Source organism: Mycobacterium sp. SMC-18, assembly GCF_045310895.1.
Taxonomy (GTDB): domain Bacteria; phylum Actinomycetota; class Actinomycetes; order Mycobacteriales; family Mycobacteriaceae; genus Mycobacterium.
In genome coordinates, this window is the sequence record NZ_JBJIAL010000021.1 from 1 (window position 1) to 57,671 (window position 57,671).

The 57,671-nt window shown below is 68.0% G+C and carries 49 protein-coding genes, 2 tRNA genes and 1 pseudogene (1 of these 52 running past the window's edge); 43 read left to right on the forward strand and 9 right to left on the reverse strand.

Going from position 1 to position 57,671, the window contains the following annotated elements:
• The first annotated feature begins 244 nt into the window (after nucleotides 1-244).
• Nucleotides 245-1,867: a GMC oxidoreductase gene (locus ACJH6J_RS18525; RefSeq protein ID WP_133427207.1), complete on the forward strand. Its 1,623-nt coding sequence runs from the start codon at nucleotides 245-247 to the stop codon at nucleotides 1,865-1,867.
• Nucleotides 1,868-1,901: 34 nt separating this feature from the next.
• On the opposite strand, the gene pepN is transcribed toward ACJH6J_RS18525, so the two are convergent.
• On the reverse strand, nucleotides 1,902-4,502 hold the full coding sequence (pepN, locus tag ACJH6J_RS18530; RefSeq protein ID WP_406804350.1) for an aminopeptidase N: 2,601 nt from the start codon (nucleotides 4,500-4,502) through the stop codon (nucleotides 1,902-1,904).
• Nucleotides 4,503-4,604: 102 nt separating this feature from the next.
• Between pepN and ACJH6J_RS18535 the strand changes: the two genes are divergently transcribed.
• The 4 genes from ACJH6J_RS18535 (at nucleotide 4,605) to ACJH6J_RS18550 (ending at nucleotide 9,011) form a co-directional block, all read left to right on the forward strand.
• Complete coding sequence (locus ACJH6J_RS18535) at nucleotides 4,605-5,243, forward strand: DsbA family protein (protein ID WP_064858057.1); 639 nt, start codon at nucleotides 4,605-4,607, stop codon at nucleotides 5,241-5,243.
• Between the two features lie 194 nt (nucleotides 5,244-5,437).
• Nucleotides 5,438-7,627: an LpqN/LpqT family lipoprotein gene (locus tag ACJH6J_RS18540; protein WP_406804351.1), complete on the forward strand. Its 2,190-nt coding sequence runs from the start codon at nucleotides 5,438-5,440 to the stop codon at nucleotides 7,625-7,627.
• Nucleotides 7,628-7,719: 92 nt separating this feature from the next.
• On the forward strand, nucleotides 7,720-8,199 hold the full coding sequence (locus tag ACJH6J_RS18545; RefSeq protein WP_036420840.1) for a ribose-5-phosphate isomerase: 480 nt from the start codon (nucleotides 7,720-7,722) through the stop codon (nucleotides 8,197-8,199).
• Nucleotides 8,200-8,216: 17 nt separating this feature from the next.
• A complete protein-coding gene (locus tag ACJH6J_RS18550) occupies nucleotides 8,217-9,011 on the forward strand; it encodes an Fpg/Nei family DNA glycosylase (protein WP_406784482.1) in 795 nt (264 codons plus the stop codon).
• Between the two features lie 3 nt (nucleotides 9,012-9,014).
• Here ACJH6J_RS18550 and ACJH6J_RS18555 read toward each other — a convergent pair whose 3' ends face one another.
• Nucleotides 9,015-9,869 carry a DUF1542 domain-containing protein gene (locus ACJH6J_RS18555; protein WP_318985553.1) on the reverse strand — a complete coding sequence of 285 codons (855 nt, stop codon included), beginning with the start codon at nucleotides 9,867-9,869 and terminating at the stop codon, nucleotides 9,015-9,017.
• Nucleotides 9,870-9,941: 72 nt separating this feature from the next.
• Here ACJH6J_RS18555 and ACJH6J_RS18560 point away from each other — a divergent pair, with 72 nt between their 5' ends.
• The 5 genes from ACJH6J_RS18560 to ACJH6J_RS18580 all read left to right on the forward strand — a co-directional run bounded on the left by ACJH6J_RS18560 (nucleotide 9,942) and on the right by ACJH6J_RS18580 (nucleotide 14,174).
• Nucleotides 9,942-10,790 (forward strand): phosphoribosyltransferase family protein, encoded by an 849-nt coding sequence (locus ACJH6J_RS18560; protein ID WP_406784481.1) that lies wholly within the window; start codon nucleotides 9,942-9,944, stop codon nucleotides 10,788-10,790.
• An 11-nt stretch (nucleotides 10,791-10,801) separates the two neighbouring features.
• Nucleotides 10,802-12,340 carry a nicotinate phosphoribosyltransferase gene (locus ACJH6J_RS18565; RefSeq protein ID WP_318985551.1) on the forward strand — a complete coding sequence of 513 codons (1,539 nt, stop codon included), beginning with the start codon at nucleotides 10,802-10,804 and terminating at the stop codon, nucleotides 12,338-12,340.
• Nucleotides 12,333-12,971 carry an NUDIX domain-containing protein gene (locus ACJH6J_RS18570; RefSeq protein ID WP_318985550.1) on the forward strand — a complete coding sequence of 213 codons (639 nt, stop codon included), beginning with the start codon at nucleotides 12,333-12,335 and terminating at the stop codon, nucleotides 12,969-12,971. Before ACJH6J_RS18565 ends, ACJH6J_RS18570 begins: the two co-directional genes overlap by 8 nt.
• 177 nt (nucleotides 12,972-13,148) lie before the next feature.
• Nucleotides 13,149-13,709: a hypothetical protein gene (locus tag ACJH6J_RS18575; protein ID WP_318985549.1), complete on the forward strand. Its 561-nt coding sequence runs from the start codon at nucleotides 13,149-13,151 to the stop codon at nucleotides 13,707-13,709.
• A 57-nt stretch (nucleotides 13,710-13,766) separates the two neighbouring features.
• Nucleotides 13,767-14,174, forward strand: a complete 408-nt coding sequence (locus ACJH6J_RS18580) for a DUF2628 domain-containing protein (protein WP_318985548.1) — start codon at nucleotides 13,767-13,769, stop codon at nucleotides 14,172-14,174.
• Here ACJH6J_RS18580 and ACJH6J_RS18585 read toward each other — a convergent pair.
• A complete protein-coding gene (locus ACJH6J_RS18585; RefSeq protein ID WP_318985547.1) occupies nucleotides 14,171-15,382 on the reverse strand; it encodes an alkane 1-monooxygenase in 1,212 nt (403 codons plus the stop codon). The two genes, ACJH6J_RS18580 and ACJH6J_RS18585, sit on opposite strands and share 4 nt — an antisense overlap.
• Before the next feature lie 369 nt (nucleotides 15,383-15,751).
• Nucleotides 15,752-15,825 (reverse strand) — tRNA-Gly (locus tag ACJH6J_RS18590).
• A gap of 122 nt (nucleotides 15,826-15,947) precedes the next feature.
• On the opposite strand from ACJH6J_RS18590, the gene ACJH6J_RS18595 reads away from it, so the two are divergent.
• The 4 genes from ACJH6J_RS18595 to ACJH6J_RS18610 all read left to right on the forward strand — a co-directional run bounded on the left by ACJH6J_RS18595 (nucleotide 15,948) and on the right by ACJH6J_RS18610 (nucleotide 18,986).
• Nucleotides 15,948-16,024: transfer RNA gene (locus tag ACJH6J_RS18595), tRNA-Pro, on the forward strand.
• A 39-nt stretch (nucleotides 16,025-16,063) separates the two neighbouring features.
• The gene (gene tig / locus ACJH6J_RS18600; RefSeq protein ID WP_318985546.1) at nucleotides 16,064-17,560 is read left to right on the forward strand and encodes a trigger factor; all 1,497 of its coding nucleotides are present in this window, start codon (nucleotides 16,064-16,066) and stop codon (nucleotides 17,558-17,560) included.
• Between the two features lie 185 nt (nucleotides 17,561-17,745).
• On the forward strand, nucleotides 17,746-18,339 hold the full coding sequence (locus ACJH6J_RS18605) for an ATP-dependent Clp protease proteolytic subunit (protein WP_020102210.1): 594 nt from the start codon (nucleotides 17,746-17,748) through the stop codon (nucleotides 18,337-18,339).
• Between the two features lie 11 nt (nucleotides 18,340-18,350).
• The gene (locus tag ACJH6J_RS18610; RefSeq protein WP_318985673.1) at nucleotides 18,351-18,986 is read left to right on the forward strand and encodes an ATP-dependent Clp protease proteolytic subunit; all 636 of its coding nucleotides are present in this window, start codon (nucleotides 18,351-18,353) and stop codon (nucleotides 18,984-18,986) included.
• A gap of 57 nt (nucleotides 18,987-19,043) precedes the next feature.
• On the opposite strand, the gene ACJH6J_RS18615 is transcribed toward ACJH6J_RS18610, so the two are convergent.
• Both ACJH6J_RS18615 and ACJH6J_RS18620 read right to left on the reverse strand, forming a co-directional pair.
• A complete protein-coding gene (locus ACJH6J_RS18615; protein WP_406784480.1) occupies nucleotides 19,044-20,078 on the reverse strand; it encodes a hypothetical protein in 1,035 nt (344 codons plus the stop codon).
• Nucleotides 20,075-20,395, reverse strand: a complete 321-nt coding sequence (locus ACJH6J_RS18620) for a hypothetical protein (protein WP_406784479.1) — start codon at nucleotides 20,393-20,395, stop codon at nucleotides 20,075-20,077. The genes ACJH6J_RS18615 and ACJH6J_RS18620 overlap by 4 nt, the downstream gene beginning before the upstream one ends.
• A gap of 201 nt (nucleotides 20,396-20,596) precedes the next feature.
• Here ACJH6J_RS18620 and ACJH6J_RS18625 point away from each other — a divergent pair, with 201 nt between their 5' ends.
• The 5 genes from ACJH6J_RS18625 (at nucleotide 20,597) to clpX (ending at nucleotide 25,763) form a co-directional block, all read left to right on the forward strand.
• Nucleotides 20,597-21,811 carry a hypothetical protein gene (locus ACJH6J_RS18625; RefSeq protein WP_346414367.1) on the forward strand — a complete coding sequence of 405 codons (1,215 nt, stop codon included), beginning with the start codon at nucleotides 20,597-20,599 and terminating at the stop codon, nucleotides 21,809-21,811.
• The gene (locus tag ACJH6J_RS18630) at nucleotides 21,808-22,302 is read left to right on the forward strand and encodes a hypothetical protein (RefSeq protein WP_406784478.1); all 495 of its coding nucleotides are present in this window, start codon (nucleotides 21,808-21,810) and stop codon (nucleotides 22,300-22,302) included. Before ACJH6J_RS18625 ends, ACJH6J_RS18630 begins: the two co-directional genes overlap by 4 nt.
• 19 nt (nucleotides 22,303-22,321) lie before the next feature.
• Nucleotides 22,322-23,443, forward strand: coding sequence for a BTAD domain-containing putative transcriptional regulator (locus ACJH6J_RS18635; protein ID WP_346414369.1), 1,122 nt, complete (start codon nucleotides 22,322-22,324; stop codon nucleotides 23,441-23,443).
• A 44-nt stretch (nucleotides 23,444-23,487) separates the two neighbouring features.
• Nucleotides 23,488-24,141, forward strand: a complete 654-nt coding sequence (locus tag ACJH6J_RS18640; protein ID WP_406804352.1) for an RsiV family protein — start codon at nucleotides 23,488-23,490, stop codon at nucleotides 24,139-24,141.
• Nucleotides 24,142-24,482: 341 nt separating this feature from the next.
• Entirely contained in the window at nucleotides 24,483-25,763 is a 1,281-nt protein-coding gene (clpX, locus tag ACJH6J_RS18645) for an ATP-dependent Clp protease ATP-binding subunit ClpX (protein WP_346414371.1), read from the forward strand.
• A gap of 52 nt (nucleotides 25,764-25,815) precedes the next feature.
• On the opposite strand, the gene fdhD is transcribed toward clpX, so the two are convergent.
• Together fdhD and ACJH6J_RS18655 are read right to left on the reverse strand one after the other, a co-directional pair.
• Nucleotides 25,816-26,640, reverse strand: coding sequence for a formate dehydrogenase accessory sulfurtransferase FdhD (gene fdhD, locus ACJH6J_RS18650; RefSeq protein WP_212812326.1), 825 nt, complete (start codon nucleotides 26,638-26,640; stop codon nucleotides 25,816-25,818).
• Nucleotides 26,628-28,931, reverse strand: coding sequence for an FdhF/YdeP family oxidoreductase (locus ACJH6J_RS18655; protein WP_406804353.1), 2,304 nt, complete (start codon nucleotides 28,929-28,931; stop codon nucleotides 26,628-26,630). Before ACJH6J_RS18655 ends, fdhD begins: the two co-directional genes overlap by 13 nt.
• Nucleotides 28,932-29,261: 330 nt before the next feature.
• Between ACJH6J_RS18655 and ACJH6J_RS18660 the strand changes: the two genes are divergently transcribed.
• From ACJH6J_RS18660 to ACJH6J_RS18775, 24 genes and pseudogenes are all read left to right on the forward strand, one after another.
• Entirely contained in the window at nucleotides 29,262-30,641 is a 1,380-nt protein-coding gene (locus tag ACJH6J_RS18660) for an MBL fold metallo-hydrolase (RefSeq protein ID WP_346414372.1), read from the forward strand.
• 20 nt (nucleotides 30,642-30,661) lie between these two features.
• A complete protein-coding gene (locus tag ACJH6J_RS18665; protein WP_346414373.1) occupies nucleotides 30,662-31,864 on the forward strand; it encodes an FAD/NAD(P)-binding oxidoreductase in 1,203 nt (400 codons plus the stop codon).
• A gap of 34 nt (nucleotides 31,865-31,898) precedes the next feature.
• Entirely contained in the window at nucleotides 31,899-32,261 is a 363-nt protein-coding gene (trxA, locus tag ACJH6J_RS18670) for a thioredoxin (RefSeq protein ID WP_212812322.1), read from the forward strand.
• 67 nt (nucleotides 32,262-32,328) lie between these two features.
• A complete protein-coding gene (locus ACJH6J_RS18675; protein ID WP_212812321.1) occupies nucleotides 32,329-33,108 on the forward strand; it encodes a sulfite exporter TauE/SafE family protein in 780 nt (259 codons plus the stop codon).
• A 95-nt stretch (nucleotides 33,109-33,203) separates the two neighbouring features.
• Nucleotides 33,204-33,356, forward strand: a complete 153-nt coding sequence (locus tag ACJH6J_RS18680) for a hypothetical protein (protein ID WP_020102196.1) — start codon at nucleotides 33,204-33,206, stop codon at nucleotides 33,354-33,356.
• A gap of 351 nt (nucleotides 33,357-33,707) precedes the next feature.
• Complete coding sequence (locus ACJH6J_RS18685) at nucleotides 33,708-35,663, forward strand: 2-oxoacid:acceptor oxidoreductase subunit alpha (protein ID WP_212812320.1); 1,956 nt, start codon at nucleotides 33,708-33,710, stop codon at nucleotides 35,661-35,663.
• Nucleotides 35,660-36,742 (forward strand): 2-oxoacid:ferredoxin oxidoreductase subunit beta, encoded by a 1,083-nt coding sequence (locus tag ACJH6J_RS18690; protein WP_212812319.1) that lies wholly within the window; start codon nucleotides 35,660-35,662, stop codon nucleotides 36,740-36,742. Before ACJH6J_RS18685 ends, ACJH6J_RS18690 begins: the two co-directional genes overlap by 4 nt.
• A gap of 7 nt (nucleotides 36,743-36,749) precedes the next feature.
• Nucleotides 36,750-37,328 carry a molybdenum cofactor guanylyltransferase gene (gene mobA / locus ACJH6J_RS18695; RefSeq protein ID WP_212812318.1) on the forward strand — a complete coding sequence of 193 codons (579 nt, stop codon included), beginning with the start codon at nucleotides 36,750-36,752 and terminating at the stop codon, nucleotides 37,326-37,328.
• Between the two features lie 965 nt (nucleotides 37,329-38,293).
• Nucleotides 38,294-38,515, forward strand: a pseudogene (locus ACJH6J_RS18700) (transglycosylase family protein); the annotation flags it as partial.
• 143 nt (nucleotides 38,516-38,658) lie between these two features.
• On the forward strand, nucleotides 38,659-39,471 hold the full coding sequence (locus ACJH6J_RS18705) for an alpha/beta fold hydrolase (protein WP_212812316.1): 813 nt from the start codon (nucleotides 38,659-38,661) through the stop codon (nucleotides 39,469-39,471).
• A gap of 40 nt (nucleotides 39,472-39,511) precedes the next feature.
• A complete protein-coding gene (locus ACJH6J_RS18710) occupies nucleotides 39,512-41,491 on the forward strand; it encodes an alpha/beta fold hydrolase (protein ID WP_212812315.1) in 1,980 nt (659 codons plus the stop codon).
• A gap of 9 nt (nucleotides 41,492-41,500) precedes the next feature.
• The gene (locus ACJH6J_RS18715) at nucleotides 41,501-42,760 is read left to right on the forward strand and encodes a trans-acting enoyl reductase family protein (RefSeq protein ID WP_346414375.1); all 1,260 of its coding nucleotides are present in this window, start codon (nucleotides 41,501-41,503) and stop codon (nucleotides 42,758-42,760) included.
• A 98-nt stretch (nucleotides 42,761-42,858) separates the two neighbouring features.
• Complete coding sequence (locus ACJH6J_RS18720; RefSeq protein WP_212812313.1) at nucleotides 42,859-43,491, forward strand: DUF937 domain-containing protein; 633 nt, start codon at nucleotides 42,859-42,861, stop codon at nucleotides 43,489-43,491.
• Nucleotides 43,492-43,543: 52 nt separating this feature from the next.
• The gene (locus tag ACJH6J_RS18725; protein ID WP_212812312.1) at nucleotides 43,544-46,213 is read left to right on the forward strand and encodes a valine--tRNA ligase; all 2,670 of its coding nucleotides are present in this window, start codon (nucleotides 43,544-43,546) and stop codon (nucleotides 46,211-46,213) included.
• On the forward strand, nucleotides 46,210-47,646 hold the full coding sequence (locus ACJH6J_RS18730) for a bifunctional folylpolyglutamate synthase/dihydrofolate synthase (RefSeq protein WP_406775709.1): 1,437 nt from the start codon (nucleotides 46,210-46,212) through the stop codon (nucleotides 47,644-47,646). Before ACJH6J_RS18725 ends, ACJH6J_RS18730 begins: the two co-directional genes overlap by 4 nt.
• Nucleotides 47,643-48,017, forward strand: coding sequence for a DUF4233 domain-containing protein (locus tag ACJH6J_RS18735; protein ID WP_212812310.1), 375 nt, complete (start codon nucleotides 47,643-47,645; stop codon nucleotides 48,015-48,017). The genes ACJH6J_RS18730 and ACJH6J_RS18735 overlap by 4 nt, the downstream gene beginning before the upstream one ends.
• 49 nt (nucleotides 48,018-48,066) lie before the next feature.
• Nucleotides 48,067-48,477 carry a nucleoside-diphosphate kinase gene (ndk, locus tag ACJH6J_RS18740; RefSeq protein WP_406775710.1) on the forward strand — a complete coding sequence of 137 codons (411 nt, stop codon included), beginning with the start codon at nucleotides 48,067-48,069 and terminating at the stop codon, nucleotides 48,475-48,477.
• A gap of 315 nt (nucleotides 48,478-48,792) precedes the next feature.
• Entirely contained in the window at nucleotides 48,793-51,783 is a 2,991-nt protein-coding gene (locus ACJH6J_RS18745) for an Rne/Rng family ribonuclease (protein ID WP_406804354.1), read from the forward strand.
• A gap of 192 nt (nucleotides 51,784-51,975) precedes the next feature.
• Nucleotides 51,976-52,299, forward strand: a complete 324-nt coding sequence (gene rplU, locus ACJH6J_RS18750) for a 50S ribosomal protein L21 (protein WP_020102181.1) — start codon at nucleotides 51,976-51,978, stop codon at nucleotides 52,297-52,299.
• 18 nt (nucleotides 52,300-52,317) lie between these two features.
• Nucleotides 52,318-52,575 (forward strand): 50S ribosomal protein L27, encoded by a 258-nt coding sequence (gene rpmA, locus ACJH6J_RS18755; RefSeq protein WP_020102180.1) that lies wholly within the window; start codon nucleotides 52,318-52,320, stop codon nucleotides 52,573-52,575.
• An 80-nt stretch (nucleotides 52,576-52,655) separates the two neighbouring features.
• Nucleotides 52,656-54,116 carry a GTPase ObgE gene (obgE, locus tag ACJH6J_RS18760; protein ID WP_212812307.1) on the forward strand — a complete coding sequence of 487 codons (1,461 nt, stop codon included), beginning with the start codon at nucleotides 52,656-52,658 and terminating at the stop codon, nucleotides 54,114-54,116.
• A complete protein-coding gene (proB, locus tag ACJH6J_RS18765; RefSeq protein ID WP_406784472.1) occupies nucleotides 54,113-55,234 on the forward strand; it encodes a glutamate 5-kinase in 1,122 nt (373 codons plus the stop codon). Before obgE ends, proB begins: the two co-directional genes overlap by 4 nt.
• A gap of 131 nt (nucleotides 55,235-55,365) precedes the next feature.
• Entirely contained in the window at nucleotides 55,366-55,989 is a 624-nt protein-coding gene (locus tag ACJH6J_RS18770) for a PIG-L deacetylase family protein (protein ID WP_020102177.1), read from the forward strand.
• Nucleotides 55,990-55,993: 4 nt separating this feature from the next.
• Complete coding sequence (locus ACJH6J_RS18775; protein ID WP_406784471.1) at nucleotides 55,994-57,301, forward strand: protoporphyrinogen/coproporphyrinogen oxidase; 1,308 nt, start codon at nucleotides 55,994-55,996, stop codon at nucleotides 57,299-57,301.
• Here ACJH6J_RS18775 and ACJH6J_RS18780 read toward each other — a convergent pair.
• On the reverse strand, nucleotides 57,277-57,671 hold the 3' end of the coding sequence (locus ACJH6J_RS18780) for an NAD-dependent protein deacetylase (protein ID WP_318985526.1). Its footprint extends 445 nt past the window's final position; only the last 395 of its 840 coding nucleotides appear in the window; its start codon lies off the right edge, out of view — the gene reads right to left on this strand; its stop codon occupies nucleotides 57,277-57,279. The two genes, ACJH6J_RS18775 and ACJH6J_RS18780, sit on opposite strands and share 25 nt — an antisense overlap.

Below are 57,671 nucleotides of genomic sequence, written 5' to 3' on the forward strand. Positions count from 1 at the left end.
CATTTTCGAGAGACCTCGACCTCTATCCCGGCAACGACGCGCCAACCACCTCTACACCCTCATCTGTGAAGAGCCCGGAAACTCCGCGGCATCGTGTAATTTTTGAGATGAATCCGTTATTCGGAGGCCGGCAGGCGACTGGCTTCGGGTTAGCTGGACGGTAAGGCGGAAGGACGATCTTGGCAGTGATGCACGGCCGGCATCGACACATCCGGTGCTGGGGCGCGGCCGCGGCAGGTCACCGATGAGCCCGATCAGCCGGCGCCAGTTCCTCGGCGGTGCGGCGGTGGTGGGCGTCGCGGGCGCGGCGGGTATCGGGGCGCTCGTCGAAAGATCCCGCGACCGTACCGAGGCTCGGAAGCATTTCTCGGCCATCGTGATCGGTAGCGGCTACGGCGGGGGAGTCTCCGCGCTGCGGCTGGGACAGGCCGGTGTCGAGACATTGGTCATCGAACAGGGCCGGCTCTGGGACAAACCCGACGACGACGGCAAGCGGTTCTCCAAGATGCTGCCTGCCGACACCCGCGCGGGCTGGTTCACCAAGATTCCGCCGAGTCTGGTCACCTCCTTCGGCGGCTTCACCGTCGAGCAGGTCGCAGAGCACGCGCCGTCGCCGCAGCCGGTCCAGGCCGGCATCTGCCAGAAGGTGACACACGGCGCGCACGACGTCTTCCGCGGCCTGGCCGTCGGTGGCGGCTCGATGATCAACGCGGGCATCGCGGCCATCCCGACGCAGCGTCAGGTCGCCAAGGCGTTCCCCGACATCGGCGCCGACGAGTTCCTGCGCACCTATGTCGAACGCGCCAAGTCGTCGCTGAAGATCAGTTATCGCGACATGGCCTGGTTCGAGCAGACCCCGTGCTTCCAGTACGCGCGCGCCGGCCGCAAGTACGCGGCGGCGGCCGGCTACAAGGTCGACTACAACGGCAGCTCCTACTCGTTCGACTACCTGGTGAAGGAGGCGGCGGGCCAGGTGCCGCAATCGTCGCTGGCGTTCGAGCAGCAGTTCGGCAACAACTATGGCCGGTTCGGCAGCGTCGACCAGACCTACATCGCCGACGCGCTCAAGACGGGCCACGTCACGCTGCGCCCGCTGACCGAGGTGATCTCGATCCGTCAGGAGCGGTCGGGTGAATTCGTGGTGTCCACCCGTGAGATCGACCGCTGGGGCAAAGAGCTGTCCAAGACCGAATTCGGTTGTGACCAGCTGTATCTGGCGGCGGGTGTGCTCGGTACCACCAAGCTTCTGCTGAAGGCGCGGGAGACCGGTGACCTGGCCCGGCTCAACGATCAGATCGGCAAGGGTTACGGCAACAACGGTGACCTCATGGTCGGGCACAACCTGGCCAAGAGCGATCCGGCCGGCACCACGCAATCCCTGATGGGCATGATCAACATCGACGGCCGTGACGACCCGGACAATCCGGTGTACGCCAGCATGTTCTCCATGCCGCTGCCGGTGGAGACGTATCTGCTCGGGTATTACGTCATGGTCGACACCGGTGACCGGGCCGACATCACCTACGACCGCCAGTCCGACACCGCGACGATCCAGTGGACCGACGCCTTCGCCGCCAACAACGAGGCCAGGGCGAGACTGGTGTTCGACAAGATCCTGAAGGCCAACAAGGTCGACTACCGCAACGATCTGTTCAGTGGAAAAGTGTTCGCGCCCAACACTGTTCATCCACTGGGCGGCTGCGTACGGGGCAAGGCCACCGACGCGTTCGGGCGGGTGAACGGCCACCGCAACCTGTTCGTCAACGATGCGTCGCTGATGCCGGGGCACCTCGGCTGCAACCCGTTCATGACCATCACCGCGCTCGCCGAGCGCAACATCGAAGGCATCCTGCAGGGCCGCACCTAGCCGACGGGGGTCAGGTGCGGCCGCTGCAGTCGCGTCAGCTCACGTCGAAGGCGCGGGCGCGCAGCGAACGCTCCACTCCCGCACGGCCTTCCAGCACCAGACGGCGCAGGGCCGGCGGGATCTCCGGATCGGAGAGGAACCGGTCGGCGGCGTCGAGCCCGGCCTGGCTGATGTCCCACGACGGGTACAGGCCGATGACGACGGTCTGGGCCACCTCACTCGACCGCCGCTCCCACACCCCGGAGATCGCCTCGAAGTAGCGGTCCCGGAACGGGTCCAGCAGATCGGTCTGCCCGGGCTGAACGAAGCCGCCGACGATGGCGCGGGTGGTGATGTTCGCCAGGGTGTCGTCCTCGATGACCCGTTGCCACGCAGCCTCTTTCACCGCTGCCTGCGGGCGGGCCGCGCCCGCGGCGGCGGCGCTGCGCTGGCCGGCCGCCGTCGGATCCTGCTGGGCCTCGGCGTCGATGAACGGCGTCGGCCCGCCGTCGGCGTCGATGACGCCGGCACGTGCCAGCGCCGTGACGATGCGCCAGCGCAGATCGGTGTCGATCACCAGACCGGTCATGTTCACCGCGGCGGGCTCGTTGTCCAACAGTGTCGACAGCACCGCGATGTGGTTCGGCGCCAGCACCGACGTGCACAGCGCGTTGATGAACGCCAGCTGGTGGTCCGATCCCGGCGACGAGTCCCGGGCCAGGTCGAGCAGTGCGTCACCGAAAGCGGGCCAACCGATCTCGGCTGCCCACGCCGGATCGGCGTACGAGGTCAGCGCGGTCTGCGCCTGCAGCACCAGCCGCTGCGCTACGCCCACCTCGGACTCGGCGTGCAGCCCGCTCATCACGAGGGCGACGAAGTCGCGGGCCTTCATCTCGGCCTCGCGCGTCATCTCCCACGCCGCCGACCACGCCAGCGTGCGGGGCAGCGGGTCGTCGATGTCGGCGATGCGGCTGAGCACCGTCTGCAGCGACGCGGGATCGAGCCGCATCGAGCAGTAGGTCAGGTCGTCGTCGTTGACCAGGACCAGCTTGCCGCGCGAAATCCCGACCAGCGCAGGAACATCCGTCACCGGGCCCTCGACGTCGAGTTCCTCGCGGTGTACCCGGACCAGCTTGCCGGAGCCGTCGTCGTCGTAGATGCCGACGGCCAGCCGGTGCACGCGCGTCTCGCCGGCGCCCGGTGCCGCACCGCTCTGGTCGATGGCGAATCGAGTGAAAGCACCGGCACCGTCGACGTCGAAATCGGCGCGCAGCGTGTTCAGGCCGGTGGTCTTCAGCCACTGCTGGCCCCAGTCCGAGAGATCCCGGCCCGACGACTTCTCCAGCGCGCCAAGCAGATCCGCGAACGTGGCGTTGTCATAGGCGTGATCGCGGAAGTAGTCGCGCAGGCCCGACAGGAACGGCTCCAGCCCGACGTAGGCGACCAACTGCTTGAGCACGCTGGCGCCCTTGGCGTAGGTGATGCCGTCGAAGTTCACCTCGACGGCCGCCAGGTCGGGGATGTCGGCGGCCACCGGGTGGGTGGACGGCAGCTGGTCCTGCCGGTAGGCCCAGGACTTCTCCACATTCGCGAAGGTGGTCCAGGCCTGCTTGTACTCGGTGGCCTCGGCCTGGCACAGCACCGAGGCGAAGGTCGCGAAGGACTCGTTGAGCCACAGGTCATCCCACCACTGCATGGTGACGAGGTCGCCGAACCACATGTGGGCCATCTCGTGCAGCACGGTCTCGGCGCGCCGCTCGTACGAGTAGCGCGTGACCTTGGACCGGAAGACGTAGTCCTCCAGGAACGTCACGGCGCCGGCGTTCTCCATCGCACCCGCGTTGAACTCCGGCACGAACAGCTGGTCGTACTTGCCGAACGCGTACGGCGTGCCGAAGTTCTTGTGGTAGAAGGAGAATCCCTGCTTGGTCTCGGTGAACAGCCGCTCGGCGTCCATGAACTCGGCCAGCGACGCGCGGCAGAAGATGCCCAGCGCAATGTCCCCGTGCTCGTCGGTGTAGACGTCGTCCCACCGCGCGTACGGCCCGGCGATCAACGCGGCCAGGTACGTGCTCATCTTCGGGGTGGTGGCGAAACGATGAACCGTCCCCGTGTCCGATGTCGCCGCCGGGGCGGCTCCGGTGGCCGTGCCGGCGCCGTTCGAGATCACCTGCCAGCGCGCGGGCGCGGTGACTGTCACATCGAAGGTCGCCTTGAGGTCCGGTTGGTCGAAGCAGGCGAACATCCGCTTGGCGTCGGCGGTTTCGAACTGTGAGTAGAGGTAGACCTCGCCGTCGACCGGGTCGACGAAGCGGTGCAACCCCTCACCGGTGTTGGAGTAGCGGCAGTCCGCGTCGACCACGACCACGTTCTGCTCGGCGAGCCCGGCCACCGGTACGCCCGTCGATTCGTCGTACGCGGAGACGTCGATGGGCAACCCGTTGAGGGTCGCGCCGCGGATGGTGTCGGCGGCGATGTCGATGACGGTGTTGGCGCCGGGCAGGGCGCTGAACGTCACCGTGGTCACCGACCGGAAGGTGCGCTCGCTCGGTGCACCGGCACCGTCGGTGAGGTCGAGATCGATGCGGTAGTTGTCAACGGTCACCAGCGCGGCGCGCTCGGCGGCCTGGTCGCGGGTCAGGTTCGGAAGTGCCACGTCACCAACTTAGGGGACAACTGGTTGCCGTGACCGGGAACATAGGGACGCCGGGCATAGTTGTTGGCAACGAGATCTGTACCGACTCAGTAAGGACGAGCAATGGCCGACGCCGCCGCCACCGAAGACTCAGCCGTCAAGAAGGATGTCGCGGGCTTCTGGTTCGACCCGCTGTGCCCGTGGGCCTGGATCACCTCCCGGTGGATCCTCGAGGTGGCGCAGGTGCGCGACGTCGACATCGAGTTCCACGTCATGAGCCTGGCGGTGCTGAACGAGGGCCGCGACCTGCCCGAGCAGTACCAGGAGATGATGAAGAAGGCCTGGGGCCCGGTCCGCGTCGCCATCGCGGCCGAGGAAGCCGTCGGCTCCGCGGTACTCGCGCCTCTGTACACGGCGATGGGCACCCGGATTCACAACCAGGGCAACAAGGATTTCGCCGTCGTCATCGCCGAGTCGCTCGAAGAACTCGGCCTGCCCGCCGAGCTTGCGGAAGCAGCCACCAGCGACAAGTACGACGAGGCGCTGCGCAAGAGCCATCACGCCGGCATGGACGCCGTCGGCCCCGACGTCGGCACCCCGACCATCCACGTCAACGGCGTTGCGTTCTTCGGCCCGGTGCTGTCGCGCATCCCGCGTGGCGAAGAGGCCGGCAAGCTGTGGGACGCGTCGGTGATTTTCGCGTCCTACCCCCACTTCTGGGAGCTCAAGCGCTCGCGCGACGAGGCGCCCGAATTCGACTGAGCGCAATCACCCGCTAGTCACGCTCACCGGGGTCGGCCCAGGTAATCTCGTCGGCGTTCCGCAAGGAACGTCTGGACGGCGTTACGGTGGCCAGACACATCCGAAACATGAGCCACAACGATGCAACTGGTGGGGAGCGACGTGCCGACGGACAGTTTCGTCCTTCGACGTGCGGGTTTGAGTAGGATGCGCTGATGTCGCTGGAGACGGGCGCAACCTTCGCCGGGTACACCGTGCGCCGGTTGCTGGGCTCAGGGGGAATGGGCGATGTGTACCTCGTCCAGCACCCCAGGCTGCCCCGCCTCGACGCCATGAAGGTGCTGCGGGAGACCGCCACCACCAACGATGAATTCCGTATCCGGTTCGAGCGCGAAGCCAACATCGCCGCGGGCCTGTGGCACCCGCACATCGTGGGCCTGCACGACCGCGGCGAGTTCGAGGGTCGGCTGTGGATCACCATGGACTACGTCGATGGCACCGACGCCGCACAGCTGGTCAAGTACGAGTACCCGAACGGGCTGCCGCTGGAGCTGGTCGTCGACATCGTCAAGGCCATGAGCTCGGCCCTGGACTACGCGCACCAGCGTGGGCTGCTGCACCGCGACATCAAGCCGGCCAACATCCTGCTCAGCAACATCGACACCGACGAGCGGCGAATCCTGCTGAGCGACTTCGGCATCGCCCGCCAGATCGGTGAGGTGACGGGCCTGACGTCGGCCAACCTGGCGATCGGCACCGTCAGCTACTCGGCCCCCGAGCAGCTGATGGGCGGCGAGATCGACGGCCGCGCCGACCAGTACGCGCTGGCCGCGACGGCCTACCGGTTGCTCACCGGGCAGACGCCGTACCAGGACACCAACCAGATCGCGGTGATCAGCCAGCACCTCAGCGCGCCGCCGCCGAAGGCCAGCGACCTCAAGCCGTGGCTGGAGCCGCTGAACGATGTGCTGATCAAGGCCATGGGCAAGTCGCCCGAGGACCGTTTCGACTCCTGCACCAAGTTCGCGCGGGCCTTCGAGCGGCAGGCCGAGCTGGTCACCGAGTCACCCACGCTCAACCTGCGCACCGCCGAACTGAAGCTGCCGACCGTCACCCCGGTGGTGCCCGAGGCGCCGGTCGCCGAGCCGCCGTCCGCCCCGGAGGTGACGCCGCCGCCGGTCGCTCCGCCGCCGGTGGTGTCGGCCGAACCCGTGCCCGAGCCGGAACCGGCGCCTGGCCCCGAGCCGGAACCCGAACCGGTCGCGCCAGAGCCCGTCGCGCCGCCGCCGGCTCCGGAACCGCCCGTGCCGCCCGTGCCACCGGTGTCGCCACCGTCGGTCGACCCGGTCTCGGAGCCGACGCCGCCGCCGGTGCCGCAGCGCGGCCCTGTCGGGCCGCCACCTGAGCCGAAACCGTTTCGGCCGGAACCGGATTCGTCACCGTCGGCGCCGCCGTACCGGCAGCCGATGCCGCCGTCGCCCCCGCCCCTGCCGCCGCAGCGACCTACCCGGCCGACCCACGAGACGGTGTCGCCGACAGTGGTGCTGCCGGTCATCCCCGCCGACCCGGCAGCACACGGCGCTCCGGGAGTGGGCCGTCCCAGCGCGCCGCCGCCGCCGTCGTACTCGCAACTAGCAGCCGACATCGGCAAGACGCCGCCGGGCCGTGGCCAGTCGTCGGGCGGCAAGACCAAGATCTGGGTGATCGGGGGCGCCATCGCCGCCGTCATCGTGGTGCTGCTCGGTGTGGTCCTCGTGAATTCCGGTGACGACTCGAGCGGGTCCTCGGACGCCTCGGGCACCAGCACCCAGAGTTCCGGCGCGGACACGCCGTCGTCGTCGCACAAGCCGGCGCCGCCGGTGCTGGTCGGGACGCCCGGTAATTACCAGACCATCGCGACCTACCTGAAGAGCAACAACATTCCGGAAGTGCTGGTGCACCGCAACGAGCCCGGCGCACCGGTGGTCACGATGCCGATGCCGCCCGGCTGGGCCGACGCCGGACCGCAGACGCCGGCTTTCGCGTACCAGTCCATCGTTTACAACGGCCCGAGTGCCGGCAACTACCGGCCCAGCGCCACGGCGTTGATCTCCCGGCTCGGCCCGAACGCCGATGCGCAGAAGATTCTCGACTTCGCACCGGGTGAGCTGAACAACCTGCCGGGGTTCACTGCCACCGATACCGGCACGCCCGGGACTGTGGACGGTCACAAGTCGTTCCAGATCGCCGGTTCCTGGAACTCGAACGGGGTGACCAAGCTCATCACCCAGAACACCGTCGTCATCCAGGACGGGACCGGGCTGTACGTCATGCAGATCAACATCGACGGCGTCGCTGATCAGGCCGAGATCATCAAGCAGATCACCGAGGCCATCGACCGCGACACCAAGATCGCCGCGGGCTGAGCCGGCGAGTGTGTGGGGCCGGCTGAGCCGGCGAGTGGGCCGGCCGAGCCACTGATTCTGTCCCGGGCCGCTGTTCTGCCAGAATGTGCGCCATGCGCGTATATCTCGGAGCCGACCACGCCGGATACGAACTCAAGCAGGCCCTGCTCGACCATCTGACCGCGGCCGGCCACCAGGCCGTCGACTGCGGTGCCTTCGCCTACGACGCGGAGGACGACTACCCGGCATTCTGCATCGACGCCGCCAAGCGCACCGTCGAGGACCCGGGCAGCCTGGGCATCGTCATCGGCGGCTCGGGCAACGGCGAGCAGATCGCGGCCAACAAGGTGCCGGGCGTGCGCTGTGCGCTGGCGTGGAGTGTCGAGACCGCGCAGCTGGCTCGCGAGCACAACAACGCGCAGGTGATGGGCATCGGTGGCCGCATGCACAGCACCGAAGAGGCCTTCGCCATCGTCGATGCCTTCCTGGCCGCCGAGTGGTCGCAGGCCGAGCGGCACCAGCGCCGCATCGACATCCTGGCCGAGTACGAGAAGACGCACGTGGCCCCCGAGGTTCCGGGCGCTCCCGCCTGATTCCCGAGGCCTGACTCGTGCCGGAGGGGCATACCCTCCACCGGCTGGCCCGCCTGCACCAGCAGCGTTTCGGGCGGGCGCCGGTGGTCGTCAGCAGTCCGCAGGGCCGGTTCGCCGATGCCGCGGCCGCCGTCAGCGGCCGGGTGCTGCGTAAGGCGGACGCCTGGGGCAAGCATCTGTTCCACCACTACGACGGTGGTGCGGTGGTGCACGTCCACCTCGGGCTGTACGGCACGTTCACCGAGCAGCCACTGCCGATGACGGCGCCCGTCGGGCAGGTGCGCATGCGTATGGTCGGGGCCGAATTCGGGACCGACCTGCGCGGCCCGACGGTGTGTGAGCTGATCGACGAGGGCGGCGTCGACGATGTCGTGGCCCGGCTCGGTGCCGATCCGCTGCGTCGCGACGCCGACCCGGGATTGGCCTGGGCGCGAATCAGCAAGTCCCGCAGGTCAATCGGATCGATGCTGATGGACCAGACGGTGATCGCCGGTGTCGGCAACGTCTACCGCAGCGAGGTGCTGTACCGGCACCGGATCGACCCGCACCGTCCGGGCACCCAGTTGACCGAGGCCGAATTCGCCGAGCTGTGGACCGATCTGGTCGCGCTCATGAAGGTCGGGGTGCGGCGCGGCAAGATCGTCGTCGTGCGCCCGGAAGACGACCACGGCGCGCCGTCCTATGCCGCCGACCGGCCGCGCACGTACGTCTACCGACGGGCGGGGGAGGCGTGCCGCGTGTGCGGCGCCACCGTCCGCACCGAGGTCATGGAGGGGCGAAACCTGTTCTGGTGCCCCAACTGTCAGGTGTGACGGCTAGTCGCCGCCACCGCCGCAGCCGCCACCGCAACCACCGCCACAGCTGCTGCCGCCGCCACCGCAGCTGCTACCCGAGTCGCTGCTCCCGGAGTCCCAGCTACCGCTGCCGGCATCCCAGCCGCCGTTGTTGTCGTTCCAGCTGACGTCCTGGCCCTGGCCGGAGTCCGCGAACTGGCTCTGATCGAGGCCCTGCTGGTAGCCCTGGTCGAATCCCGAGCCGTATCCGGACTCGAAACCCGATGCGCCGTAACTGACTCCGTGCATGCCGTCGAACAGTGCGTCGAACAACAGCACCGAACCCACACCCCACGCCCCGGCGACCAGCGCCGGCTTCCACCACGGCTCGGAGTACCAGCCCTCGGGAACCGGGCGCCCGGCGACCCGGCCGCCGGGGTAGTAATTCGGTGTGGCGGCCGTCGGGCCCGGTGAGGCCTGAATCTGCCTGCCGTCGAACTGGATTCGGCGGTCCTCGGTGACCGAACCCGCGCCGCGCTGGCCGGCCAGCTCCTGCAGCGGGGGACCGGGGTCGATGCCCATGGCGGTCCGGGCGGCCCGTACGTAGTACAGCCCTTCCATCGCGCTCTGTTTCGCAAAGGCCGCCTGCTGGGCGGTGGTGGCCTGTTCGATCTGCGACGCGGCGGCGTTGTAGCGCTCGGACGCGTCGGCCAGGGCCTGGCGTGAGGCGTCATCGGTGCCGGTCAGGTTGAACACCTGGCCGCCGAGCATCTCGATGACGCGCCGGGCGTCGGCTTTCGCGTTGGCCAGCGCGGCAGCCTTGTTGGCCTTGTTCTGCCTGCTGAACAGGAAGAACCCAATGGCCGCGATGACGATCAGGATGAGCACGAACTCCATGGAGGCAGCTTACCGATGACCACCGTCACATAGATATGGACATCTATGTCCATATCTATTACGGTCGTCGTCATGAACCTGACATTCCACGTCTTCGACACCGAACGCGGTGTGCTGGCGACCGCACCCGGAATCGTCACCAGCTATCCCGGTGGCGACACCGCGGTCCGTGAACTGGAACCGCTCGGCCCGGGCCTGCGCCCCGTCGCCTGGAACCATTGCGGTGCAATCGATTACGCCGCGGTCGGGCAGTGGTCGGCCTTCCACCGCAACCGGTCGGCCGATGCTCCGGTGCTCGTGGCGCCGTACCTGCCGTCGGCCCGCGGTGATCACGACCCGACCGACGACGCCCGCGTCGCCGCCCGGCTCACCGCCGCGACAGGCGTGGCGCACATCGTGACGGTGGACCCGCACTCACCGGTCTGGGCCGACGAGGCCCGGCGCGGGGGAGCGGCCGTCACCGTCATCGAGGCCGTGGACCTGGTGGGCTGCGCCGCGCACCACCCGGGTTGGGCGGGCGTCGTCGCACCCGACAAGGGGGCCCGCGACCGCGCCGGCCGGGTGGCGTCCCGATTGGGCGTGCCGCTGTATGTCGCTGGGAAGCAACGCAATCCGGCCGACGGCAAGTTGTCGGGGTTCGTCGCTCCCGAAGGTCTGCCGGACCGCGGCCGACTGCTGGTGATCGACGACATCTGCGACGGCGGCGGCACCTTCGCCGGGCTGGCCGATGCCATCCGGACAAGCCGGCCCGAGCTGGCCCTGCATCTGTGGGTCAGTCACGGCTGCTTCACCGGCCGCTGGCGCGAGAACCTCGCCGGCTACGCCTCCGTCACCAGCACCGACTCCCGCGCCACGCCCGACGGTGTGCAAGTCCAGCCGCTGGAACCGTTCATCGTCCGCGCACTGACCACCTTGACCTGAGGACTTTCCCAATGACCATCGAAGCAACCACCACGTACCGGCCGGAAACCATTGCGGCCCTGGACGTCCTGATGGACACCGACGCCTACAAGCTGGACCACCGGCGCCAGTACCCGGCCGGCACCGAGTACGTCTACTCCAACCTGACGGCCCGCGGCAGCCGCATCCCCGGCGTGAGCTGGACGGCGTTCTTCGGCCTGCAGGCGTACCTGCGCGACCTGAATCAGCGGTGGAACGCATTCTTCGCCGCCGACATCGACGAGGTGTGCCGAGCCTACGTGGAGCGGGTCACCCAGGTGTTGGGGCCCAACGACGTTGGCGCCGAACACATCCGGCAGCTGCACGCGTACGGCAGACTGCCGCTGCGGGTGCGCGCGCTGCCGGAGGGCACCATCGTCCCGGTCGGTGTCCCGTACCTGACCGTCGAGAACACCGCGCCCGAATTCTTCTGGCTGACCAACTACATCGAGACCGAGATGTCGGCCGCGCTGTGGCAGCCCATCACGTCGGCGACCACCGCGTGGCGCAACCGGACACTGCTGGACGCCCGCGCGCGCGACACCGGCGCCGACCCGGCCGCCGTCGACTGGCAGGGGCACGACTTCTCCTTCCGGGGCATGGCCGGCAGCGCGGCCGCCGCCGCCTCGGGTGCCGCGCACCTGTTGGCGTTCACCGGCACCGACTGCCTGCCCGCACTGGGCTGGATCGACCGGAACTACCCGGGCTCGCCCGAGGGCACCGTGATCGGCGGCAGCGTGCCGGCCACCGAGCACAGCGTCATGTGCGCGGGCGCCCGGGACGACGAAGTCGCCACGTTCGCGCGGCTGCTGGACCTGTATCCGACCGGCATCGTGTCGATCGTCAGCGACACCTGGGACCTGTGGCACGTCTGCACCGGAATCCTGCCCACGCTGAAAGACACGATCATCGCGCGCGACGGCAAGGTGGTGATCCGCCCGGACAGCGGTGACCCCGAACGCATCCTGTGCGGCGACCCGCAGGCCCCGGCCGGCAGCCCTGCCAACAAGGGCGTGGTGAACCTGCTGTGGGAGGTGTTCGGCGGCACCGTCAACGCGGCCGGCTACCGGGAACTGGATCCGCACATCGGCGTCATCTACGGCGACTCGATCACCCACGACCGGGCCGACGCCATCACCGCCAACCTGGCGGCCCAGGGCTACGTGTCCACCACGCCGGTACTCGGATTCGGTTCGTACACATACCAATACGTCACGCGGGACACGTTCTCCATCGCGATGAAGGCCACCTGGGTGCAGATCGACGGTCGCGGCCGGGACATCGCCAAGGCGCCGGTCACCGACCCGGGCAAGCGCAGCGCACGGGGCCGGTTGGCCGTGATCCGCGACGAGCGGGGGCGCCTGACGTTGGTGCAGGGCGCGGCCGGTCTCGTCGAGACGACGGACGCCATGCGGACGGTGTTCGAGGACGGCGTCGTCGTCAACCCGGTGACCTTCGCGGAGGTGCGCGCTACCGTGCGACGTGAGTGGGCGGCATACGCCGCCGGCGAGGAGGACGCCCGTCATGGCTGAGTCGCCGGCCACCTGGCTGAGCGTCGACGTTTTCGCGGTGAGCCCCGGCGACGAGCCGGGGCTCATCCTCGCGCGTCGGCAGCGTCAACCTCATCAGGGTGACTGGGCGCTGCCCGGTGTGGTGCTCGATGCGGCCAACGGCGAGACGGTCGCGGCGGCGGCGCACCGCGCGCTGCGGGACCGGGCCGGCGCCGAGCCGATCGAGGGACCGCCGACGGTGGCCCTCGTCGTGTCCGACCCGCAGCGCGACGAGCGTGGCCACACCGTGTCACTGGTGAACGTGATGCGCGCGCAACCCGGCGGCGACGACGTTCTCGTGGTGCGCACCGGCGAACCCGTGCCGCCGCTGCCCTTCGGGCACAACGCGATGATCAGGGACACCGCGGCGACGGTGTCGCAGCGACTGTTGTCGGACCCCGCGACCGTCGCGGCGATGTTCGGCGCCGGCTGCACGGCCGGTGAGGTCTGCGAGCTGACCGAGCTGCTGTTCCACCTGTCCGGCGGCACGGGAGCCGAGCCGATTCCGTTGGCGGCGATGCGGCGCCGGCTGGAACGGGCGCCGCTGTTCACCCCGGACGGCAGCCGGCCCGCGCACACCCGGCCGGTGACGGTGTACCGGGTCGCCGGATAAACGTCTACTGCGTAAACGCTGGCAAATTGCTGGGGCATATGGGTCGGCGCGGTGCGAGGCGCGCACGTTACGTTCCTGTGAACACGCCACCGACCTGGGAAAATGGCTTCACTATGAGTCGCGACCTGCTGATTTACGGGATACGCTCCCGGCACCCTGCTGGGAGGAGATCGACTTATGGCAGACGCAGAGACCGAACCGGTGGCAAACGCTCACACCGCATCGGCACCGACGGGCTGGTTCACCACCGACACCGGCAAGGTGCTGATAATCGGGGGCGGTGCTGTCCTCATCTTGTTGATCCTGTTGGGGATCGGATCGCTCGCCGGATTCAAGATCCCCCCGCCAGCGCCTGAGCCCCCGGCCACCCCCACCAGCTCGACCACGTCGGCTCCCGCCGCCACATCGTCGGCCTCGACGACCACCACACCGGCCCCGGCACCTGCGCCTGCACCGGCCCCCACGCCGACGACGACCGCGCCCACGACCCCCGCGCCCGCGCCACCGACCCGTCCCTCGACGGCGACGACCCAGGCCCCGACGACCTACACGCCGCCCGCCCGCCAGTACACGCCGCCGGCCAGCGCACCGGCCCCGGCGCCTCCGCCCGCCCCGTCACCGTCGGCGACCGCGACCGCGACGGCGAGCTCGGAAGCCCCCGCCCCGGCCAATCCGCCGCAGTTCAACGTCATTCGCACGACCAACGGCGTGGCGCGGCCGATTCCGGGTAGCAGCTAGGCGCGCGGGGAGACCCGAGCGCACAAACAAAACTGCACGGCCGTTAATGTTGGTGAAGTGTCACAGCAACTTCCCAGCGTCACGGTGTCCCCGTCGTGGCAGAAGCGGTTCGACTTCTTCAACGCCTACGGTCTGCCGAACTCGACGCCGGAGTCCAAGGCCGCCTACAAGGCCCTGACGTTCCTGGAGCGGGTGAAGCTAACCTCGAACATCCTGGCTTTCCTGTTCGGCCCCATCTACTTCTTCGTCAAGGGCATGTGGCGCAAGGGGCTGACGCTGCTCGGGATCTTCGTCGCGGTGGAGGTGGTGCTCGTCGTCCTCAACGTGTCGGATTCCCTCGCCCGTGCCATCGGATTCGGTCTTGCCGCCATCGGTATGTCGACCGCGAACTACGCGTACTACCTGCACGTGGTGCGGGGGAGCCAGTCGTGGAACCTGTTCGAGGGGCACGGCCGGCAGCGCTAGCTGCCGTCGAGCGCCAACCGCTGCAGCTGCCGCGGGCTCAGTGCGGTGCGCCGGACATCGCCGTCGTAGAGGGCAAGGACGCGCGGATCCATCACGCGGCGCCACAACGCCGGAACGAGGCTGAGGACCAGCATCGCGGTGTAGTTGCTCGGCAGCTGCGGCGCATCCTCGGCGTGCCGGATCACCTGGTAGCGATGTGACGGGTCGATGTGGTGGTCGGAGTGCCGCTGCAGATGCAGCAGGAACACGTTCATGATCACGGTGTTGCTGTTCCAGCTGTGCGACGGGCGCAGCCGCTCGTAGCGACCCGACGGCAGTTTCTGTCGGCGCAGTCCGTAGTGCGACAGGTAGTTCATGGCCTCGAGCAGGAAGATGCCGATGAGCGCCTGGCCGAACAGCCACGGCAGCACCACGGGCCGGAACCACAGGGCCAGCCCGGCGAACAGGATGAGGCTCAACAACCATGCGTTGAGCACGTCGTTGCGTAGGCTCCAGCGTGAATGGCCTTGGCGGCCAAGACGTTTGGCCTCGATTCGCCACGCCGAGCGGGTGCTGCCGACGACCGAGCGCACGACGAAGAAGTACACGTTCTCGCCGAAGCGGGCACTGGCCGGGTCCTCCGGCGTCGCGACGCGGACGTGGTGTCCGCGGTTGTGTTCGACGTAGAACTGGCCGTACCAACTCTGGGCGAGCGCCAGCTTGCTCAGCCACCGTTCGGCGCGGTCGCGCCGGTGGCCCAGTTCGTGGGCCGCGTTGTTGGCGATGCCGCCGGACAGGCCGACCGCCACCATCAGCCCCAGCTTGTCGCTGAACGTCAACGTGACCCACCCGCCGCCGGCCCACACCCAGCAGCCGAAAGCCAGAGCGAGGTACTGCGTGGGCAGGAACATGTGGGTGGCGAACCGGTAGAACTTGTCCTGCTGCAGCTCGGCCAGGATGCGGTCGGGCGCACGATCGCCCTTCTCCCGCCCCAGCAGATGATCGGCGGTGGGCCCCGCCACCAGGATCACGAAGAGCGCGGTCCACCAGAAGAAGTGCAGCCGCGTGGTCCACACCAGGAGCCAGGACAGCGTCACCGCGCCGGGGGCGGACGGAACCAGTAGCCACAGGTATCTCTTCGGGTCCCGCCACGTGCCCTCAGCAACCTCTGAACCCACGTCGACGGGCCGCCGGTTCCGGCGGTACGAAGAGATGATCGACGCGGTCATCGGGCATTTATACCGCCGCCGCTGTCGAGTCTCGACTCGGATGGCAAAACTATTTGCCAGTGTGTCCTGAATTTCCTCCATAAAAAGTCTTTGAGCTGCAGCTTTTAGGGGAAAATCAGGTGCCGGTCGATATTGCGGCAATTTGCATCGAATTGGCAGGAAACTCCCAGAATTCGGCGGAATCGCCGCACGTGTGGACGCAATATATTGGTCGCTCGGTCAATAAATATCAGGCGCTACCGGGCAAAGTCATTTTTCGGCAGGCGCACCGCTGTCGCGCCGCCGCCCGGCGGCGCGGTCCGGGCACGGGGCGCGGCGTCAGAAAACGGGCCCCAAATCAAAAGGACCGGCCTGGTCAGGCCGGTCCTCTGGAGCGGGCGACGGGAATCGAACCCGCGTAGCTAGTTTGGAAGACTAGGGCTCTACCATTGAGCTACGCCCGCGTGCACTGCTGCGATCACAGTACCGGCAGACAGTACCGGGACAGCGGCCGCCAATCCAATTGATGGTGTCGCGTGTCTAGGACGTAGTATCTCGACCGCGGTAATGCGACCGCGACGAGGCACGGGGTGTAGCGCAGCTTGGTAGCGCATCCGCTTTGGGAGCGGAAGGCCGCAGGTTCAAATCCTGTCACCCCGACCACCGACTGATGGCAAGTATCAAAAAACAAGGAGTAACGCTGTGAAGAGCACCGTGGAGCAGTTGAGCCCCACCCGGGTTCGCATCAACGTGGAGGTGCCCTTCACCGAGCTTCAACCCGAGTTCGACCAGGCCTACAAGGAGCTGGCCAAGCAGGTCCGCCTGCCCGGCTTCCGTCCCGGCAAGGCCCCGGCCAAGCTGCTCGAGGCCCGCATCGGCCGCGGCGCGGTCCTGGAGCAGGTCGTCAACAGCGCCATCCCGGCCCGCTACGGCGAGGCCGTCACCGCCCAGGACGTCAAGCCGCTGGGCCAGCCCGAGATCGACATCACCAAGCTCGAGGACAACGACGAGCTCGTCTTCACCGCCGAGGTCGATGTCCGCCCGGAGATCACCCTCCCGGACCTGAAGGCCCTCACGATCACCGTCGACCCGATCGTCGTCAACGACGACGAGGTCGACGCCGAACTGCAGAACCTGCGCGCCCGCTTCGGCACCCTGACCGGTGTCGACCGCGCGGCCGCCGACGGCGACTTCGTCTCGCTCGACCTGTCGGCCACCGTCGACGGTGAGGACGTGCCGGAGGCCAAGACCGAGGGCCTGTCGCACCAGATCGGCTCCGGTCAGCTGATCGAGGGTCTCGACGAGGCCATCATCGGCCTGAAGGCCGGCGAGTCCAAGGAATTCCCGACCACGCTGGCCGCCGGCGAGCACGCCGGTAAGGAAGCCCAGGTCACCGTCACCGTCAAGTCGGTCAAGGAGCGCGAGCTGCCGGAGCCCGACGACGACTTCGCCCAGCTGGCCAGCGAGTTCGACACCATCGAAGAGCTCAAGGAGAGCCTGGTCGCCCAGGTGCGCCGGGTGAAGCAGATCGGCCAGGCCGAGCAGATCCGCGACAAGGCCGTCGAGACCCTGCTGGAGCAGATCGAGGTGCCGCTGCCCGAGGCCATCGTCCAGGCGACCGTCGACGAGACCGTCCACAACGCGATCCACGGACTCGACCACGACGAGGCCAAGTTCGAGGAGCAGCTCAAGGAGCAGGGCAGCAGCCGCGAAGAGTTCGACGCGGACACCCGCACCAACGCCGAGAAGGCCGTCAAGACCCAGCTGCTGATGGACGCCATCGCCGACGAGCTGGACGTCAAGGTCGGCCAGGGTGACCTGATGGAGCGCATCGCCCTGATGGCCCGCCAGTACGGCATCGAGCCGCAGCAGCTGATCCAGATCCTGCAGCAGAACAACCAGCTGCCGTCCATGTTCGCCGACATCCGTCGCGGCATGACGATCGCCGCTGTGGTCTCCGGTGCGACCGTCACCGACACCGACGGCAACACCGTCGACACCGCGGAGTTCTTCGGCCCGGCCGGCGACGCCGAGGCCGAGGTCGCCGAGGCTGCCGACGAGGCCGAGGCTCCCGCCGCCGACGAGCCCGAGGCCGTCGAGGACGAGAAGCCCGCCAAGGCCAAGAAGGCGAAGGCCGAGGCCAAGGACGAGAAGCCGGCCAAAGAGAAGAAGGCCAAGAAGGCGAAGGACGAGGATTAATTCCTCGAACCCCGATCGTGGTACAGGTGCCGCAGGTGTCTTCAGTGATGCCTGCGGCACCGTCCGCTCTCCGGCGACTGTGACGCTGTGAGCGAACTAGACCGCGTCGGGGACTCGCGGCCGTCGGCCGTTGGTTAATGTCGTGTGGACGAACTCGAGAAAGCAGGTATCCAGTCGTGACTGACATGCGTTCAAGCGCACCGGGGCTCAACCTCACGGACTCGGTCTATGAGCGTTTGCTTGCCGAGCGCATCATCTTCCTGGGGTCGCAGGTCGACGACGACATCGCCAACCGGCTGTGCGCGCAGATTCTGCTGCTGACGGCCGAAGACCCGTCCAAAGACATCCACATGTACATCAACTCGCCGGGTGGCTCGATCAGCGCCGGCATGGCGATCTTCGACACCATGGAGTTGTCGGAGTGCGACATCGCCACCTACGCGATGGGTATGGCGGCGTCGATGGGCGAGTTCCTGCTGGCCGCCGGTACCAAGGGCAAGCGACATGCGCTGCCGCACGCGCGCGTCCTGATGCACCAGCCGCTCGGTGGCGTCACCGGTAGCGCAGCGGACATCGCCATCCAGGCCGAGCAGTTCCACGTCATCAAGAAGGAAATGTTCCGGCTCAACGCCCAATTCACGGGCAAGAGCATCGAGCAGATCGAGGCCGACTCCGACCGCGACCGCTGGTTCACCGCGCAGGAAGCGCTGGAATACGGCTTCGTCGACCACATCATCACCCGTGCAAACCTCAACGGCGGCAAGGGAGCCTCGAAGTGATCTCCAAGCATCTGAACCCGGAGCTGGCTCCGCAGGCCCGCTACATCCTGCCGCAGTTCAGCGAGCGCACCCACCTCGGTGAGCGCATCGTCGACCCCTACGCCAAGCTGTTCGACGAGCGCATCATCTTCCTGGGTGCCCAGGTCGACGACGTGTCCGCCAACGACGTGATGGCCCAGCTGCTGGTGCTCGAGTCGCAGGACCCCGATCGCGACATCACGATGTACATCAACTCGCCGGGTGGCTCGTTCACCTCGCTGATGGCGATCTACGACACCATGCAGTACGTCCGCGCCGACATCCAGACGGTCTGCCTCGGTCAGGCCGCCTCGGCCGCTGCGGTGCTGCTGGCCGCCGGTACGCCGGGCAAGCGCATGGCCCTGCCGAACGCCCGTGTGCTGATCCACCAGCCGTCGCTCGGTGGCGTCATCCAGGGGCAGTTCTCCGACCTGGAAATCCAGGCCGCCGAGATCGAGCGCATGCGCACCCTCATGGAGGAGACGCTGGCGCGGCACACCGGCAAGGATGCCGCGACCATCCGCAAGGACACCGACCGCGACAAGATCCTCACCGCGACCGGCGCCAAGGACTACGGGATCATCGACACGGTCCTGGAGTACCGCAAGCTCTCGGCCCAGAAGGCCTGAGTCCCACAACGTACAGCGGCCGCCAGCCTGTTCAGGCTGGCGGCCGCTGACGTTTGTTCAGCCCTTGGCTGCGGCAGTCTTCGCGCCGCCGGACGACGCGCCGCCCTTGGCGGCCTTCTTGTCCTTGGCCTTCTTGTCGGTCGCCTTCTTGCCCTTCGTCGAATCGTGTTGCGCTGACGACGAATTGTCGGTGCCGGACTCGGACTTCTCCGGCTTGGTGTCCGGCTTGGTGTCGGGCTTTTCCGGCTTGGTGGCCGGCGCCGGATCGCCACCGGGCTTGGTGGACGAATCGTCGGTCCCGTCCGTCGTCTTGGCCGGCGTCGACGGGGTGCTTGCGGTCGGCGTCGGAGAAGTCCGCTTGGTACGCGACTTGCTGACGGACTTGGTGGGCTTCTTCTCGGTCTGGGTGGACGGCTTCTCGGCGGCGGCGGCGTCGTTCGTGCCGGCGTTACCGGTCGCGGGGGAGTCCGGCTCCGACGACTTGTCCGTCGCGGCGGTCGCGCGCGGCGTGGTCGACGCCACCGACACGGTGGACGGCAGCTCCGGCTTCACCACTTTGAACGGCAGCGCCTTGCCCGTCACCAGGACCGAGATGAAGTTCGCGACGGCGATGGCCGGTGACAGCGCCGCGAACGCCGCGCCGGCGATGGGCGCGAGCGGAGCGAGTGCCGACGGCAGCTGCAGTCCGGATGTCAGCGCAGACGGCACTGCCGCCAACGTCGAGCCGGCGGCACCGGCCGCATCGGTCACCCGCGTCTTGACGGTTTCGATGGCCTGCTGGACCGGGTTGGCCGCGGTCGGGGACGGGGTCGCGGCGGCGGACTCCGGGCTCGCGGTTGCCGCTGCCGGGGCGGCGGCAGCCGGGACCAGCGCCGTCACCACCTGAGTCAGGTTCGCGACCAAGTCGTATGCGAACGTTCCCACCACCTGGAACGGGAGGGTGAACGCATACGACACCAACGCGATCGGTAACCACGGGAGGTAGAAGGGATCGGTGGCCGCGCGATTCAGCATCACCAGCGGTATGGAGATCACGGATACCGCGGTGCTCTTGGCCGCCTCGACCACGGCCACCCCGAGGGCTTTGATCACGTCGACGACGAGACCGCCGGCAGTGGCCAGAGGGTCGGTGGCGGCCAGGGCACCGGCCCCGCGAACGTGTCCGTCGCCGCGGCGGCCGTGATCTGCTCGCGCAACTCCTCCTCGCGGGTTGTCATCTCCTGGACGAACGCCGCGAACTGGACCGCGCGACTATCCAGGCGCGGGGCGCTGATGGGCGCGGCGTGCGACTGGATGGCGAGCTGCCCGTTCGGTGTCAGGACGCAGGCGGCCGCGACGACGCCCGCCAGCGGCAGGCATTGGAGCCGTCGGCGCGCGGTGGCGGTCGTGGCGGGGCTGGGGTGATTCATCGCGCGGTGGCCTTCCCGTATTCGATTGCGTGCGTTGATCGCCGGGGAGTGGTCCTCCCCGGCAAGAAGACTAATTGACGCAGCTGGAACATTATGTCGAATGTCGAAGGCCGCCGCTCGGCGCGCGCCAAGAATTCACCAAGACGACCACCGCACCCTGTGACACGACCACGAATTCCGGCCATTCGAACAGGACCTGCCATGAGTCGACACCCACACCGCACCGCCGCCGCTCTGGCCTCGGCCGCCCTGGCCGTGTCCCTGACGGTCGGATTGCCAGTGGCCCAGGCGAATCCGACTCCCGATGCCGCGATGCAGGTGCCGTGGAACCAGGTCGGTGACGGCTGGACCCTGGCCACCTGGAATCCGGTCGCCGCACGCCGTCCGGGTGAGCGGCCCGCGCCCGACGAGGCGCCGCCCGAGAAGGCCGCCGACACCCTGTACCTGATCGATCCGGCGGGGCACCGGTACGCCATCACGACGTTCGCGCCCAACGACAAGGGGTGGAAGCCGCATCTGCTGGACTGGTCGGGTGACGGCGGTCGGGCGCTGTTCTCGATGGGTGACGACACCGTCATCGTGGTCGATCTGCACACCGGCCACCAGACGTCCTTCCCGACGCGCGCCTCCGCCCGTTTCAGCCGCCCGAACGGCCAGGCGATCGTGCTGTCGAGCAGCAGCCAGGACCAGCCGAGCACCTTGCAGCGCGTCGACCTCGCCGGCAACGTGCAACTGACCTACCCGACCGAGAACCTCGCCGGCGCCGGCCGATTCGGCGGCGACTACCTGGAAACCCCCGACGGCACGACGCTCGTGCTGTCGACGGCCAACCGGCGCAACGACGCGGCCCCGCGAACGGACAACAGCTTCGTGCTCATGGGCAATGACGGCACCGTCGGGCGGGTGCTGCCGGTACCGATGCCCGGCGCCGTCTGCCGGACGACGCGGTGGCTGGCACCAACGGATTTCGTCGCCAGTTGCACGGCGCAGAAGTCCGCCGGAAGCCAGCTGTGGAAGGTGCCGATCGACGGCTCGGCGCCGACCGCGCTCACCGCCGTCAACAACGCGAAGAACGAACCGGGATTCGACGGCGACTACGGCGATATCGACGCCTGGCAGTTGCCCAGCGGCACCTTCGTGCAGTCGCTCGGTGCTTGTGGCGTCATCTTCCTCTCCCGCGTGACCGCCGACGGGCATACCGAACGGGTCCGGGTGCCGGGCGCGGGCAACAACATCGACGTCGTCGGGGCGTCCGGCGACTCGTTGATCCTGAAGTCGACGAGCGGCTGCAGCCCGTCGACGGCGCTGATGGCCTACGACCCAGCCGTCAACGCCACCAAGGTGCTGCTCGGCCCCACCGTGAACGACGGCCGCGTCGTCGACGCCATGACATTCGCGGAGGGCTACCGGTCATGAGGCGGTTCGCGTCCGCGCTGGTGGCCGTCGCTGCCGCGGCCACCCTGTCGCCGGCCGCGCACGCCGACGACCAGCTGACCGCCGAGGCCTGCGGCTGGGTGCACCCCGACGAAGCCGCGGTCTTTCTCGAAGGTCCGGCGACGGCCGAACCGATCCGGACCCAACTGCCCGAATTGTCTTGTGTCTACCGGGCTTTCGACGAGCCACTGGGGCGGCGGAGCCTGGAATCCGACGTCCGGTTCGCCGATGCGTTCCCGTGGGACGCCGCGACGACATTCCGCCAGGTGGCCGAGTGGCCCAGGGCCACCGCGGTCGACGGCGTGGGCCTCAAGGCGGTCTGCACGTACGAACCGAATGTCACGCCGCCGTCGACGACGCTCACGGTGCTGTTGACGGGCGAACGGATCTATCGCGTCACGGGCAGTTACGTGTGGCGGTGCGAAACGCTGAAGACGTTCGCGGAACTGGCAATAGCCCGCATCGGCCGATAGCACCCGATACCCTCGGCCCATGCGGCCGACCGGAATCGATTTCGGTGTTCTGGGCACGCTGCGGATGGCCGTCGACGACCGCGTCGTCTCGCTGGGCGCACCCAAGCAGCGCGCGGTGTTCGCGATGCTGCTGCTGAGCCGCGGCCGCCCGGTGTCGGTGGACGCGTTGATCGACGCGGTATGGGAGCAGTCACCGGCCGCGGCCGCCCGCACCGCGCTGCACTCCTACATCTCCAATCTCCGAAAGATCCTGGCGGAGTCCGGAATGCCGCGGGAGACCCTGGCCGCCGCCCCGCCCGGATATCGACTCGACGTGCCGGAGGACGCGACCGACCTGGGGCGCTTCGAGAAGGAGAAGGTCGCCGGGGTACGGGCGGCGGCCGCCGGTCAGTTCCCGTCCGCGGCGGTACACCTGTCGGCGGCTCTGGCGCAGTGGCGGGGTCCGGTCCTCGGCGACCTGTCCGACTTCGCCTTCGTCGATGCCGTCGCGGCCGCGCTGGTCGACGAGCGCATTTCCGTGGAGACCGCACGTGCGGAAGCCGAAATCGCCTGTGGCCAGGCTGCTCTGGTGATCGGCCCACTGGAGACCCTCGTCGCCGAACACCCGTACCGCGAACCCCTGTGGGCGCAGTTGATCACCGCGTACTACAGCTGCGGACGACAGGCGGACGCGCTCGACGCGTTCCGCCGCGTGAAGTCCATCCTGGCCGAGGACCTCGGTATCGATCCCGGCTCGGCGATAAGTGCCCTGCAGCAACGCATTCTGCGTCAGGAACCACTCGACGTACAGGGCGCCGCGCAGGCGACGGCGGTGCACACCATCGGCCGGCTGCGGTCCGGCTCGACCCGGTCGACCGCATCCCGGGCGGGGCTGCGCGACGCGTCCGGGCAATGGTTTGCCTTGCGCGCGATGGCGACCCGCATCGGTCGCCTGGCCGACAACGACATCGTGCTCGACGCGGCAGACGTCAGCCGCCACCACGCCGTCATCGTCGACGCGGGCACCGGACCGGTGATGGTGGACCTGCGCTCGGCCAACGGCGTGTACGTGCAGGGCACGCGCATCGAGGCCAACACAAACCTGTTCGACGGCGACCGTATCCGCATCGGCGCGCATGAATTCACCCTCGAACTCCGGTAGGGCACGCCAAGAATCTGCCAAGGGCTGCGGCGAACCATGTGGGCATGAGGATTTCGGTTCTTGCCCTGGCCGCGGTGGTGACGTTCCTGAGCGTCGCGCCGGCGGCGTCGGCGCAGCAGGCGTGTGGTGCCCTGGGCGGGACACCCGACGCCACCGGCATGTGCCGGATCCATGAGGTCGGTACCGGATACGAACGGACCGTCGCTTTCCCGGTCGACTATCCGGACCAGCGGGCGGTCGCGGATTTTCTGGCCCAGGACCGCGACGGTTTCGTCGGCTGGGTGGACAAGTTCGGCCGCGGCCGGGGGTATGAGGAGACCGTGACGCCGACGATGTACCGCTCGGCGCGGAGCCAGAGCCTGGTGCTCAAGGTCGTCGACCCGACGGGCCTGGCCCACGAAGGACATCCCGACATCCGGTACCGGACCTTCACGTACGGCGCCGGCGGACCGGTCACCATCGACTCGCTGTTCGGCCCGGGCTCCGATCCGGTGGCGATCCTGACGCCGGTGGTGCAGAGCGCGTTGAAGGCGCGCAACGCGGCGCTGATCGAACCGGACCGCGCCTCGTACCGGAACTTCGCGCTCACCGACGACGCCGTCACCTTCTTTTTCGGCGAGAGCCAGCTTGCGGGCAACGGTGGCCCGCTCACGGTGGCGGTGCCGGTCGACGAGCTGGGCGGTCGGCTCCAGGGATAGCCCGCACGGGTCGGGTGCTTGCGCTGGCCGCGAAATGCGTCGGCAGCTTCGATGTGCACACGGTAGGGTTGCGGATAGGTGAACAGCCCTGATCAGAGGCCTGCCGAGCCAACGCCACCCGGCGCCGGAAAGACACGCCAGAATCACGGTCAGCGCGCCGAGGGGTGGCAAGCCACCGATCGGGCTATGTTCTCCTGCACACGGATAAATACCACCGGAGCGATTCGACCCTTTCGGTCGCACCGCGACGGAGCGAACGGGTAGCGTCGGGATCACACCCGCAGTAACCCACTATCTGGTGTAACGACTGACGGCGACCGGAGAAAGTAGGGCCTCACCCCATGGCGCGCATCGGAGACGGCGGTGACCTGCTGAAGTGCTCGTTCTGTGGAAAGAGCCAGAAGCAGGTCAAGAAGCTGATTGCTGGACCTGGCGTCTACATCTGCGACGAGTGCATCGATCTCTGCAACGAGATCATCGAGGAGGAGCTGGCCGACGCCGACGACGTCAAGCTCGACGAGCTGCCCAAGCCCCAGGAGATCCGGGACTTCCTCGAGGGCTACGTCATCGGTCAGGACAACGCCAAGAAGACGCTGGCCGTGGCCGTCTACAACCACTACAAGCGCATCCAGGCGCAGGAGAAGTCGCGCGACTCCCGGGGTGAGCCGGTCGAGCTCGCGAAGTCGAACATCCTGATGCTCGGGCCGACCGGTTGCGGCAAGACCTACCTGGCGCAGACCCTCGCCAAGATGCTCAACGTGCCGTTCGCGATCGCCGACGCGACCGCGCTGACCGAGGCCGGCTACGTCGGCGAGGACGTCGAGAACATCCTGCTGAAGCTGATCCAGGCCGCCGACTACGACGTCAAGCGCGCCGAGACCGGCATCATCTACATCGACGAGGTCGACAAGATCGCCCGCAAGAGCGAGAACCCGTCGATCACCCGCGACGTGTCCGGCGAGGGCGTGCAGCAGGCCCTGCTGAAAATCCTCGAGGGGACGCAGGCGTCGGTACCGCCGCAGGGCGGTCGCAAGCACCCGCACCAGGAATTCATCCAGATCGACACCACCAACGTGCTGTTCATCGTGGCCGGTGCGTTCGCGGGCCTCGAGAAGATCGTGTCCGACCGGGTCGGCAAGCGCGGTCTGGGCTTCGGCGCCGAGGTGCACTCCAAGGCCGAGATCGACACCCAGGACCACTTCGCCGAGGTGCTGCCCGAAGACCTGATCAAGTTCGGCCTGATCCCCGAGTTCATCGGCCGTCTCCCGGTCGTGGCGTCGGTGACCAACCTGGACAAGGAATCGCTGGTGTCGATCCTGTCCAAGCCGAAGAACGCCCTGGTCAAGCAGTACGTCCGGCTCTTCGAGATGGACGGGGTGGAGCTGGAGTTCACCGGCGACGCCCTCGATGCCATCGCCGACCAGGCCATTCACCGCGGCACCGGTGCCCGTGGCCTGCGCGCCATCATGGAAGAGGTCCTGCAGCCCGTGATGTTCGACATCCCGAGCCGCGACGACGTCGCCAAGGTGGTCGTCACCAAGGAAACCGTGCAGGACAACGTGCTGCCGACCATCGTGCCGCGCAAGGCCCCGCGCTCGGAGCGTCGCGACAAGAGCGCATAGTTCTCTCCAATGGAAAAGCCCCCGCCGCGGCGGGGGCTTTTTCGTTTCACCGCTATCGGGCGATGCGGTCCGGCCGGGTGTAGACGTTCATCGACTCGCCGCGGAGGAACGCCACCAGGGTGAGCCCGGCCTGGCTGGCCAGGTCGACTGCCAACGAGGACGGTGCGGACACCGCGGCGAGCACCGGGATGCCGGCCATGACGGCCTTCTGCGTCAGTTCGAACGAGGCCCGGCCGCTGACCAGCAGGACGGTGCCGGTCAGCGGAACGCGGCCCTGCTCGAGCGCCCAGCCGATCACCTTGTCGACCGCGTTGTGGCGGCCGATGTCCTCGCGGGCGACGAACATCTCGCCGTCGGCGCTGAACAGCGCGGCGGCGTGCAGTCCGCCGGTGCTGTTGAACACCTTCTGGGCCTGCCGCAGCTGCTGGGGCAGGGCCGACAGCGTGGCGTTGGTGACCGTCGTCGGGTCGTCGCCGGGGGAGTAGTGGCTGACGGTCCGGACGGCGTCGATCGACGCCTTGCCGCACACGCCGCACGACGAGGTGGTGTAGAAATTGCGCGTCACGTCGACCGAGGGCGGCGGGACGTGCGGTGCCAACATCACGTCGAGCACGTTGTAGGTGTTGGTGCCGTCTTCGGTGGCGCCGCGGCAGTAGGCGACGCGGGCGATGTCGTCGCGGTGCGCGATGACGCCCTCGGTGAGCAGAAACCCTTGGGCCAGTTCGACATCCGAGCCCGGCGTCCGCATGGTGACGGTGAGGGGAGTGCCGTTGACCCGGATTTCCAGGGGTTCTTCGACAGCCAGGGTCTCCGGGCGGGAGACCGCGCCGCCGGCGGTGACGTGTTCGGCTCGGCGCCGTGCGGTTACCCGACCCACGGTTCCAGCCTGATCACCACGGCTTTGGACACCGGCGTATTGGATTTCCGGGCAGTGTGGTCCAACGGGATCAACGGGTTGGTCTCCGGGTAGTAGGCCGCGGCGTTGCCCGCGGGCGTCGAATAGGGCACCACCAGAAAGTCTTTCGCACGGCGCTCCTGGCCGTCGAACTCGGAGACCAGGTCGACACGGCTGCCCTCGGCCAGGCCGAGCGCCGCGATGTCGGCCGGGTTGACGAACACCACGCGCCGGCCGCCCTTGACGCCGCGGTAGCGGTCGTCCAGGCCGTAGATGGTGGTGTTGTACTGGTCGTGGCTGCGCAGGGTCTGCAGCACCAGCCGGCCCTCGGGCACGGGCACCCATTCGAGGGGCTCGATCGAGAAATTGGCTTTGCCTGTGTGCGTGGGGAATTCGCGGGAATCCCGGGGCGGGTGAGGCAGCTGGAAGCCGTCCGGCCGGCGGACCCGGGTGTTGTAGTCGGCGCAGCCGGGGACCACGTCGGCGATGGCGTCGCGGATGCCGTCGTAGTCGGCGTTGAAGGATTCCCACGGCACCGGGTGCGCCGGCCCGAGCAGGGTCCGGGCCAGCTGGCAGACGATCGCGACCTCGCTGCGCACCTGGTCACTGGGTGGGGTCAGGCCACCGCGCGACAGATGCACCATCGACATCGAATCCTCCACCGACACCACCTGTTTACCTCCGGCCTGGAAGTCTTTGTCGGTGCGGCCGAGGGTGGGCAGGATCAGTGCGGTGCGGCCGTGGATGACGTGGCTGCGGTTGAGCTTCGTCGAAATCTGTACCGTCAGAGCGCAATTGCGCATCGCCGCGGCGGTGACGTCGGTGTCGGGCGTGGCCGAGACGAAGTTGCCGCCCATGCCGATGAAGACCTTGGCGTGCCCGTCACGCATGGCCCGGATTCCGTCGACGGTGTCGTGACCGTGCTTGCGCGGGGAGGTGATACCGAACCGGGCGTCCAGCGCGGCCAGGAACTCTTCGGGCATCTTCTCCCAGATGCCCATGGTCCGGTCGCCCTGCACGTTGGAGTGGCCGCGCACGGGACACACGCCCGCCCCGGGCTTTCCGATCATGCCGCGCATGAGCAGCAGATTGGTGGCCTCACCGATGGTGGCCACGGCGTGCTTCTGCTGGGTCAGGCCCATCGCCCAGCAGATGATGGTGCGCTCCGAGCGGACCAACGCGTCGGCGACCCGCTGCAACTGGTCGCGGCTGATGCCGCTGGCCGCGGTGACGATGTCCAGATCGACTGCACGGGTTCGGGATTCGTAGTCGTCGAAGCCGGCGCAGTGCCGGTCGACGAAATCGCGGTCCACCACGGTTCCGGGCGCCCGATCCTCGGCCTCCAGCAGGAGCCGGCCCAGGCCGGCGAACAGCGCCATGTCGCCGCCGATGCGGATCTGTACGAACTCGTCGGCGATGGGCACCCCGTGGCCGACGACGCCGTGCACCTTCTGCGGGTCCTTGAACCGCATCAGTCCGGCCTCGGGCAGCGGGTTGATCGCAATGATCTTGGCGCCGCGTGCTTTTGCCTTCTCCAGCACCGACAGCATGCGCGGGTGGTTGGTGCCCGGGTTCTGTCCGGCGATGACGATGCAGTCGGCGTGGATGACGTCGTCGACGGTGACCGAGCCCTTGCCGATGCCGATCGACTCGACCAGCGCGGTGCCCGACGACTCGTGGCACATGTTGGAACAGTCCGGCAGGTTGTTGGTGCCGAAACTGCGCGCGAGCAGTTGGTACAGGAAGGCGGCCTCGTTGCTGGTGCGGCCTGAGGTGTAGAACAGCGCTTCGTCGGGGCTGGCGAGGGCGTTCAGCTCGTCGGCGATCAGTCGGTAGGCGTCGGCCCAGTCGATCGGACGGTAATGGCTGTCGCCGGGCGCCAGCACCATCGGATGCGTGAGGCGGCCCTGCTGGGACAGCCAGTATTCGGGCTTCTCGGCAAGTTCGGCGACCGAATGCCGGGCGAAGAATTCCGGGGTGACGCGGCGCCGCGTCGCCTCCTCGGCGACGGCTTTGGCGCCGTTCTCGCAGAACTCGGCCAGCTTGCGTCCGCCGTGTTCCTCCGGCCACGCGCAGCCCGGGCAGTCGAAGCCGTGCCGCTGGTTGATCTTGGTCAACGTTTCCGCGGTGCGCAGCGGCCCCATCTGCTCGATGGTGCGGCGCATGCTGACCATCACGGCCTTGACGCCGGCGGCCTCGTGCTTCGCCCCCGTGACCGCTACGTCGTGTTCGTCGTAGGTGGCATCGACGTCGTTGTCGCTGACAGTGGTCATTCTCCCAATCTAATCCTCACAATCGGCCGGATCAGGCCGAGAGACGGCGTTGGTGATCGGCATTTCAGATGCACCGATAGGCGGCACCTATCACTGGTCGGTACAGCGCCGGTGACCCGCAACGCTGAGGTAGCGCGGGCAGCAGGCAGCGGTGCGGGACCTAAGTCTCTAGGCCGGGCATATGGGTCGGGGTAGCTTTCAGGAGAGCGCGAAAAATACCCCCACCCGTATTTTCGTAAGTTGGAATAAGATACCCCCGGGGGTATATTGAATACCCGTGAGGGTATAGCTCAGAGTGGTGCTACCCAATGAGGAGAAAGAAGATCGACGATGATCCTGCAGCAGTACTACCTGGACTGTCTGTCGCACGCGTCCTACCTGATCGGTGACGAAACCACCGGCCGCGCAGTCGTTGTGGACCCGCAGCGCGATGTGGCCGGGTACCTTGCCGATGCCAAGGAGCTTGGGCTGACCATCGAATTGGTCATCGAGACCCACTTTCACGCAGACTTCCTCTCCGGTCACCTCGAGCTCGCCGAGGCCACCGGCGCGAAGATCGTCTACTCGGCTGTCGCCGAGACCGAGTTCGAGTCGGTCGGTGTCGCCGACGGTGAGCGGTACTCGCTGGGCGACGTGACGCTCGAGTTCCGGCACACGCCCGGGCATACCCCGGAGTCGATGAGCGTGGTGGTGTACGAGCACGCCGACGACCAGACGCCCTACGGCGTCATGACCGGGGACACTCTGTTCATCGGTGATGTCGGTCGCCCCGACCTGCTGGCCTCGATCGGTTTCACGCGAGAAGAACTGGCGGACAAGCTGTATGAGTCGCTGCACAACAAACTGATGACGCTGCCCGATGCGACGCGGGTGTATCCGGCGCATGGCGCGGGCTCGGCTTGCGGCAAGAATCTGTCGACCGATCTGTGGTCGACGATCGGCGACCAGAAGGCGACGAACTACGCACTACGTGCCGCCGATAAGGCGACGTTCATGAACCTCGTCACCGAAGGGCAGCCGCCCGCGCCGGGTTACTTCGTCTACGACGCGATCCTCAACCGCAAGGATCGCGAGCTGCTGGACGAGACCAAGATGCCGTCGGCCCTGACCTATGAGCAGGCTCGCGCGGCGATCGACGCCGGCGCTGTCCTCGTGGACGGCCGTGGCCCCGAAGAATTCGCGCAGGGTCACCTGCGCGGCGCGGTCAACATCGGCCTGCAAGGTCGTTACGCCGAGTTCGCCGGCTCAGTCCTGCCGTCCGACGTCGATATCGTGCTGTTCACCGAGCCCGGCGAGGAGCTCGAGGGTAAGAACCGGCTCGCCCGGATCGGCTTCGACCGGGTGATCGGCTACGTGGCAGAGCCGTACGCGGCGCTGGTCGCGCACCAGAATGACGTGCAGGTGGCATCGAGGTTGACCACCAAGGCATTTGGCGAAAGGGCCGCCGAGCTGCCGAACCTGCAGATCGTCGATGTCCGCAACCCCGGCGAGGTCGCGGCCGGCACCATCCCGAACGCCGTCGCCATCCCGGTGGGCCAGTTGCCCGCCCGGATCGGCGAGCTCGACCCCGCCAAACCGACCGTGGTCTATTGCGCCGGCGGCTACCGCTCGTCGGTCGCGGCAAGTCTGTTGCGGCGGAACGGATTCGACGACGTCAGCGACATCTTGGGCGGGTATGGCGCCTGGGCACAAGCCGTCGAGAACGCCTGAAGACAGGAGACATCACAGCTATGACCATCACTGCCAAACACCAGATCGTGATCGTTGGCGGCGGCACCGCCGGCATCACGGTCGCGGCCCGGCTGCGGCGTAAGGGCTACACCGGCGTCGCGGTCATCGAACCCTCGGACAAGCATTACTACCAACCGCTGTGGACCCTTGTCGGCGGCGGACAAGCCCGGGCTGCCGCCACCGAACGCGCCGAGTCCTCGGTGATGCCCAAGGGAGTGACGTGGATCCGGAAGGCCGCGAGCGCTTTTGATCCCGATGCCAACACGGTCACCTGTACCGACGGCACCACCTACGAGTACGACGCGCTCGTCGTCTGTCCAGGCATCCAACTCGATTGGGATCGCACCGAGGGACTGGCGGAGACCCTGGGACGTGACGGAGTCTCCTCGAACTATCGCTTCGACCTCGCACCCCGGACCTGGGATTTCATCCGGAACCTGCGTTCGGGCACCGCGGTGTTCACCATGCCTTCCGGAGCCATCAAGTGCGCCGGCGCTCCGCAGAAGATCGCGTATCTGGCCTCCGACTACTGGCGGTCACAGGGCGTGCTCAAGGACATTGACGTCCACCTGGTCATGCCGGGCGCGCGGCCGTTCGGGATTCCCGCGATCGCGGACAGTCTCGACAAGGTGATCGCCGACTACGACATCACCCTGCACACCAACTCCGAGGTGACCCTGGTCGACGCGGCGTCGCACAAGGTCGGCGTCACCAGTGTGGGGGAGGGCGGAACCGACGCCATGCTGCCGTACGACGTCCTGCACGCCGTGCCGCGGCAGTCCGCACCGGACTGGATCAAACGCAGCGCGCTGTCGACGGGTGACGCCATGGGCTACGTCGACATCGACAAGCACACCATGCAGCACGTGCGGTACCCCAACGTCTTCAGCCTCGGTGACGCCGGTTCGTCGCCGAACTCGAAGACCGGCGCCGCGATCCGCAAGCAGGCCCCGGTGGTGGTCGAGAACATCGACTCCTTCTTGACCGGCCGTCCGCTGGGGGCGTCGTACGACGGCTACTCGTCGTGCCCGATCGTCACGTCGTCGGACGCGATGCTGCTCGCCGAATTCGACTACGACTTCAACCTGAAGCCGTCGTTCCCGCTGCTCGATCCGGTCATCCCGCACCGGGCGTACTGGTACCTGAAGAAGTACGGACTGCCGTTCATGTACTGGAATCTGATGTTGAAAGGCCTTGCTTAGCAAGGTAATTGCTCGACCATGAAAGGAATTCGTCATGACCACCAAAACCCTGACCGCCGCCGACTTCGAGGCGACCATCACCGGCAATCCCATTGTTCTCATCGATTTCTGGGCGTCGTGGTGCGGTCCGTGTCGTGCATTCGCTCCGGTTTTCGACCGATCGGCGCAGTCGCACCCTGATGTGGTGCACGCCAAGGTCGACACCGAAGCGCAGCAGCAGCTTGCCGCGGCGCTCGAAATCCAGGCGGTCCCAACGATCATGGCGTTCCGCGACGGCATCCTCGTGTACCGCCAGCCCGGTGCGATGCCGGCCGCGGCGCTCGAGGATCTGATCACCCGGGTCAAGGCGCTCGACATGGCCGATGTGCGTGCCCAGATCGCAGCCAAGACGCACTGACCGAGATGTCGTCGCGCGCATGCGCGCGACGCGTCCCGCCGTTTCCGTTTGAGGAGAGTGACGTTCCGTGAATATCGTTCTCGCCCTTGGCCTGGGCGCCGTCATCGGCGTCCTGCTCGGCCTGCTCGGCGGCGGAGGTTCCATTCTGGCGGTACCGGCGTTGGTCTATGTGCTGGGGCTCGGCATCGAGCAGGCGATTCCGATGTCGCTATTGGTCGTCGGCATCGCCTCGGCGGTGGGCGCGCTGCCGAAGATTCGGGCCGGCCACGTCCAATGGCGGTTGGCCGCAGTCTTCTCGGCGGCCGGTATCCCGGCGACCTTCATCGGCAGCGCCATCGGCCGCCACCTGCCGCAGCCGGTGCTCCTCGTCGGCTTCGCCGCGGTCATGGTGCTCGCCGGAATCCGGATGCTGCAGGACAACGGCGGCACCGGTACCGCCTGCAGAGTCGGTGATTCCGGCATCGACTGGCGCCGCTGTGCCTCCAGATCGATTCCTGCGGGTTTCCTCGTCGGGCTGCTCACCGGACTCTTCGGCGTCGGCGGCGGCTTTCTGATCATTCCGGCGCTCGTGTTGATGCTCGGGGTGGAGATGCCCATCGCGATCGGTACCTCGCTGCTCATCATCGTCGCGAACTCGTTGGCGGGCCTGCTGTCCCACCTCAGCGGCACCAGCATCGATTGGACGGTCACCGCGGCGTTCGTCGGTACCGCGATCGTCGGTTCGCTGGTCGCCGGCCACCTGGGCACCCGGCTCGACACCGGGCGACTGCAGCGCTGGTTCGCCTACCTGGTCTTCGCGATCGCCGCGTATGTGCTCATGGACACCGTCGCCGTGAGCTTCTTGTGACGTGACCAGCGGTGTCCGCAAATCTTCACCGGACCGACATGTCGGCGTCCCGTCGCGTGACGTGCGCGGTTGCCCAGCTTCTGGACAATGGCCGTATGGATACCGATACCGGACGTGGTACGCCGGGTCGCCGCGCCTGGGCCGACCCGCTGGCGTTGGGGTTCCAGGCACACCGGCAGCTGATGTTGCTCCGCCTGCGGTGGCACGGCCGCCGTCTGGACACCCGTCCAGACGGGCAACCGGACTGACGCCTAATCGCTTGTGCCGCCGGATGTTTCCGATGCGGCCGAGTGCTAGCGCGGACCGCTACCGATCGGTAACCGCGTTCTTAGGAATTCCACCTGCCGGAACGTGATGAAAGCCACATTTTGACAGGTGTCAAGCGGCCGCAATCGATTTGACGTGCGCATTTGTGGGGCCGCCACACCGCCTGCAATGGCGCGTCCTGGCGAGTGCACCCTAAGAGAAGTGCAATAATCGGTACTAGCAGTGACATCAAAATTTTGGCGGGCGCCGGGCTGGCGATCGTGAGCACCGTTCTGCGGCGTCTCCGAAACAGTGCGACGGACGGTCGAAACAGAGTGTGAAAGGCAGGCGTCGTGGGTCTCAACGACGACGACAACGGCACCGGCGCCGGGAGTGGCGCAGCCTCGCGGCAGAAGCTCGAGAAGGTCGTCATCCGCTTCGCCGGTGACTCCGGCGACGGTATGCAGCTGACCGGTGACCGGTTCACTTCGGAAGCCGCGCTCTTCGGCAATGACCTTGCGACGCAGCCGAATTACCCCGCCGAGATCCGCGCACCACAGGGCACTCTGCCCGGTGTGTCGTCGTTCCAGATCCAGATCGCGGATTACGACATCCTCACCGCCGGTGACCGTCCCGACGTGCTGGTCGCCATGAACCCGGCCGCACTCAAGGCCAACGTCGCCGACCTGCCGCGCGGCGGCATGATCATCGCCAACTCCGACGAGTTCACCAAGCGCAACCTGGCCAAGGTCGGGTACGAGGAGAACCCGCTCGAGAACGACGAGCTGTCCGAGTTCGTCGTCATCCCGGTGGCGATGACCACGCTGACCCTGGCCGCCGTCGAGGCCATCGGCGCGACCAAGAAGGACGGTCAGCGCGCCAAGAACATGTTCGGGCTCGGCCTGCTGTCCTGGATGTACGGCCGCGAGCTGGAGCACAGCGAGGCCTTCATCCGTGAGAAGTTCGCCCGTAAGCCCGAGATCGCCGAGGCCAACGTGCTGGCGCTCAAGGCCGGCTGGAACTACGGCGAGACCACCGAGGCCTTCGGCACCACCTACGAGGTGGCCCCGGCCAAGCTCAAGTCCGGTGAATACCGCCAGATCTCCGGCAACACGGCCATGGCGTACGGCATCGTCGCCGCCGGTCAGCTGGGTGACATCCAGGTGGTGCTCGGCACCTACCCGATCACCCCGGCCAGCGACATCCTGCACGAGCTGTCCAAGCACAAGAACTTCAATGTCCTGACCTTCCAGGCCGAGGACGAGATCGCCGGTATCGGCGCGGCCATCGGTGCCTCGTACGGCGGCGCGCTCGGCGTGACCAGCACGTCGGGCCCCGGTGTCTCGCTGAAGTCGGAGGCCATCGGCCTCGCGGTGATGACCGAGCTGCCGCTCATCGTCATCGACGTGCAGCGCGGTGGCCCGTCCACCGGTCTGCCGACCAAGACCGAACAGGCCGACCTGCTGCAGGCGCTGTACGGCCGCAACGGCGAATCGCCCGTCGCGGTGCTGGCGCCCGCCTCCCCGTCGGACTGCTTCGACGTCGCGGTCGAGGCCGCGCGGATCGCCATCACCTACCACACGCCGGTGATCATCCTGTCCGACGGCGCCATCGCCAACGGTTCGGAGCCGTGGCGGATCCCGGACATCGCCGGCTACCCGGCCATCGAGCACACGTTCGCCAAGGCGGGCGAGCCGTTCCAGCCGTACGCGCGTGACCCCGAGACGCTGGGCCGCCAGTTCGCCATCCCCGGTACCGCGGGTCTGGAGCACCGCATCGGTGGTCTCGAGGCGGCCAACGGCTCGGGCAACATCTCCTACGAGCCCAAGAACCACGACCTCATGGTCCGGTTGCGCCAGCTCAAGATCGACGGCATCAAGGTGCCCGACCTCGAGGTCGACGACCCGAGCGGCGAAGCCGAGCTGCTGATGCTCGGTTGGGGCAGCTCGTACGGCCCGATTGGCGAAGCCTGCCGCCGCGCCCGGCGCAACGGCGTCAAGGTTGCCCACGCGCAGCTGCGCCACCTCAATCCGTTCCCGGCGAACCTCGAAGAGGTGCTGCGTAGGTACGACAAGGTCGTCGTGCCGGAGATGAACCTCGGCCAGCTGGCGCTCCTGCTGCGCGGCAAGTACCTGGTCGACGTCCAGTCGGTGACCAAGGTCGAGGGCATGGCGTTCCTGGCCGACGAGGTCGAGGGCATCATCAGCGCGGCGCTGGACGGATCGCTGCGCGAGAAGGAAACTGACAAGGCCAAGTTCGCACGGCTGGCAGCCGCCACCGTGGAAACCGGTGTGGGAGCAAACGCATGACGGATCTGATCGGTGCTGATCTGGGCCTGACCGAAGCCCTCAGCAAGACTGCCCTGGTTCCGACCACGGACCAGCCGCAGAAGGGCAAGGACTTCACCAGCGACCAGGAGGTGCGCTGGTGCCCGGGTTGCGGTGACTACGTCATCCTCAACACCATCCGCAACTTCCTGCCGGAGCTGGGCCTGCGCCGCGAGAACATCGCGTTCGTCAGCGGCATCGGCTGCTCGAGCCGGTTCCCGTATTACCTGGAGACCTACGGCTTCCACTCGATCCACGGTCGTGCCCCGACCATCGCCACCGGTCTGGCGCTGGCGCGCCCGGACCTGTCGGTGTGGGTCGTCACCGGTGACGGTGACTCGCTGTCGATCGGTGGTAACCACCTGATCCACGCGCTGCGCCGCAACATCAACATCACGATCCTGCTGTTCAACAACCGGATCTACGGTCTGACCAAGGGTCAGTACTCGCCGACCTCCGAGGTCGGCAAGGTCACCAAGTCGACCCCGATGGGCTCGCTGGATCAGCCGTTCAACCCGGTGTCGCTGGCCCTGGGTGCCGAGGCGACGTTCGTCGGCCGCGCGCTGGACTCCGACCGCAAGGGTCTGACCGAGGTGCTCAAGGCCGCGGCCCAGCACCGCGGTGCCGCCATCGTCGAGATCCTGCAGGACTGCCCGATCTTCAACGACGGTTCGTTCGACGCGCTGCGCAAGGAAGGCGCCGAGGAGCGCCTGATCAACCTGCAGCACGGCCAGCCGATCACCTTCGGCGCGGAGAACGAGTACTGCGTGACCAAGTCCGGCTACGGACTGGAGATCGGCAAGACCGCCGACGTCGATCCGTCGGACATCGTGGTGCACAACGCTCACCTCGACGACCCGGCGTACGCCTTCGCGCTGTCGCGCCTGTCGGAGCAGAACCTCGAGCACACCGTGATGGGCATCTTCCGTCAGGTGAACCGCCCGACCTACGACGACGAAGCGCGGGCTCAGATCGCCTCTGCGCGGGAATCCAAGGCGCACGACACCGCCGCTCTGCAATCCTTGCTGCGTGGCAAGGACACCTGGACCGTCGAAGAGTAACGACACCTTGAACGAAGACGCCCCGCTGGCCGCAGTTGTACTGGCCGGCGGGGCGTCTCGTCGTATGGGGCGCGACAAGGCCACCGTGCGGTTCCGCGGGCCGGCGGGGGAGATCACGTTCGTCGAGCAGACGGTGGCGACGCTGCGGTCCCGCTGCCAGGCGGTGTTCGTCATCGCCGCCCGCGGCCAGGCGCTGCCTGACCTGGACGCGGAAGTGCTGCGCGACGCGACCCCGGGGGTCGGACCGCTGCTGGCCACCGCCCGTGGTTTGCGCGCCGCGGCCGACGCCGGATACCCGCGCGCGTTCGTATGTGCCGTCGACATGCCGTATCTGACGGCCGAGCTGATCGACGAGCTCGCCGAACACGCGGCCCGGGTGGACGCCGACGTGGTGCTGCCCTGGGACGGGCGGGACCACTACCTGGCGGGCATCTACCGGACCGCACTGGCCACTCGGGCCGACGAGCTGGTGGCCCACGGGCGGCGCAGCATGCGGGCCCTGGTCGACACCTCCGACACCCAGCGCGTGGTGATGGACCGGCAGCGGGCACTGGTCAACGTCAACAGCCCGGACGATTTCGTCTGACCCACAGCAAAGGTCCATCGCCCGGCTGTGAATCCCTGAATTCCTCGCTGTTCCACGAATTCGAATAACTGCGATTTCCGCGCTCTGCGCCCAATTCGGAAATTCATCGTCGCAATTCCGAACAATTCGTCGCCTGGGGCATTCGCGAATTCGAAACCTGTTGCAGTGCAACAGGTTTAGTTGTTCACCAGCGTAGGTGGTCGGTTAACGCTGCTCGAACAGTGCGCATCGGACGCATGAAAAGTGCTGATTGGCGGCGGTGTCGAGCGGCCCTAGCGAGTCCCGCCGGGTTTGACGCGTCCGTCGGCAGCGAACTGCGGCGCCGGCGCAACTGGATTTCACCGGGCGACACGCCGGATGTTTAGCGGCGGCGCTGCCGAAATGTGCCGCTGACCTGCGACGACTGTGACTCGTGTGAATTGAATTCTGTGTGCCACGCCACAATTTCATGGTGACCTCTATCACGAAATGTTGCCGAACCGTGATTTGTTAGGGGTGCTTTATATATCGCGTGACCTGCTTATGTTCCTCTCAGGTTCGGCTGTGATCTGCTTGTTATCTGGCTGGGACCGGTTCGACATTGCCGCGCGAATTCTTGCTACGGTCCTCGTGCTGCTCCAAGAGAGCAAACAACTGAAAAACCATGAACCTGCGTGTGAGCGGGATCGCGGTGGGACCAGAGCAGATGGCCTGTTGCCCGTGGCGTCCGCCGGCCTCGAGCCCGGACCGATCAAACCGCCCCCGCTGTCGTGTCCGACCGAGACGACACGATTCAGCCCCCTAACGCCTGCCCGGCAGGCAGCAGTTCGCACCGCCTATGCGCGGGCGATGTTTGGCGCGCGCTCGGCGAGAGGAACAACGTGAAGAACATCCGCACAACGCTTGGACTGGTTGCCGTTGCTGGGGCAGTTGCTGTGGCCCCGATGGTCATCGGAACCGGTACCGCGAATGCGGACGGCGGCCACAACTGGGACGCCGTTGCAGCCTGTGAGTCTGGTGGCAACTGGTCCATCAACACCGGCAACGGTTACTACGGCGGGCTGCAGTTCAACCTCGGCACCTGGCGTGCCAACGGTGGTTCGGGCATGCCCCACACCGCCAGCAAGGACGAGCAGATTCGAGTCGCCGAGAACGTCGCCGCCCGTCAGGGCATGGGCGCTTGGCCGGTCTGCGGCCGTCGGGGCTGATTCCCGAAGGCTCAGGGCGCCACAACCGCGCCGACGAGACAAGCAGAGGGCGCCGGACCACAAGGTCCGGCGCCCTTTGTCGTCGTCACCGCCGTTGCCCCGGCGTCCACGGATGATCCGTCACTTGATGAAACTATGGGGACATGGCGACGCATGACATCGCGACCGGCCTCGGCACCCTGCAGGTCCACGTCAGCGGCTCCGGTGCCCCGATTCTCCTGATGCCGAGCCTGCTGACCGATCACACGCTGTACGACGCTCAGGTGGCGCACCTCTCCGCCCGATACACCACGATCGCGGTCGACCCGCCGGGGCAGGGGCGCAGCGAACCGCTGCGCAGCGCCTTCACCTTCGCGGACAGCGCCAGGGCGTACATCGACGTCCTGGACGCGCTGGGGCTGCCGTGGGCGCACCTCGTCGGCAATTCGTGGGGCGCCATGATCGGCGGCACGATGTCGGCGACGTTCCCCGACCGGGTCGGGTGTGCGGTCCTGCTCAACGGCACGGCGTCCGAGGGGCCTCGCTGGGACCGTCTGCAGCTCGCGCTCGCGGCCCGGATGACCCGGCTGGCCGCGCGCCCACTCTTCGTGCGGTCGACGGTCGTGCCGCGCTTCCTCGGGAAGACGACGCGGCGGCGGCGGCCGGATCTGGTCGCCGGGCTGGTGACGATGATCAAGCGCAACGATGCCCGGTCCGCCAGCTTCGCGGTGGAGAGCATCGTGGTCAGGCGTCCCGACCAGCACGCGCTGTTCGGCCACATCGCCGTCCCGACACTGGTGGTGGCCGGTCGCGAGGACGCGAGCTTCCCCGTCGCCGAGGTGCGCCGGATGGCCGAGGCGATTCCGGGCTCGGAGTTGGTGGTCCTGGATCGGATCGGCCACCTGGCCGCCTATGAGGCGCCCGACACCGTCAATGCCCTCATCGACGACTTCCTCGACCGCCACCCCAGGCAATGATCGCGCGAGGCGGCGCCCCGTCATGTGCTAACAACGGAGCATGGCCCTGACACCGTTCGACGACCTGGATACGTACTTCTCACTGCCCCGGGTGTCCGGGCTCGCGGTCTCACCCGACGGCCGTCGCGTCGTCACGATGATCAGCGAGCTGAACGCCAAGGGCACCGAATTCGTCACCGCGGCTTGGGAACTCGACCCCGACGGTCAGCGCGAGGCGCGCCGGCTGACGTACGGAGCCAAGGGGGAGTCCCAGCCGGCCTTCACCGCGGCCGGTGACCTGCTGTTCGTCGCGGCCCGTCCCACCGACACCGACGACGACCCGCCGGCGGCGCTGTGGCAACTGCCCGCCAACGGCGGTGAGGCACAACGACTTCTGGAGCTGGCGGGCGGCGTCACGGGCGTGCACGCCGCCCGCGCGGCCGACGTCGTCGTGGTGACGGCGCCGATGCTCCCGTCGGCCGGCACGCCCGAGGACGACAAGCGGCTGCGCACCCTCCGCAAGGACAAGAAGGTGTCGGCAATTCTGCACACCGGGTACCCGGTGCGGCACTGGGACCACGACCTGGGTCCCGATCACGCGCACCTGCTCCGCGTCGAATCGGGTGCGGCCCATGACATCACGCTGCAGCCGGGGATGGCATTGAACGAGGCCACCGTGGCGGTCAGTGCGGACGGCAGCTTCGCCGTCGCGTCGTGGCAGGTCCCCGCTGCGGGGGCCGCGCTGCGCAGCGTGCTGGTCCGCATCGACATCGCGACGGGGGAGCGCACCGTGATCGCCGACGACCCGGCTGCCGACCTGGGGCACCCGGCGATCTCGCCCGACGGCACCACCGTCGCGTACCTGCGGGAGACGCTCTCGACACCCGCGCAGGCGCCGCGGATCACGCTGTGCCGCCAGGTCTTCGGTGCCGAGCCGGTGGAGCTCACCGCGCACTGGGACCGCTGGCCGGCATCGGTGACCTGGTCGCACGACGGGTCGAACCTGCTGGTCACCGCGGACGACAACGGCCGGGCGCCGATCTTCGCCGTCGACCCGTCGAGAGGCGTCGTTACCCAGCTGACGCACGACGACTTCGCGTACGGCGAGGTGCGGCCCGTCGCCGGCGGTGCGCTGTATGCCCTGCGCAGCAGCTACCTGACGCCGCCGCATCCGGTCCGCGTAGACGCCGACGGATCCGTCACCGTGCTGCCGGGCGTCGAATTTCCCGAACTGCCAGGCGAATTGGTCGAGCTGACGGCGACCGCGGACGACGGCACGCCCGTTCGTTCCTGGCTGACACTGCCGGCCGGCGACGCGCCCGCGCCACTGCTGTTGTGGGTGCACGGCGGGCCGCTGGGCAGCTGGAACACCTGGCACTGGCGGTGGAATCCCTGGCTGCTCACCGCGCTCGGCTACGCGGTGCTGATGCCGGACCCGGCGCTGTCCACCGGCTACGGTCAGGACTTCATCCAACGTGGCTGGGGCGCTTGGGGTTTCGCGCCGTATACCGACCTGATGGCGGCCGTCGACGCGGCATGCGCGCACCCGCGCATCGACGCCGGCCGGATCGCCGCCATGGGCGGCTCGTTCGGTGGCTACATGGCCAACTGGATCGCCGGGCACACCGACCGGTTCGCCGCCATCGTCACGCACGCCAGCCTGTGGGCGCTCGATCAGTTCGGGCCGACGACCGACGGCGCCTACTGGTGGGCCCGTGAGATGACACCCGAGATGGCCGAACGCAATTCGCCGCACCGCCATGTCGAGAACATCAGGACGCCGATGCTGGTGATCCACGGCGACAAGGACTATCGCGTCCCGATCGGCGAAGGACTGCGGTTGTGGAACGACCTGGTGACCCGGTCGGGGCTACCGGCCGACGACACCGGTGAAACTGTGCACCGCTACCTCTATTACCCGTCCGAAGGTCATTGGATCGCCGCGCCGCAGCACGCCAAGATCTGGTACCAGGTGGTGACGGCATTCCTGTCCGAGCACGTGCGCAAAGAACACGTCGACCTGCCGGAGACCCTCGGTTAGGTTGGCAGCATGACCGCACCGCAGCGCGAATTCGACATCGTCCTCTATGGCGCCACCGGCTTCGTCGGGAAGTTGACCGCCCAATACCTGGCCGAGAACGGAGGGCAGGCGCGGATAGCGCTGGCGGGCCGGTCGATGGACAAACTGGCCGCGGTCCGCGACTCGCTCGGCGCGGCCGGGCAGAACTGGGGCCTGATCCAGGCCGATGCCGCGTCGCAGCACACCCTGGATGCCATGGCCGAGCGGACCCAGGTGGTCGCCACCACGGTCGGGCCGTACCTCAAATACGGCCTGCCGCTCGTGGCAGCGTGTGCCGCCGCCGGCACCGACTACGCCGACCTGACCGGCGAGAGCCTCTTCATCCGCGAGAGCATCGACCTGTTCCACAAGCAGGCCGCCGACACCGGTGCGCGCATCGTGCACTCGTGCGGATTCGATTCCATCCCTTCGGATCTCACCGTCTACGCGCTGTACAAGGCCGCCGCGGCGGACGGCGCCGGCGAGCTCACCGACACCGACTACGTGCTCCGCGGATTCTCCGGCGGGGTATCCGGCGGCACCGTCGCCTCGATGCTCGAGCTGTTCACGCGGACGTCCGGTGACGAGGAACTGCGCCGGACCATGATGGACCCGTACACGCTGACGACCGATCGCGGTGCGGAGCCCGACCTCGGCCACCAGACCGACACCCCGTGGCGCCGGGGCCGCGACATCGCCCCCGAACTCGCCGGCACGTGGACCGGTGCCTTCGTCATGGCGGTGGCCAACACCCGCATCGTGCGGCGCAGCAACGCACTGCTGGGCTGGGAGTACGGGCGCCGCTTGCGGTACTCGGAGCACATGAGCCTGGGGTCGTCGCCCATCGCGCCGGTGGCCTCGGCGCTGGGTACCGCGGCCAACGCGGCCGTCATGAACCTCGGCAGCCGCTTCTTCAACAAGCTGCCCCGCGGCCTGATCGACCGTGTCGTGCCGAAGCCCGGGACCGGCCCCAGCGAGCAGGCGCGGGACAAGGGCTACTACCGCGTCGAGACCTACACCCGCACCACCAGCGGCGCCCGGTACCGCTCGGTCATGGCGCAGCAGGGTGACCCGGGCTACAAGGCGACCGCGGTGCTGCTGGGCGAGAGCGGGCTGGCGCTGGCCCTCGACCGCGACCGGCTGTCGGATCTGAAGGGCGTGCTGACGCCGGCCGCGGCGATGGGCGATGTGTTGATGACGCGGCTGCCGGCCGCCGGCGTCACGTTCGAAACCGAGGCGCTGGGGCGCTGATTCGCGCAGCAAGCGCCGAAGTGCTGTGCCTCGCCGCCGACCCGGCTAGTGTCGGCGGCGAGGCGCTTCACACACATCGGTGACGAGGGGAACATGCCATGGCTGGTCTTGACGAACTGCTCAATCAGATTCCGACACAAGAGATTGCGGCCAAGCTCGGCGCTGATGAAGGGGAGGTGAACAGCGCCGTACAACAGCTGGTGCCGTTGCTGCTCGGCGGTGTACAGCAGACCGCGCAGGACCACCCCGACACCGCGGCCGGCCTCGAAAGCGAAGCCGCCGATCACGCGGCGAGCGGGCTGCTCGACGGTGGCGTGACGGTCGACCAGGTCAACCAGGACCAGGGCGCCGACGCCGTCGCGAAGATCTTCGGCGGCAACGACAGCGGCCAGGTGGCGTCGGCGCTGGCCGGCGGTGGCGCGGGTAACAGTGAGCTGATCCAGAAGCTGCTGCCGATCCTGGCGCCCATCGTGCTGGCCTACATCGGCAAGCAGCTCACCGGCGGCGGCGCAGCGTCCACGCCCGCGGCGTCCGGTGGCGGTGGTCTCGGCGACGTGCTGGGCAACATCCTCGGCGGCGCGCTGGGCGGTAACAACGCCGGCGGCAATACGAGCTCCGGTGACAACCCGCTCGGCAGCATCCTGGGCAGCGTCCTCGGCGGTGGCGGCAACCAGGGCGCCGGCGGCGTGCTCGGCAGCGTCCTGGGCGGGCTGTTCGGCAACAAGAAGTAGGCCCCGAGGGGCAGTTTTACGTCCGGTCACCGGGTTTACCTAGAATTGGCCGGTGACTGCCAGCGATACGCCTGATCCCACGACCGTGAACGCGGCCGATGCCCTGCCCAAAACGTGGGATCCGAGCGCGGTAGAAGCTGACATGTACCAGGGCTGGGTCGACGCCGGGTACTTCACCGCCGACCCGACCAGCGACAAGCCGCCGTACTCCATCGTGCTGCCGCCGCCGAATGTCACCGGCAGCCTGCACATGGGCCACGCGCTCGACCACACCCTGATGGACGCGCTCACCCGGCGGAAGCGCATGCAGGGTTACGAGGTGCTGTGGCTGCCCGGCATGGACCACGCCGGTATCGCCACGCAGACCCTGGTCGAGAAGCAGCTCGCCGCCGACGGCAAGACCAAAGAGGACTTCGGCCGCGAGGGCTTCGTCGAGAAGGTCTGGGAGTGGAAGCGCGAGTCCGGCGGCACCATCGGCGGCCAGATGCGCCGCCTGGGCGACGGCGTCGACTGGAGCCGGGACCGCTTCACCATGGACGAGGGCCTGTCGCGCGCCGTCCGCACCATTTTCAAGCGGCTGTTCGACGCCGGCCTGATCTACCGCGCCGAGCGGCTGGTGAACTGGTCGCCGGTGCTGGAGACCGCGATCTCCGACCTCGAGGTGAAGTACGACGACGTCGAGGGCGAGTTGGTCTCGTTCCGCTACGGCTCGATGAACGACGCCGAGCCGCACCTGGTCGTGGCCACCACGCGACTGGAGACGATGCTCGGTGACACCGCCATCGCGGTGCATCCCGACGACGAGCGCTACCGCGCACTGGTCGGCAAGACCCTGCCGCACCCCTTCCTGGACCGCGACATCATCATCGTGGCCGACGAGCACGTCGACCCCGAATTCGGTACGGGCGCAGTCAAAGTCACGCCGGCCCACGATCCGAACGACTTCGAGATCGGACTGCGGCACAACCTGGCGATGCCGACCATCATGGACACCAAGGGCGCCATCGCCGGTACCGGAACCGAATTCGACGGCATGGATCGGTTCGAGGCCCGCGTCAAGGTGCGCGAGAAGCTGGCCGCCGAGGGGCGGATCGTTGCCGAGAAGCGGCCGTACCTGCACAGCGTCGGGCACTCGGAGCGCAGCGGCGAGGCCATCGAGCCGCGGCTGTCGATGCAGTGGTGGGTCAAGGTCGAATCGCTGGCCAAGGCCGCCGGTGACGCAGTCCGGAACGGCGACACCGTGATTCACCCGACCAGCCTGGAGCCCCGCTGGTTCGCCTGGGTCGACGACATGCACGACTGGTGCATCTCCCGTCAGCTCTGGTGGGGACACCGCATCCCGATCTGGCACGGCCCGGACGGCGAGACCGTGTGCGTCGGCCCCGACGAGGAGCCGCCGGCCGGCTGGGAGCAGGACCCCGACGTGCTCGACACGTGGTTCTCCTCGGCGCTCTGGCCGTTCTCGACCATGGGCTGGCCCGACAAGACGCCGGAGCTCGAGAAGTTCTATCCGACAACGGTTCTGGTCACGGGCTACGACATCCTGTTCTTCTGGGTGGCCCGCATGATGATGTTCGGCACCTTCGTCGCCGACGATCCGGTGCTGGGCGGCGCGAAGGTGCCGTTCGAGAACGTCTTCCTGCACGGGCTGATCCGCGATCAGTTCGGGCAGAAGATGAGCAAGTCCAAGGGCAATGGCATCGACCCGCTGGACTGGGTCGAGACGTTCGGCGCCGATGCGCTGCGCTTCACCCTGGCCCGCGGTGCCAGCCCCGGTGGCGACCTGTCGATCGGTGAGGACCACGCCCGCGCGTCCCGCAACTTCGCGACCAAGCTGTTCAACGCAACGCGTTTCGCGATGATGAACGGTGCGGCGCCGGCTCCGCTGCCGGAAGCCGCTGAGCTCACCGACGCCGACCGCTGGATTCTGGGCCGTCTCGAAGAGGTCCGGGCCGAGGTGGACAACACGCTCGAGCGCTACGAATTCAGCCGGGCCTGCGAGGCGCTGTACCACTTCGCGTGGGACGAGTTCTGTGACTGGTACCTCGAGCTCGCGAAAGCCCAACTGTTCGAAGGTGGTTCGCGCGCCGAGCACACCAAGGCGGTCCTGGCCGCGGTGCTCGACGTGCTGCTCAAGCTGCTGCACCCGGTGATGCCGTTCGTCACCGAGGCGCTGTGGAAGTCGCTGACCGGTGGCGAGTCGCTGGTCATCGCGGAATGGCCGCAGGCCTCCGGTGTCGCGCTCGATCAGGATTCCGCGCAGCGGATCACCGACATGCAGAAGCTCATCACCGAGGTTCGCCGGTTCCGTAGTGACCAGGGCCTCAACGACCGGCAGAAGGTGCCCGCCCGCCTGGTGGGCATCAGCGAGGCCGACCTGGATGCCCAGGTGGCCGCGGTGACCTCCCTGGCCTGGCTGACCGAGCCGGCCGACGGCTTCAATCCCTCGGCGGCGGTGGAGGTCCGGCTGTCCAAGGGCACCGTCGTCGTCGAGGTGGACACCTCGGGCACCGTCGACGTCGCCGCCGAGCGGCGCCGGCTGGAGAAGGACCTGGCCGCCGCGCAGAAGGAACTCGCCCAGACCGCAGGCAAATTGGGTAACGAGGCGTTCCTCGCGAAGGCGCCGGAGGATGTGGTCGCCAAGATCCGGGCCCGCCAGCAGCTCGCCCAGGAAGAGGTCGACCGGATCAACACCCGGCTGGCCGGCCTGCCGTCCGCATGAGCACCCCCACACCCGACGAGATCGCCGAACTGCTGCAGGTCGAGTACCTGCTCGACCAGCGGTGGCCGGAGACCAAGATCGAGCCGAGCACCGTCCGGATCGAGGCACTGCTGGAGATGCTCGGTTCGCCGCAGCGCGGCTACCCGAGCATCCATGTGGCCGGCACCAACGGCAAGACCTCGGTCACCCGGATGATCGACGCGCTGCTGACGGCGTTCTCGCGGCGCACCGGCCGGACGACGAGCCCGCACCTGCAGGCCGCCACCGAACGCATCGCGATCGACGAAAAGCCCATCAGCCCAGCGCAATACGTCGCCACGTACACCGAGATCGAGCCGTTCGTCGAGATCGTCGACCGGCAGTCGGAAGCGGGTGAGCTGGGTGAGCCCGGCCCCAAGATGAGCAAGTTCGAGGTGCTCACCGCCATGGCGTTCGCCGCGTTCGCCGACGCACCCGTGGACGTCGCGGTCATCGAAACCGGCCTGGGCGGACGGTGGGATGCCACCAACGTCGTCGACGCGCCGGTCGCCGTCATCACGCCGATCGGCCTGGACCACACCGATTATCTCGGCGACACCATCGCCGCGATCGCGGGGGAGAAGGCCGGCATCATCGCCCGCCAGCAGCCCGACCTGGTGCCCGCCGGCACCGATCCCAGCACTGTCGCGGTGATCGCCCGCCAGGTCCCCGAGGCCATGGAAGTGCTGATGGCGCAGGCGGTTACGGCCGACGCCGCCGTGGCCCGTGAGGACTCCGAGTTCGCCGTGCGCGCCCGGCAGGTCGCCGTCGGTGGGCAGCTGCTGGAACTGCAGGGCCTCGGCGGTGTCTACACCGACATCTTCCTGCCGCTGCACGGCGAGCATCAGGCGCACAACGCCGTCCTGGCGCTGGCCGCTGTCGAGGCGTTCTTCGGCGCCGGTGCCGACCGTCAGCTCGACGTCGACACCGTCCGTCAGGGCTTCGCGTCGGTGACCACCCCCGGTCGCCTGGAGCGGATGCGCAGCGCCCCAACGGTGTTCATCGACGCCGCGCACAACCCGGCCGGCGCCGCGGCGCTCGCCGACGCGCTGCAGACCGAGTTCGAGTTCCGGTTCCTGGTCGGCGTCATCTCGGTGATGGCCGACAAGGACGTCACCGGCATCCTGGCCGCGCTCGAGCCGGCGTTCGACCTGGTGGTGGTGACGCACAACGGGTCGCCGCGCGCCATGGACACCGAGACGCTGGCGTCCCTGGCCGAGGAGACCTTCGGCCCCGAACGCGTCGTCACCGCACCGAACCTGCCCGACGCGATCGAGGCGGCGACGGCGCTGGTGGAGCAGTCGGGCAACGACTACGGCTCGTCCGACGGGTTCTCCGGCGCGGGCATGGTGATCACCGGTTCGGTCGTGACGGCCGGCGCGGCCCGCACCCTGTTCGGAAAGGACCCGGCATGACCGCCCCGAACCAGCCCGACCCCTGGAAGAGCTTCCGCGGCGTGATGGCCGGCACCCTGATCCTGGAAGTCATCGTGGTGCTGCTGGCGCTGCCGGTGGTGTCGGTGTTCCACGGTGGCCTGACGCCGCTCAGCAGCGGCTACCTCATCGGCATGGCGGTCGTGCTGGGCCTGTTGTCGGGCATGCAGGGCCGGTCGTGGGCGCTCTGGGTCAACATCGGGATGCAGTTCGTGCTGATCCTCGGCGCGTTCATCGACGTCACCATCGGCATCGTCGGCATCATCTTCCTGCTCGTCTGGGTCCTGATCGCGTACCTGCGGTCCGAGGTCAAGCGCCGCCAGGATCGCGGCCTGCTGCCCGGTCAGCAGTGAGCTGCGCCCGAATCGCTCGATTCGGTTACTGACTAGTACGCTGTCCGCCGTGACTGAGCAGACCCTTGTTTTGATCAAGCCCGACGGCGTCAAGCGCAACCTGATCGGCGAAATCATCAGCCGGATCGAGCGCAAGGGCCTGACCTTCGCTGCACTGGAGCTGAAGACCGTCAGCGTGGAGCTGGCGACCAAGCACTACGCCGAGCACGAGGGCAAGCCTTTCTTCGGTGACCTGCTGGAATTCATCACCTCCGGCCCGGTGGTGGCCGCCATCGTCGAGGGCCCGCGGGCCGTCGCCGCCTTCCGGCAGATCGCCGGCGGCACCGACCCGGTGGAGAAGGCCGCGACCGGCACCATCCGTGGTGACCTGGCCCTGATCACCCAGGACAACCTGGTGCACGGCTCGGATTCCCCGGAGTCCGCGGCCCGTGAAATCGCCCTGTGGTTTCCCGCTAACTGACACTGTGGTCCGCCGGTAGCTGAGCTACCGGCGGCACCTCGTCGGAGATTGGCCGACGATGTGGGATACTGGCCTACGGGTGACCTGCTTCATACCAGGAGCGGACGCCCGGATGAAGACTTAGACGACGCGACCACCCGGAGTAATCCGGGTGCGGCGCCGACCGTCCAGCCATCATTCAGCCAGGCACCGAGGGCTCCCCGTGGGCCGCTAGGTGCGAGACCACAACAATCTCGGGAGAAGTTCCCCGAGCCAATACAAGAAGCCCTCGCGTGGCCGCGTCGCACGACGCGCCCGGGGGCTTGAGGAGAATACGTGGCCGACGATGCCCAACTTGAAGCCCGATCCGAAGACGCCAGCAGCGCAGCGGAGCCGATAGAGCTCCCCGAGCGCCTGCGGATTTTCTCGCTCGCCCGGATCCTCGGGACGACCAGCAAGAAGATCACCGAGACCCTCGCCGGGGTCGACGGTAGGCCCCGCAACCCGGCGTCCACGGTGACGCGCGCCGAGGCCGAGCGGGTCCGTGACCTGCTGGGACTCGGTGGCGAGGCGACGCAGGACCCCGCACCGGCCGCGACCGTCGAGCCGGCGGCCGAAGTGCTGGTCGAGGTCGTCAGCGAAAGCACCGAAGTGACCGCCGAGGTCGCCGTCGAAGCCGTCGACGTCGCCGAAGCCGCCGTCGAGATCGCCCGCGAGGCGGCCGATGCCGGTGCCGCGGAGCCCGACGAAGACGAGCCCGAGTCCCGCCTGCTGCTCGAGACGGTCCCGGCGCCCGCTGCCGAGCCCGCCGACTACCTGCCGCTGTTCGTGGCGCCGCAGCCCGTGACATTCCGGCCGCCCGCCGAGCCCGACGACTTCGCCGACGACGACACCGCCGACGATGCGGCCGACGCCGCCGACGAGGGTGGCGAGGACGGCACCGACGAAGACGGCGAGCGGCCCGCCAACCGGCGCCGCCGTCGTGGCCGCCGTGGTCGTGGCCGCGGCCGGGGAGAACAGAGCAGCGACGACGCGACCGACGGTGACGCCGAAGGCGAGACGCAGGACGCGTCGGCCGAGGGTGACGAGGACGCCGACAGCGAGGCCGACGATGACGCCGGTGACGACGACGCCAACGCGACCGACGGTGCCAGCCGTCGTCGCCGTCGCCGTCGCCGCCGCAAGTCCGGCGCTGCCGGTGGTGACGACGCCGATGGCGAGGCCGGTTCGCCGGACGATCCGCCCAACACCGTCGTCCACGAGCGCGCGCCGCGGGCGAAGTCGGACAACAACGAAATCCAGGGCATCACGGGGTCGACCCGGCTCGAGGCAAAGCGTCAGCGCCGTCGTGACGGCCGGGACGCGGGCCGGCGCCGGCCGCCGATCCTGAGCGAGGCCGAGTTCCTGGCCCGCCGCGAAGCCGTCGAGCGCGTGATGGTGGTGCGCGACAAGATCCGCACCGAGCCGCCGCACGAAGGTGCCCGCTACACCCAGATCGCCGTGCTGGAAGACGGCGTGGTGGTCGAGCACTTCGTGACGTCCGCCGCGTCGGCCAGCCTGGTCGGCAACATCTACCTCGGCATCGTGCAGAACGTGCTGCCCTCGATGGAGGCGGCGTTCGTCGACATCGGCCGGGGCCGCAACGGTGTGCTCTACGCCGGCGAGGTCAACTGGGAGGCTGCCGGCCTCGGCGGCAACAACCGCAAGATCGAGCAGGCGCTCAAGCCCGGCGACTACGTCGTCGTCCAGGTCAGCAAGGACCCGGTCGGGCACAAGGGCGCGCGCCTCACCACGCAGATTTCGCTGGCCGGGCGCTACCTGGTGTACGTGCCGGGGGCGTCGTCGACCGGCATCAGCCGCAAGCTGCCGGACACCGAGCGCCAGCGCCTGAAGGAAATCCTCAAGGAGGTCGTGCCCGCCGACGCCGGTGTGATCATCCGCACCGCGTCCGAGGGCGTGAAGGAAGAGGACATCCGCGCGGACGTCAACCGGTTGCAGGAACGCTGGACCGAGATCGAGACGACGGCTGCGGAGACCAAGGCCAAGGCCGCCGGCGCCGCCGTGGCGCTGTACGAGGAGCCCGACGTCCTGGTCAAGGTCATCCGCGACCTGTTCAACGAGGACTTCTCCAAGCTCGTGGTGTCGGGTGACGAGGCCTGGAACACCATCAACGGCTACGTGAACTCGGTTGCGCCCGAACTGCTTTCGCGCATCTCGCAGTACGAGCCCGCCGGCGGGCCCACGGGTCCGGACGTGTTCTCCGTGTACCGCATCGACGAGCAGCTGGCCAAGGCGATGGACCGCAAGGTCTGGCTGCCCTCGGGTGGCACCCTGGTGATCGACCGCACCGAAGCCATGACCGTCGTCGACGTCAACACCGGCAAGTTCACCGGTTCGGGCGGCAACCTGGAGCAGACGGTCACCCGCAACAACCTCGAAGCGGCCGAGGAGATCGTCCGTCAGCTGCGGCTGCGGGACATCGGCGGCATCATCGTCATCGACTTCATCGACATGGTGCTCGAATCCAACCGCGACCTGGTGCTGCGCCGCCTGACCGAGGCGCTGGCCCGGGACCGGACCCGCCACCAGGTGTCCGAGGTCACCTCCCTCGGACTGGTGCAGCTGACCCGCAAGCGGCTCGGCACCGGCCTGATCGAGGCGTTCTCCACGACGTGTCCGCACTGCGCGGGCCGCGGCATCATGCTGCACGGCGATCCGGTGGACACCGCGTCGGCGAACGGCCGGAAGGCCGAGGCCGCCGGCGGCGCCGGTGGTGGCGGCCGGCGCAGCAAGCGCGCCAAGAAGGCCGCGCCGCGCGTCGAGGAGACGCCGGTGGCCAAGGTGCCGTCGCATCCGCAGGGCGAGCACCCGATGTTCAAGGCCATGGCGGCCGCGAACGGCAAGCACGAGGACGAGCTCGACGACGAGGACGCCACCGAGGACACCGAGGGCCTGGCCGACGAAGCGGCCGACGGCGATGCCATCGAGTCCACCGAGGTGCTGACCGAGCTGGACACCGATGAGGACGTCGAAGAGGACGAGGACTCGGAAGACGATGAGCTCGAAGTCGAGCTCGACGAGGACTTCGAGGACGGCGACGACGACAGCGATGAGCTGGACCTCGACGACGACACCGACGAAGACGACGACTCGGACGAGGACGACTCGGATGAGGACGACGACGAAGACGACGAGGACGACGACGACGACGAGGACGAGGCTGATCAGCCCGCTGAACCGGTCGTCGCCCAGGTTCCCGTCGTCCGGCAGCGGCGCCGCGCTGCGGCCCGTCCCGCCGGTCCGCCGGTCGGAGGTGTCGATGGCTGATGCCGTGAGGGTCCACGCGGTTTGACCCTCGATTAACTGGTCACGTACCCTTGACCAGTTGTCGCCTGGCCGACACCGGCGACATGGAGAGCTGCGGACGCCCGCGCCGCTCCAACCTAAGACCCGCGCTCGCAGCCTTCGGGTGGCGCGCGCCCCGCAGTAGACGAAACGAAGAACAGAGGAACACCAACGATGGCAGCCGATAACGCCACGTACGCAATCGTCAAGACTGGTGGCAAGCAGTACAAGGTTGCCGTCGGTGACGTGGTCAAGATCGAGAAGCTCGACGCTGAGCAGGGCGCCTCGGTGTCGCTGCCCGTCGCTCTCGTGGTCGAGGGTGCGAAGGTCACCACCAGTGCCGACGCGCTGGCCAAGGTCGCTGTCACCGGTGAGGTGCTCGAGCACACCAAGGGCCCGAAGATCCGTATCCACAAGTTCAAGAACAAGACCGGCTACCACAAGCGCCAGGGCCACCGTCAGCAGCTGACGGTCGTCAAGGTCACCGGCATCAAGTAAGTAAGGGAGCGAACAGACATGGCACATAAAAAGGGCGCGTCCAGCTCTCGTAACGGTCGCGATTCAGCCGCCCAGCGACTGGGCGTCAAGCGTTTCGGCGGCCAGGTCGTCAAGGCCGGCGAGATCCTCGTCCGTCAGCGCGGCACTCACTTCCACCCGGGCGTGAACGTCGGTCGCGGTGGCGACGACACCCTGTTCGCCACGGCCGCCGGCTCGGTGCTCTTCGGCTCCAAGCGTGGTCGCAAGACGGTCAACATCGTCCCGGTCGAGGCTTAACCTTTTCCCACGAGGTGTGAAGCTGCCACGAGGTTTCGCCTCGTGGCAGCTTTTCTTTTTCTTGAGGGAGAGGACGTCAGATGGCACCCCGGTTCGTTGACCGTGTGGTGATCCACGCACGCGCCGGTAACGGCGGCAATGGCTGTGCATCGGTACACCGGGAGAAGTTCAAGCCGCTCGGTGGGCCGGACGGGGGCAACGGCGGCAAGGGCGGCAGCATCGTCCTGGTCGTCGACCCGCAGGTGCACACCTTGCTGGACTTCCACTTCCGCCCGCACGTCGATGCGCCGTCCGGTAAGCCCGGCGCCGGCAGCAACCGCGACGGCGCCGCGGGCGCCGATCTCGAGGTCCACGTGCCCGACGGCACCGTCGTGCTCGATGAGCAGGGCCGCATGCTGGCCGACCTGGTGGGCGCCGGTACCCGCTTCGAGGCCGCCGCGGGTGGCCGCGGTGGGCTGGGCAACGCCGCGCTGGCCTCGCGGGCCCGCAAGGCGCCCGGTTTCGCGCTGCTGGGGGAGAAGGGCGAGATCCGGGATCTCACCCTCGAACTCAAGACGGTCGCCGATGTGGGCCTGGTCGGTTTCCCGTCGGCCGGGAAATCCTCTCTGGTGTCGGCCATCTCGGCCGCCAAGCCGAAGATCGCGGACTACCCGTTCACCACACTCGTGCCCAACCTGGGTGTGGTGTCGGCGGGCGACAACACCTTCACCGTCGCCGACGTCCCGGGCCTAATCCCCGGTGCTTCGGAAGGCCGTGGCCTGGGCCTGGACTTCCTGCGGCACATCGAGCGCTGCGCCGTGCTGGTGCATGTGGTCGACTGCGCGACCCTCGAGCCGGGCCGCGACCCGATCTCCGACATCGAGGCGCTCGAGGCCGAGCTGGCCGCGTATACGCCCACGCTGCAAGGGGATTCGACCCTGGGTGACCTGGCCGAGCGCCCCCGCGCGGTGCTGCTCAACAAGATCGACGTGCCCGACGCCCGCGAACTCGCCGACTTCGTGAAGGACGAGGTGGCGGCCAAGTACGGCTGGCCCGTCTACGAAATCTCGACCGTGAGCCGAGATGGCCTGCGCCCGTTGACCTTTGCCCTGTGGGACATGGTCGCGGCATACCGTGCCGCGCAGCCGGTCGTGGCCCCGCGCCGGCCGATCATCCGGCCCGTCGCGGTCAACGAGACCGGCTTCACCGTCGAATCCGACGGCTCGGGCGGCTTCATCGTGCGCGGCACCCGGCCGGAACGCTGGATCGCCCAGACGGCCTTCGACAACGACGAGGCCGTCGGCTATCTCGGTGACCGCCTGGCGCGCCTGGGCGTCGAGGACGAACTGCTCAAGATGGGCGCCCGCGCGGGCTGTGCGGTGACCATCGGCGACGTCACGTTCGACTGGGAGCCGCAGACGCCCGCGGGTGTCGACATGCAGATGTCCGGTCGCGGCACCGACATTCGCCTGGAACAGACCGATCGCGTCGGGGCCGCGGAACGCAAGGCGGCCCGTAAGGAGCGCCGTCGGTCAGCGGAGGATGCCGAGGAAGACCTGTGACGCAGGGCTCCGGCACGGTCTCGGCGCATCGCGAGGCCGTGCGCACCGCACGCAGCGTCGTCGTCAAGATCGGCACCACGGCGCTGACCTCGCCCAACGGCATGTTCGACGCCGGCCGGCTGGCTACGCTGGCCGACGCCATCGAGAAGCGGATGAAGGCCGGATCGGACGTCGTGATCGTGTCGTCTGGCGCCATCGCCGCGGGGATCGAGCCGCTCGGCCTGAGCCGGCGCCCGACGGACCTGGCCACCAAGCAGGCCGCGGCCAGCGTGGGGCAGGTGGCCCTGGTCAACTCGTGGAGCGCGGCGTTCGGCCGGTATGACCGGACCGTCGGGCAGGTACTGCTCACCGCCCACGACATCGCCCAGCGCGCGCAGCACAACAACGCGCAGCGCACGCTGGACCGGCTCCGGGCGTTGCACGCGGTGGCGATCGTCAACGAGAACGACACCGTGGCCACCAACGAAATCCGGTTCGGCGACAACGACCGGCTGTCGGCACTGGTGGCGCAGCTGGTGGGGGCCGACGCGCTGATCCTGCTGAGCGACATCGACGGTCTGTATGACTCCGACCCCCGCAAGGGCAACGCGCGCTTCATTCCCGAGGTCGCCGCGTCGGGTGACCTCGACGGCGTATCGGCGACCGGGGGCAGTCACCTGGGCACGGGCGGTATGGCCTCCAAGCTGTCGTCTGCGCTGCTGGCCGCCGATGCCGGTGTGCCGGTCCTGCTGGCGGCCGCCAGCGACGCTGCCGCCGCGCTGACCGACGCGTCGGTGGGTACGGTCTTTGCGGCGCGTCCCGAGCGCATGTCGGCGCGGCGGTTCTGGGTGCGCTACGCCGCCGAGACGACGGGGACCCTGACGCTGGACGCCGGTGCGGTGCGGGCCGTCGTCGGGCAAAGAAAATCGTTGCTGCCCGCCGGGATCACCGCGGTCGCCGGGCGCTTCCACGGCGGCGACGTCGTCGAGCTGCACGGTCCCGACGGCACCGCGGTGGCGCGGGGCGTCGTGGCCTACGAAGATTCCGAGCTCGCGGGCATCATCGGCCGGTCCACGCCCGAACTGCCCGTCGAGCTGCGCCGACCCGCGGTGCATGCCGATGATCTGGTAGCAATTTGACGTCGACTTCGTGTGTATTTGGCTAGAATCGACGCCTCGTTCGGTGTTTTCCCTGCTGGAGAAGGCCTACCCATTAAATTAGGGTTATGCTGCCTTCGACACCTGACGCAGCAAACAGAATTGAGGGGGCGATGGCGAGACAGTCCGTGCTGGCGGTCGGCGCGCATCCCGATGACATCGAACTGGGCTGCGGGGGTGCGCTGGCAAAGCATGTCGCGGCCGGCGACCGGGTCACGATGTTGGTGGTGACCCGCGGCGAGGAGGGGCCCGGCGACTCGCAGGAGCGGGTGCGTGAACAGCTCCGCGCGGTGGAGGTGCTCGGCGTCCACGAACTGCTGTGGGGTCAGGGCTTCGGCGACTGCCGCGTTTCGCTGCAGGAGTTCGAGCTCGTCCACCTGATCGAAGACGCCATCGAAAAGTCTTCTGCCACAATCGTTTACACCCACACGGCCAACGACAGTCACCAGGACCACCGGGTGGTCTCGCGGTGTACCCTCGGTGCGGCGCGCTGGGTGTCGTCGATCATGACGTACGGCGGGCCGTCGGCCATCGGTTTCAATCCGACGGCGTTCGTCGACATCTCTGACTCGCTGGACAAGAAGATCGAAGCCCTGATGTCGCACGTGTCGCAGGCCGAGGCCAGCGAGAAGGTCAGTGCCTCGTGGGTGCGCAGTTCCGCTGAGCACTACGGCTTCCTGTGCCGCCGGGCATTCGCCGAGGGCTTCGAACCGGCCCGACTGGTCGTCGATTTCTGACCCTGTGCCGACCTTTCTCATTGTCGGCGCCGGCCCGACGGGTTTGGGCGCTGCCGTCCGGCTGACCGAACTCGGGGTCGACCATCTGGTGGTGGATGCCGGTGATCAGGTCGGCGGCATGGCCACGTCGGTGCGCGACGAACACGGTTTCACCTGGGATCTCGGCGGCCACGTGCTGCACAGCCACTTCGCGGAATTCGACCGTGCGGTCGACGCCTCGGGCGTGAAGATGAACGACGTCGCCCGCAACGGCTGGGTGTGGCTCGACGGCAGCGGGCCGCAGAGTCTGGTGCCCACGCCCATCCAGCAGCAACTCGCCGAGATGCCGACCGACCTGTACCCGGACGCACCGCTGCACAACCTCGCCGACTATTACCGCAACAATTTCGGTGGCAAACTTTTTGACGAGTTTTTCGGCCCCTACAACTACAAGATGTGGACGGCCCCGCTCGAACACATCGACCACGAATGGACATCGTTGCGCAGCGGCAGCGCCGCGCCGAACGTACCGCGCCTCGGGCTGGCCGGCTCGGCGCCGGCCCCCGCGGGCAGTTTTCCGTATCCGATCGGCGGCACCGGTGCACTGTGGCAGGGCGTGCACGACCAGATGCTGGCGCCCGGCACGGTGCGGCTGAATACCCGCGTCGTCGACGTCGATGTGGCCGGGCGGGTCGCGACGCTGGACGACGGCTCGACCGTCTCCTACGACCACTGCGTCAGCTCGGCGCCGCTGACGACGGCCTGGGGCTGGCTCGGTGGCGCCGGCGCACACGGGACGGCCGAGCGAAACACGTTGTGTGCCAGTCGGATCTACGCGGTCGGGCTGGGCTACCGGGGTGCGGCGCCGGACGCGCTGGCCGACAAGACCTGGCTGTACTGCCCGGACCTGGGCGTGCCGTGGTACCGGGCCACGATGCTGAACAACTACGACCCCACCAACGCCGGCGACGGCCGCTGGAACGTGCTGTGCGAGGTGCCGCTGCTGCCCGGACAGCCACTGACCGCCGACGACGCGGTGCGGCGTACCGAGGAATCACTGCGGGCGCTGGGGGCCGAGTCGGAGTACGTGGTGAGCCGGTTCGTGCGGGAAGTGCCGATGGGCTATCCGGTGCCGACCCTGGGCCGTGACGACATCGTGCGGACCGTCGACGAGCGGCTGCGCGCGCACGGCTTCTACAGCCGCGGCCGGTTCGGTGGCTGGCGCTACGAGTCGTCGAACCAGGACTACGGCTATCTGCAGGGCCGGGAGGCCGTGGACAACGCGCTGTCCGGTACTCCGGAGGATGTCTACTGGCACCCGGAGAGGTTCTGAGCGGCCAATTCGCCGGACAGCAGCGCGAGCATTTCCGAACAGCCACTCTCGATCTTCACCGTGGCCAGGTCGTCGCCGCGGGTGGTGCCGCGGTTGATGATCGCGACGGGCTTGCCGGCGGCGGCCGCGTACCGGACGAAGCGGTAGCCCGAGTACACCGTCAGCGATGATCCCGCGACCAGCAGCGCGTCGGCGGCGTCGACCAGGGCGTACGCCTGTTGCACGCGGTCTTTCGGCACGCTGTCGCCGAAGTACACGATGTCGGGTTTGAGGATGCCGCCGCAGCGTGGACAGTCCAGGTACCGGAATGTCGCGGTGTCCTCGACGGTGGCGTCGGCGTCGGGGGCCACGCCGATACTTCCGACCTCGG

Excerpts from the sequence above, each read along its gene's own strand:
- ACJH6J_RS18705 (WP_212812316.1), top strand. The coding sequence starts at position 38,659 with ATGGCGACGCATGACATCGCGACCGGCCTCGGCACCCTGCAGGTCCAC.
- ACJH6J_RS18660 (WP_346414372.1), top strand. The coding sequence starts at position 29,262 with ATGATCCTGCAGCAGTACTACCTGGACTGTCTGTCGCACGCGTCCTAC.
- ACJH6J_RS18605 (WP_020102210.1), top strand. The coding sequence starts at position 17,746 with ATGCGTTCAAGCGCACCGGGGCTCAACCTCACGGACTCGGTCTATGAG.
- ACJH6J_RS18585 (WP_318985547.1), bottom strand. The coding sequence starts at position 15,382 with ATGACCGCGTCGATCATCTCTTCGTACCGCCGGAACCGGCGGCCCGTC.
- ACJH6J_RS18560 (WP_406784481.1), top strand. The coding sequence starts at position 9,942 with ATGAACCTGACATTCCACGTCTTCGACACCGAACGCGGTGTGCTGGCG.
- ACJH6J_RS18575 (WP_318985549.1), top strand. The coding sequence starts at position 13,149 with ATGGCAGACGCAGAGACCGAACCGGTGGCAAACGCTCACACCGCATCG.
- ACJH6J_RS18535 (WP_064858057.1), top strand. The coding sequence starts at position 4,605 with ATGGCCGACGCCGCCGCCACCGAAGACTCAGCCGTCAAGAAGGATGTC.
- ACJH6J_RS18625 (WP_346414367.1), top strand. The coding sequence starts at position 20,597 with ATGAGTCGACACCCACACCGCACCGCCGCCGCTCTGGCCTCGGCCGCC.
- rpmA (WP_020102180.1), top strand. The coding sequence starts at position 52,318 with ATGGCACATAAAAAGGGCGCGTCCAGCTCTCGTAACGGTCGCGATTCA.
- ACJH6J_RS18545 (WP_036420840.1), top strand. The coding sequence starts at position 7,720 with ATGCGCGTATATCTCGGAGCCGACCACGCCGGATACGAACTCAAGCAG.
- ACJH6J_RS18720 (WP_212812313.1), top strand. The coding sequence starts at position 42,859 with ATGGCTGGTCTTGACGAACTGCTCAATCAGATTCCGACACAAGAGATT.
- clpX (WP_346414371.1), top strand. The coding sequence starts at position 24,483 with ATGGCGCGCATCGGAGACGGCGGTGACCTGCTGAAGTGCTCGTTCTGT.
- ACJH6J_RS18540 (WP_406804351.1), top strand. The coding sequence starts at position 5,438 with ATGTCGCTGGAGACGGGCGCAACCTTCGCCGGGTACACCGTGCGCCGG.
- ACJH6J_RS18770 (WP_020102177.1), top strand. The coding sequence starts at position 55,366 with ATGGCGAGACAGTCCGTGCTGGCGGTCGGCGCGCATCCCGATGACATC.
- ACJH6J_RS18690 (WP_212812319.1), top strand. The coding sequence starts at position 35,660 with ATGACGGATCTGATCGGTGCTGATCTGGGCCTGACCGAAGCCCTCAGC.
- ACJH6J_RS18635 (WP_346414369.1), top strand. The coding sequence starts at position 22,322 with ATGCGGCCGACCGGAATCGATTTCGGTGTTCTGGGCACGCTGCGGATG.
- ACJH6J_RS18570 (WP_318985550.1), top strand. The coding sequence starts at position 12,333 with ATGGCTGAGTCGCCGGCCACCTGGCTGAGCGTCGACGTTTTCGCGGTG.
- ACJH6J_RS18715 (WP_346414375.1), top strand. The coding sequence starts at position 41,501 with ATGACCGCACCGCAGCGCGAATTCGACATCGTCCTCTATGGCGCCACC.
- ACJH6J_RS18565 (WP_318985551.1), top strand. The coding sequence starts at position 10,802 with ATGACCATCGAAGCAACCACCACGTACCGGCCGGAAACCATTGCGGCC.
- obgE (WP_212812307.1), top strand. The coding sequence starts at position 52,656 with ATGGCACCCCGGTTCGTTGACCGTGTGGTGATCCACGCACGCGCCGGT.
- ACJH6J_RS18640 (WP_406804352.1), top strand. The coding sequence starts at position 23,488 with ATGAGGATTTCGGTTCTTGCCCTGGCCGCGGTGGTGACGTTCCTGAGC.
- ACJH6J_RS18525 (WP_133427207.1), top strand. The coding sequence starts at position 245 with ATGAGCCCGATCAGCCGGCGCCAGTTCCTCGGCGGTGCGGCGGTGGTG.
- ACJH6J_RS18735 (WP_212812310.1), top strand. The coding sequence starts at position 47,643 with ATGACCGCCCCGAACCAGCCCGACCCCTGGAAGAGCTTCCGCGGCGTG.
- ACJH6J_RS18680 (WP_020102196.1), top strand. The coding sequence starts at position 33,204 with ATGGATACCGATACCGGACGTGGTACGCCGGGTCGCCGCGCCTGGGCC.
- ACJH6J_RS18555 (WP_318985553.1), bottom strand. The coding sequence starts at position 9,869 with ATGGAGTTCGTGCTCATCCTGATCGTCATCGCGGCCATTGGGTTCTTC.
- ACJH6J_RS18665 (WP_346414373.1), top strand. The coding sequence starts at position 30,662 with ATGACCATCACTGCCAAACACCAGATCGTGATCGTTGGCGGCGGCACC.
- ACJH6J_RS18630 (WP_406784478.1), top strand. The coding sequence starts at position 21,808 with ATGAGGCGGTTCGCGTCCGCGCTGGTGGCCGTCGCTGCCGCGGCCACC.
- ACJH6J_RS18710 (WP_212812315.1), top strand. The coding sequence starts at position 39,512 with ATGGCCCTGACACCGTTCGACGACCTGGATACGTACTTCTCACTGCCC.
- rplU (WP_020102181.1), top strand. The coding sequence starts at position 51,976 with ATGGCAGCCGATAACGCCACGTACGCAATCGTCAAGACTGGTGGCAAG.
- ACJH6J_RS18655 (WP_406804353.1), bottom strand. The coding sequence starts at position 28,931 with ATGACCACTGTCAGCGACAACGACGTCGATGCCACCTACGACGAACAC.
- ACJH6J_RS18620 (WP_406784479.1), bottom strand. The coding sequence starts at position 20,395 with ATGAATCACCCCAGCCCCGCCACGACCGCCACCGCGCGCCGACGGCTC.
- ACJH6J_RS18730 (WP_406775709.1), top strand. The coding sequence starts at position 46,210 with ATGAGCACCCCCACACCCGACGAGATCGCCGAACTGCTGCAGGTCGAG.
- trxA (WP_212812322.1), top strand. The coding sequence starts at position 31,899 with ATGACCACCAAAACCCTGACCGCCGCCGACTTCGAGGCGACCATCACC.